Origin of the sequence: Colwellia sp. BRX9-1, assembly GCF_014077195.1 — a bacterium.
GTDB lineage: Bacteria > Pseudomonadota > Gammaproteobacteria > Enterobacterales > Alteromonadaceae > Colwellia_A.
In genome coordinates this window covers 1-57,671 of record NZ_JACGVM010000009.1, presented here as the reverse complement: position 1 = coordinate 57,671, position 57,671 = coordinate 1, and the positions used below count along the sequence as shown (strand labels likewise).

At 38.0% G+C, this 57,671-nt stretch carries 47 protein-coding genes and 3 tRNA genes (1 of these 50 running past the window's edge); 12 read left to right on the top strand and 38 right to left on the bottom strand.

All coding sequences use genetic code 11. The features are described 5' to 3' along the window. The 14 genes from H4J76_RS10315 to yceD all read right to left on the bottom strand — a co-directional run. Positions 1 to 870, bottom strand: the 5' portion of a protein-coding gene (locus H4J76_RS10315; RefSeq protein ID WP_182216861.1) for a nucleoside recognition domain-containing protein. It extends 360 nt beyond the left edge of the window; the window shows 870 of its 1,230 coding nt (coding positions 1-870); the start codon lies at positions 868 to 870; the stop codon falls past the left edge of the window. Between the two features lie 377 nt (positions 871 to 1,247). Continuing rightward, the gene (locus tag H4J76_RS10310; protein WP_070376507.1) at positions 1,248 to 2,018 is read right to left on the bottom strand and encodes a TatD family hydrolase; all 771 of its coding nucleotides are present in this window, start codon (positions 2,016 to 2,018) and stop codon (positions 1,248 to 1,250) included. 38 nt (positions 2,019 to 2,056) lie between these two features. Next, positions 2,057 to 2,383, bottom strand: a complete 327-nt coding sequence (locus tag H4J76_RS10305; protein WP_182216863.1) for a PilZ domain-containing protein — start codon at positions 2,381 to 2,383, stop codon at positions 2,057 to 2,059. A 137-nt stretch (positions 2,384 to 2,520) separates the two neighbouring features. Further along, positions 2,521 to 3,432 (bottom strand): DNA polymerase III subunit delta', encoded by a 912-nt coding sequence (locus H4J76_RS10300; RefSeq protein WP_182216865.1) that lies wholly within the window; start codon positions 3,430 to 3,432, stop codon positions 2,521 to 2,523. A 28-nt stretch (positions 3,433 to 3,460) separates the two neighbouring features. Then, the gene (tmk, locus tag H4J76_RS10295; RefSeq protein WP_070376504.1) at positions 3,461 to 4,090 is read right to left on the bottom strand and encodes a dTMP kinase; all 630 of its coding nucleotides are present in this window, start codon (positions 4,088 to 4,090) and stop codon (positions 3,461 to 3,463) included. Between the two features lie 21 nt (positions 4,091 to 4,111). Continuing rightward, complete coding sequence (mltG, locus tag H4J76_RS10290) at positions 4,112 to 5,110, bottom strand: endolytic transglycosylase MltG (protein ID WP_182216867.1); 999 nt, start codon at positions 5,108 to 5,110, stop codon at positions 4,112 to 4,114. 2 nt (positions 5,111 to 5,112) lie between these two features. Continuing rightward, positions 5,113 to 5,934, bottom strand: coding sequence for an aminodeoxychorismate lyase (pabC, locus tag H4J76_RS10285; protein WP_182216869.1), 822 nt, complete (start codon positions 5,932 to 5,934; stop codon positions 5,113 to 5,115). A gap of 93 nt (positions 5,935 to 6,027) precedes the next feature. Beyond that, positions 6,028 to 7,266, bottom strand: coding sequence for a beta-ketoacyl-ACP synthase II (gene fabF, locus H4J76_RS10280; protein WP_182216877.1), 1,239 nt, complete (start codon positions 7,264 to 7,266; stop codon positions 6,028 to 6,030). A gap of 460 nt (positions 7,267 to 7,726) precedes the next feature. Next, entirely contained in the window at positions 7,727 to 7,960 is a 234-nt protein-coding gene (gene acpP, locus H4J76_RS10275; protein ID WP_070376501.1) for an acyl carrier protein, read from the bottom strand. 160 nt (positions 7,961 to 8,120) lie between these two features. Then, positions 8,121 to 8,855: a 3-oxoacyl-ACP reductase FabG gene (gene fabG / locus H4J76_RS10270; protein ID WP_070376500.1), complete on the bottom strand. Its 735-nt coding sequence runs from the start codon at positions 8,853 to 8,855 to the stop codon at positions 8,121 to 8,123. Between the two features lie 8 nt (positions 8,856 to 8,863). Further along, on the bottom strand, positions 8,864 to 9,799 hold the full coding sequence (gene fabD / locus H4J76_RS10265; RefSeq protein ID WP_182216871.1) for an ACP S-malonyltransferase: 936 nt from the start codon (positions 9,797 to 9,799) through the stop codon (positions 8,864 to 8,866). Positions 9,800 to 9,920: 121 nt separating this feature from the next. Further along, complete coding sequence (gene plsX / locus H4J76_RS10260) at positions 9,921 to 10,922, bottom strand: phosphate acyltransferase PlsX (protein WP_070377233.1); 1,002 nt, start codon at positions 10,920 to 10,922, stop codon at positions 9,921 to 9,923. A gap of 40 nt (positions 10,923 to 10,962) precedes the next feature. Further along, complete coding sequence (gene rpmF / locus H4J76_RS10255) at positions 10,963 to 11,133, bottom strand: 50S ribosomal protein L32 (RefSeq protein ID WP_070376498.1); 171 nt, start codon at positions 11,131 to 11,133, stop codon at positions 10,963 to 10,965. A 47-nt stretch (positions 11,134 to 11,180) separates the two neighbouring features. After that, on the bottom strand, positions 11,181 to 11,693 hold the full coding sequence (gene yceD, locus H4J76_RS10250; RefSeq protein WP_070376497.1) for a 23S rRNA accumulation protein YceD: 513 nt from the start codon (positions 11,691 to 11,693) through the stop codon (positions 11,181 to 11,183). Positions 11,694 to 11,812: 119 nt separating this feature from the next. On the opposite strand from yceD, the gene H4J76_RS10245 reads away from it, so the two are divergent. Continuing rightward, the gene (locus H4J76_RS10245) at positions 11,813 to 12,412 is read left to right on the top strand and encodes a nucleoside triphosphate pyrophosphatase (protein ID WP_070376496.1); all 600 of its coding nucleotides are present in this window, start codon (positions 11,813 to 11,815) and stop codon (positions 12,410 to 12,412) included. 121 nt (positions 12,413 to 12,533) lie between these two features. Here the strand turns inward: H4J76_RS10245 and H4J76_RS10240 are convergent, their stop codons facing one another. Continuing rightward, positions 12,534 to 13,199, bottom strand: a complete 666-nt coding sequence (locus H4J76_RS10240; RefSeq protein ID WP_182216873.1) for an HAD-IA family hydrolase — start codon at positions 13,197 to 13,199, stop codon at positions 12,534 to 12,536. Positions 13,200 to 13,311: 112 nt separating this feature from the next. Further along, positions 13,312 to 14,259, bottom strand: coding sequence for a 23S rRNA pseudouridine(955/2504/2580) synthase RluC (gene rluC / locus H4J76_RS10235; RefSeq protein ID WP_070376494.1), 948 nt, complete (start codon positions 14,257 to 14,259; stop codon positions 13,312 to 13,314). Between the two features lie 614 nt (positions 14,260 to 14,873). Between rluC and rne the strand changes: the two genes are divergently transcribed. Beyond that, complete coding sequence (gene rne / locus H4J76_RS10230) at positions 14,874 to 17,849, top strand: ribonuclease E (protein WP_182230533.1); 2,976 nt, start codon at positions 14,874 to 14,876, stop codon at positions 17,847 to 17,849. Positions 17,850 to 18,490: 641 nt separating this feature from the next. Here rne and uvrB read toward each other — a convergent pair. Together uvrB and H4J76_RS10220 are read right to left on the bottom strand one after the other, a co-directional pair. Continuing rightward, entirely contained in the window at positions 18,491 to 20,488 is a 1,998-nt protein-coding gene (gene uvrB / locus H4J76_RS10225; protein WP_182175759.1) for an excinuclease ABC subunit UvrB, read from the bottom strand. Next, entirely contained in the window at positions 20,488 to 21,861 is a 1,374-nt protein-coding gene (locus tag H4J76_RS10220) for an MATE family efflux transporter (protein WP_182216278.1), read from the bottom strand. Before H4J76_RS10220 ends, uvrB begins: the two co-directional genes overlap by 1 nt. Positions 21,862 to 22,430: 569 nt before the next feature. Here H4J76_RS10220 and H4J76_RS10215 point away from each other — a divergent pair. The 3 genes from H4J76_RS10215 to H4J76_RS10205 all read left to right on the top strand — a co-directional run bounded on the left by H4J76_RS10215 (position 22,431) and on the right by H4J76_RS10205 (position 22,831). Further along, positions 22,431 to 22,506 (top strand) — tRNA-Asn (locus tag H4J76_RS10215). 50 nt (positions 22,507 to 22,556) lie between these two features. Further along, positions 22,557 to 22,632: transfer RNA gene (locus H4J76_RS10210), tRNA-Asn, on the top strand. A gap of 123 nt (positions 22,633 to 22,755) precedes the next feature. After that, positions 22,756 to 22,831: transfer RNA gene (locus H4J76_RS10205), tRNA-Asn, on the top strand. Between the two features lie 289 nt (positions 22,832 to 23,120). Here H4J76_RS10205 and H4J76_RS10200 read toward each other — a convergent pair. The 7 genes from H4J76_RS10200 to H4J76_RS10170 all read right to left on the bottom strand — a co-directional run bounded on the left by H4J76_RS10200 (position 23,121) and on the right by H4J76_RS10170 (position 31,755). Continuing rightward, complete coding sequence (locus H4J76_RS10200) at positions 23,121 to 23,987, bottom strand: NAD(P)-dependent oxidoreductase (RefSeq protein ID WP_182230532.1); 867 nt, start codon at positions 23,985 to 23,987, stop codon at positions 23,121 to 23,123. Positions 23,988 to 24,471: 484 nt separating this feature from the next. Then, a complete protein-coding gene (gene greA, locus H4J76_RS10195; RefSeq protein WP_070376488.1) occupies positions 24,472 to 24,948 on the bottom strand; it encodes a transcription elongation factor GreA in 477 nt (158 codons plus the stop codon). A gap of 118 nt (positions 24,949 to 25,066) precedes the next feature. Next, a complete protein-coding gene (gene carB / locus H4J76_RS10190; protein WP_070376487.1) occupies positions 25,067 to 28,285 on the bottom strand; it encodes a carbamoyl-phosphate synthase large subunit in 3,219 nt (1,072 codons plus the stop codon). Positions 28,286 to 28,316: 31 nt separating this feature from the next. Continuing rightward, the gene (gene carA / locus H4J76_RS10185) at positions 28,317 to 29,456 is read right to left on the bottom strand and encodes a glutamine-hydrolyzing carbamoyl-phosphate synthase small subunit (protein WP_070376486.1); all 1,140 of its coding nucleotides are present in this window, start codon (positions 29,454 to 29,456) and stop codon (positions 28,317 to 28,319) included. A gap of 267 nt (positions 29,457 to 29,723) precedes the next feature. Beyond that, positions 29,724 to 30,527, bottom strand: a complete 804-nt coding sequence (dapB, locus tag H4J76_RS10180) for a 4-hydroxy-tetrahydrodipicolinate reductase (RefSeq protein WP_182216282.1) — start codon at positions 30,525 to 30,527, stop codon at positions 29,724 to 29,726. A 38-nt stretch (positions 30,528 to 30,565) separates the two neighbouring features. After that, positions 30,566 to 30,988: a hypothetical protein gene (locus H4J76_RS10175; RefSeq protein ID WP_182216284.1), complete on the bottom strand. Its 423-nt coding sequence runs from the start codon at positions 30,986 to 30,988 to the stop codon at positions 30,566 to 30,568. Positions 30,989 to 31,131: 143 nt separating this feature from the next. Then, the gene (locus H4J76_RS10170; RefSeq protein ID WP_182216286.1) at positions 31,132 to 31,755 is read right to left on the bottom strand and encodes an FKBP-type peptidyl-prolyl cis-trans isomerase; all 624 of its coding nucleotides are present in this window, start codon (positions 31,753 to 31,755) and stop codon (positions 31,132 to 31,134) included. 220 nt (positions 31,756 to 31,975) lie between these two features. Between H4J76_RS10170 and H4J76_RS10165 the strand changes: the two genes are divergently transcribed. Together H4J76_RS10165 and H4J76_RS10160 are read left to right on the top strand one after the other, a co-directional pair. After that, complete coding sequence (locus H4J76_RS10165; protein WP_182216288.1) at positions 31,976 to 33,295, top strand: Na+/H+ antiporter NhaC family protein; 1,320 nt, start codon at positions 31,976 to 31,978, stop codon at positions 33,293 to 33,295. A 786-nt stretch (positions 33,296 to 34,081) separates the two neighbouring features. After that, entirely contained in the window at positions 34,082 to 35,092 is a 1,011-nt protein-coding gene (locus H4J76_RS10160) for a GGDEF domain-containing protein (RefSeq protein ID WP_182216290.1), read from the top strand. 221 nt (positions 35,093 to 35,313) lie between these two features. Here H4J76_RS10160 and H4J76_RS10155 read toward each other — a convergent pair whose 3' ends face one another. Next, positions 35,314 to 35,772 (bottom strand): Rap1a/Tai family immunity protein, encoded by a 459-nt coding sequence (locus tag H4J76_RS10155; protein WP_182216292.1) that lies wholly within the window; start codon positions 35,770 to 35,772, stop codon positions 35,314 to 35,316. Positions 35,773 to 36,033: 261 nt separating this feature from the next. Here H4J76_RS10155 and nhaR point away from each other — a divergent pair, with 261 nt between their 5' ends. Continuing rightward, positions 36,034 to 36,942, top strand: a complete 909-nt coding sequence (gene nhaR / locus H4J76_RS10150) for a transcriptional activator NhaR (RefSeq protein WP_182216294.1) — start codon at positions 36,034 to 36,036, stop codon at positions 36,940 to 36,942. A gap of 107 nt (positions 36,943 to 37,049) precedes the next feature. On the opposite strand, the gene H4J76_RS10145 is transcribed toward nhaR, so the two are convergent. The 6 genes from H4J76_RS10145 to H4J76_RS10120 form a co-directional block, all read right to left on the bottom strand. Then, on the bottom strand, positions 37,050 to 38,246 hold the full coding sequence (locus tag H4J76_RS10145; protein WP_182216296.1) for a GAF domain-containing sensor histidine kinase: 1,197 nt from the start codon (positions 38,244 to 38,246) through the stop codon (positions 37,050 to 37,052). Positions 38,247 to 38,500: 254 nt separating this feature from the next. Beyond that, the gene (locus H4J76_RS10140) at positions 38,501 to 39,307 is read right to left on the bottom strand and encodes a M48 family metallopeptidase (protein WP_310733548.1); all 807 of its coding nucleotides are present in this window, start codon (positions 39,305 to 39,307) and stop codon (positions 38,501 to 38,503) included. 87 nt (positions 39,308 to 39,394) lie between these two features. After that, positions 39,395 to 40,876 carry a HAMP domain-containing sensor histidine kinase gene (locus tag H4J76_RS10135; RefSeq protein ID WP_182230531.1) on the bottom strand — a complete coding sequence of 494 codons (1,482 nt, stop codon included), beginning with the start codon at positions 40,874 to 40,876 and terminating at the stop codon, positions 39,395 to 39,397. Continuing rightward, the gene (locus tag H4J76_RS10130) at positions 40,873 to 41,598 is read right to left on the bottom strand and encodes a response regulator transcription factor (protein ID WP_182216299.1); all 726 of its coding nucleotides are present in this window, start codon (positions 41,596 to 41,598) and stop codon (positions 40,873 to 40,875) included. The genes H4J76_RS10135 and H4J76_RS10130 overlap by 4 nt, the downstream gene beginning before the upstream one ends. Before the next feature lie 374 nt (positions 41,599 to 41,972). Beyond that, a complete protein-coding gene (locus tag H4J76_RS10125; protein ID WP_182216301.1) occupies positions 41,973 to 42,824 on the bottom strand; it encodes a spondin domain-containing protein in 852 nt (283 codons plus the stop codon). 17 nt (positions 42,825 to 42,841) lie between these two features. Then, positions 42,842 to 43,672, bottom strand: a complete 831-nt coding sequence (locus tag H4J76_RS10120) for a spondin domain-containing protein (protein ID WP_182216303.1) — start codon at positions 43,670 to 43,672, stop codon at positions 42,842 to 42,844. 221 nt (positions 43,673 to 43,893) lie between these two features. Here H4J76_RS10120 and H4J76_RS10115 point away from each other — a divergent pair, with 221 nt between their 5' ends. Then, a complete protein-coding gene (locus H4J76_RS10115) occupies positions 43,894 to 44,256 on the top strand; it encodes a hypothetical protein (protein WP_182175749.1) in 363 nt (120 codons plus the stop codon). A 60-nt stretch (positions 44,257 to 44,316) separates the two neighbouring features. On the opposite strand, the gene ligA is transcribed toward H4J76_RS10115, so the two are convergent. From ligA to smc, 3 genes are all read right to left on the bottom strand, one after another. Further along, positions 44,317 to 46,359: an NAD-dependent DNA ligase LigA gene (ligA, locus tag H4J76_RS10110; protein WP_182216305.1), complete on the bottom strand. Its 2,043-nt coding sequence runs from the start codon at positions 46,357 to 46,359 to the stop codon at positions 44,317 to 44,319. A gap of 74 nt (positions 46,360 to 46,433) precedes the next feature. Next, a complete protein-coding gene (gene zipA, locus H4J76_RS10105) occupies positions 46,434 to 47,498 on the bottom strand; it encodes a cell division protein ZipA (protein WP_182230530.1) in 1,065 nt (354 codons plus the stop codon). Positions 47,499 to 47,555: 57 nt separating this feature from the next. Next, positions 47,556 to 51,056, bottom strand: coding sequence for a chromosome segregation protein SMC (smc, locus tag H4J76_RS10100; protein WP_182216308.1), 3,501 nt, complete (start codon positions 51,054 to 51,056; stop codon positions 47,556 to 47,558). A 156-nt stretch (positions 51,057 to 51,212) separates the two neighbouring features. Between smc and cysZ the strand changes: the two genes are divergently transcribed. Then, on the top strand, positions 51,213 to 51,968 hold the full coding sequence (gene cysZ, locus H4J76_RS10095; protein ID WP_182230529.1) for a sulfate transporter CysZ: 756 nt from the start codon (positions 51,213 to 51,215) through the stop codon (positions 51,966 to 51,968). 213 nt (positions 51,969 to 52,181) lie between these two features. Beyond that, a complete protein-coding gene (locus H4J76_RS10090) occupies positions 52,182 to 52,568 on the top strand; it encodes a hypothetical protein (RefSeq protein ID WP_182230528.1) in 387 nt (128 codons plus the stop codon). Positions 52,569 to 52,653: 85 nt separating this feature from the next. On the opposite strand, the gene H4J76_RS10085 is transcribed toward H4J76_RS10090, so the two are convergent. Both H4J76_RS10085 and H4J76_RS10080 read right to left on the bottom strand, forming a co-directional pair. Beyond that, complete coding sequence (locus H4J76_RS10085; protein WP_182216313.1) at positions 52,654 to 54,504, bottom strand: M1 family metallopeptidase; 1,851 nt, start codon at positions 54,502 to 54,504, stop codon at positions 52,654 to 52,656. 101 nt (positions 54,505 to 54,605) lie between these two features. Then, positions 54,606 to 55,472, bottom strand: coding sequence for an OmpA family protein (locus tag H4J76_RS10080; RefSeq protein WP_182230527.1), 867 nt, complete (start codon positions 55,470 to 55,472; stop codon positions 54,606 to 54,608). Positions 55,473 to 55,655: 183 nt separating this feature from the next. On the opposite strand from H4J76_RS10080, the gene rnt reads away from it, so the two are divergent. After that, positions 55,656 to 56,369, top strand: coding sequence for a ribonuclease T (rnt, locus tag H4J76_RS10075; protein WP_182216316.1), 714 nt, complete (start codon positions 55,656 to 55,658; stop codon positions 56,367 to 56,369). Here rnt and H4J76_RS10070 read toward each other — a convergent pair. Further along, positions 56,366 to 56,740, bottom strand: coding sequence for a hypothetical protein (locus H4J76_RS10070; RefSeq protein WP_070376461.1), 375 nt, complete (start codon positions 56,738 to 56,740; stop codon positions 56,366 to 56,368). The genes rnt and H4J76_RS10070 overlap by 4 nt on opposite strands. Between the last annotated feature and the right edge of the window lie 931 nt (positions 56,741 to 57,671).

Below are 57,671 nucleotides of genomic sequence, written 5' to 3'. Positions count from 1 at the left end.
GCCAATAGCGACCAACATCGCCAGTAAATAAGGAATAAGTTTAATACTGGTGTCGAAACCTTCTTTAGCCCCTTCTATAAAGCTGTCGTATACATCGACCTTTTTTCTAACCGCTGCCAAAATAAAAATAATTAAGGTCGAAAAAATTAAAAAATTGCCTAAAAATGACGACTGTTCGGCAAGTGCTTGTGAGGTCAGCATCGAGAAATACACCACTAAACCTCCTACTAAAGCAATCGCTGCAGATAAATAGAGTAAAATAATGGAGTTATACAGCTTAATTTTTTGCACTGTGGCTACCGCTAATAAGCCAGCGAAAGTTGAAGCAAATGTTGCCAATATAATAGGGACAAAAACATCGGTAGGGCTAGCAGCTCCCTGCTGAGCACGATAAACAAACACAGCAACGGGAAAAAGTGTAACGCTTGAGGTATTTAAAACCAGGAATAATATTTGCGCATTGGTTGCGGTATCTTTTTGCGGATTTAATTGCTGAAGATCTTGCATGGCTTTTAAGCCAAGCGGCGTTGCTGCATTATCTAAACCTAAAAAGTTAGCCGATAAATTCATCGTCATGGAAGCAATAGCCGGATGACCTTTAGGGACACCTGGCATTAAACGGGTGAATAACGGCGAAATAGCGCGCGCAAGCTTATCCATTAAACCGGCGTTTTCAGCAATTTTCATCATGCCTAACCAAAAACTTAAAATACCAATTAAGCCAATCGCAATATCAACGGTCACTTTTGACATTGAAAAAAGCGCTTGCACGAGTTCTTCAAAGATTAAAAGATTATCAAGAAAAAACCATTGATAAAGCGCCGAGCCAAAAGCAATAAAAAAGAAACTGATCCACAAACGATTTAACACAAAGATAATCTTATTAGTCATAGATAATGAAATTATCATGACATATTAGCCGCAGTAATTACAGTCAAATACGCTTGTAGACAAGTGGAGAGAAATAACGGCACACTAGCGGTGTGGGTGTTAGCCGTAAAATACAAGATAACAAAACAAATACTATTTATCAGTAACTTATAATAAATAAAATTTAAATTAGCTTTTAAAAAAGTTTACACTACAATTAATCACACAGTGTAAATATTAATCAATTGCTCGCGATTTTTCATTTTTATTTTACTGATTTTTATCGATGTAAATAGTGTTTATTAGCGCACGGCTCATGCTTTACGAGCCATTCCCTTGGGCCCGAGCTAGCAATAGTTTCGGGCACTTTTTTGCCTTTATTTTAGCTTAAAAAGTCGTTTGAAATTTGCCGTTGAAAGCTCGGCTATCGTTTCAACTGACTGTCCACGAACGCTTGCTAAAAATTTAGCGACATCGACTACATAAGCGGGTTGATTTTGCTTTCCTCGATGAGGAACTGGCGCTAAGTAAGGTGCATCTGTTTCAATTAAAAATCGATCATCGGGGACAAGTTTAGCAACTTCACGTAATTCACTGGCATTTTTAAAGGTAACGATACCAGAAAATGAAATATAAAAACCAAGGTCAATCGCTTGCTCTGCCATATCCCAAGTTTCGGTAAAGCAATGTAAAATACCACCAACATTTGCGGCATTTTCTTCACGAAGAATATCTAAGGTATCTTGCTGAGCATCACGAGTATGAATAATTAGCGGTTTATTTAATTGATTCGCAACACGGACATGCTTGCGAAAAGAATCGAGTTGCACCGCTTTAGTTTCAGGGGCATAAAAATAGTCTAAGCCAGTTTCACCAATCGCAATCACTTTGTCGGTTTGTGATAAACGGGCAAGCTCTTCTTGGTCAATTAAATCATCTTGATTTAGTGGGTGAGCGCCACACGACAGCCAGACATTATCATATTTAGCCGTTTTTTCTACCATGCTAGGAAATTCCGCTAAGGTTACGCTAACACACAAAATCTCGTCTACTTGAGCGGCGGCGGCGGCTTTTAAAACATTGTCTAACTCGCCATCAAACTCGGTTAAATCCAGTCTATCTAAGTGGCAATGTGAATCTATAAACAAACAACTTTCTCCAATAATTTTTTAATTAAAACAAAACCCTACATTGATAATGTTGGCTCTGAAGAGCTCAGTAAGCGCCCTATCAACTTTTCAATTTGATTACGTACATTGTCATTATCTTCTTCAAAACTAACACCAATACCCGCTGGTGTACCATTTTGAGCACCTGTTGGCGTTAACCAGCATACTTTGCCTACAACACTTGATGGCTCTAGGGCGTCAGGCAAGGTGACTTCAAGTGTTACCTCATCGCCCAAATTAAATTGCTCTGTACTGCGAACAAATAGCCCACCATTTTTAACAAAGGGCATATAGTATTGATATAATTCTCTGTCAGATAAAAATTCTAAGCTAAATTGTTTCATCATTATTCCTCAAAATTTATCTTATGAGCTAGTTATTATAATCTTATTTTTCTTCGATAACTGCTGTTATGTCAACCAGTAGCTTTTCAAAGATGAATTGAGCTAATATTGCTTGCTATTCGCGCGTACTTATTTTTCTATTTTTCTTCTATAACTGCTGTTATGTCAACCAGTAGCTTTTCAAAGATGAATTGTTTGTTTGCTTGCATTAACAATTTAAGTTGTTTAATAGCAGACAAAACTAATTGATATATTGACCATATTACCTGCTCATTCAAGATAATGTCGCCTTTTAGCCAATTATATTGTTGGCGCATCAACTTAACCATGACTTTTTCTAACCAGCGAACGCTATTGGTGTTATCAACCAGTAAGCTTAATATTTCACTACGTTTAATGGTTTTATTTTGCAAAAAAGTAAAGAAACAGCTCTCAAAATGTTGGTATTGGTCATTAACAAAACTGTCAGAGAGTTCTTTTAAGTGACTCAAATTAACAAAAGGGTCGCTACCAGATTGCTTAAGCTCAGCTAATAATTTTTCACCAACCGGCGGCCGAATATCAATCACATAACAACGACTAATAATGGTCGGCAATAACGTTTCAACTTCAGAGGTTAATAAAACAATATAGTTATTAGCATTAGGTTCTTCGAGGGTTTTTAATAAGGCATTGGCCGCAGAGATAGTCATATGATGTGCTGCGGTTATTAATGTCGTTTTACAATGACCTATTTGCGCTGTTTTTTCGAAAAAACGACTCGCTTGTCTCACTTGATCAACACCAATACTTTTTCCGCCACTTTCAATAAGCAAATGGTCTGGGTAAGTATGACTTTTATGCAGTAAGCACGCCTTACAGACGTTACACGGTAAGATAATACCCTGCGAGTTTTGGGGTTTAGTACAAGACAAAGCATGAATAAGCCACAGCGAAAGATCACTTTTACCCGCGCCTTCGACACCATTGATCAAGATGGCATGCGGTAATTTTATTTGCGTTATTTGCTTTGATAACAAAAGTTGCTGTTGCTCTAACCAACTGTGCATTAGTGTTTCCTGCTAACGGTGATAGTCATTAATGACTTTTTAAAAATTCGTTTACCGCTAAGCGAATATTATTATGTACAACAGGCATAGGCGCACTGGCATCAATAATTTTAATCGTTTCATCGGCTAACGCAATTTCAAGATACTTATTACGGACACGATGAAAGAATTCTATTTTTTCTAATTCGATACGATCCAATGCCCCTCGAGCTTGCGCTCTTGCTAAACCTAGCTCAGGAGATATATCTAAATAGAGTGTTAACTGCGGCTTAAAGCCTTTTAAGGTCACTTGAGCAATCGTGTCCATAAGTTCATCGTTAAATTGTCTGCCACCCCCTTGATAAGCCCTTGAGCTTAAATCATGGCGGTCACCGATGACCCATTGACCTTTTTCTAATGCCGGAAGAATTCGATTCGCCATTAGCTGACTGCGGCTAGCGTACATCAATAATAATTCAGTTTCTTGTGTCAATATTTCTTGGTGATCGGCAGATTTCACGATATCGCGCAATGACTCCGCTAAAGGAGTGCCTCCCGGCTCTCGAGTATTAATAAAATCAATACCATGCTCGGTGAGTATTTTTTTAACCACTGAAATAGCTGAAGATTTTCCTGCCCCTTCAATACCTTCAATGACGATAAATTGACCTTTATTCATTTTTTACTTCTTATGCAATTTTTAGTTCAACTGATATTTTTTTACTGCCGCATTATGATCTTTTAAATTAGTTGAAAAGATATGCTGACCTTTGCCATTACTGACAAAATATAAATAATCTGTTGTTAATGGGTTTAACGCGGCATGTATGGCACTTTTACCAGGCATAGCGATAGGTGTAGGTGGCAAACCATTAATTCGGTAAGTATTATACGGTGTTTTCTCGCGCAAGTGACGATATTTGATGTCTCCTTGGTAACGTTCACCTAAACCGTAAATAACGGTTGGGTCAGTTTGCAGGCGCATCTTTTTGTTTAAACGGTTAAAAAATACCGATGAAATAATGCCATGCTCGGCATTTTTGCCACTTTCTTTCTCAATTATCGATGCCATGATCAACGCTTGATACTTATTTTTATAAGGTAAAGGTTCGGCGCGATTTTGCCACGCTAGATTTAATTCAACGGACATTTGTTGTTGAGCACGTTTTAACAATTCTATATCGGTAGTACCGGCAGTAAACGCGTAAGTTTCTGGGTAGAACAGCCCTTCGGGATTAACGTGTTCAATATTGAGTTTACTCGCGATATCAGCCACCGAAGTTTGCTGAAGCGTATGCACTAGGTTATCCGTTTCACTCAACTGCACTAACCATTCCTTAAAGGTTGTTCCTTCAATAAAAGTCACGGTAAATTGATGCTCTTTACCGGCAACTAATTGCGCCAACAAAACCTCGACAGAAACGTCTTTATTAATTTGATAAGTGCCCGCTTTTATATTCGCATACTCGGGCTTAAGTCGAACATAATTACGCATCCAAAAGCGCGTATTGAGCCAGCCATTTTTGATCAGTTGTTCTGAAAATCGACTAAACGAGGTACCGTCTTTAATGGTTAATAGTTGGGTGGATGAAATATTGAGCGGCTGTTTCATTTGATAAAAGGTATAGGCAACTAAAGAGGCGCTTAACATCACCACGGTGAAAAACGACACAGCAAATATTATCTTAATTTTTTTCATTTTTAGCAAATATCCTCAATAAACTTAGCCATATCACGACAAGGCATTAATGCTAATTTTTGATGTTGAAATTGTCTAACCGGCATAATACCCATAACACTGTTGCAAATAAACATCGCTTGGATATTAACAAGCGCAGCAAGTTTTACGTTAACGATCTCAATTTTACAATAATTACCCGTAGTCTGTAAGATATGATTACGCATTAACCCTTCGACACCTGACTCTTTTAGTTCTGGTGTGTACCAAACATTATTTTTCAGCCAAAAGACATTCGCCGCACTTGCTTCAACAATATTATCAAAATAATTTAGTACTAATAAATCATCTTCTGCTCGGTTATCGACTTCCTGGCGAACAAGCACCTGCTCAAGACGATTAAGGTGTTTTATCCCTGAGAGTAAAGAGCTAATACCTAACTTCAATGAAGATACGCCCAAATGAAGACCTTGTTGTTGCATGTTTGCATAATGTTCAGGAAAAGGGTGAAAAGTAATAATAACGTTACTTGTTTGGCAGCCTTGTCGAGAATATCCTCGCCCGCCATCACCTGCCGTTATAATCACTTTTGCTACAGACAAAGTATAACGCTCTGCTACAGCCATTAATTCAATAATGACTTTATTCATATCTGGCAAGGGAATATTGAGCGTTTTACAGCTCATGGTTAATCGTTCAATGTGAGCCGCTAATTGTTCAACTTTACCATCGAGCACTTTCGCAGTAGTAAAAACGCCGTCACCATAAGCTAAGCCGCGATTATTGATTGAAAGGTGTTGCTCTACTTGACCATTAACACTTTGATAATACATATTGGGTTTCATTAGAAATAGAAAAGCCTGAATACTGATGACTAGTATTCAGGCTTAAACAATTAACTGCAAGGTTTAGTTGATGATATTTCTCGGTTATTGCGCTTAAACTTTTTTAAAGATTAATGAACCGTTCGTACCACCAAAGCCAAAAGAATTACATAAAGCATATTCTAAATTGGCGTCACGTGCCGTATGAGCAATATAATCTAAATCACAACCTTCGCTGGGATTATCTAAATTTATTGTCGGTGGTACCACATTATTCATTAAGGCTTGCACAGTAAAAATAGTTTCAACTGCACCTGCTGCGCCCAACAAATGACCCGTCATTGACTTTGTAGAACCCATCATAAGTTTATAAGCATTGTCGCCAAATACCGACTTTACTGCGTTGGTTTCGGCAATATCACCTGCGGGTGTTGATGTACCATGAGCATTAATATAACCAATTTTACTTTGGTCAACTTTTGCATCATTAATTGCATTAATCATCGCGCGCGCGCCACCTTCGCCATTGGCAGGTGGCGAGGTCATATGGTAAGCATCTGCACTCATACCAAAGCCAACCAGCTCAGCATAAATTTTTGCACCACGCGCTTTTGCATGTTCAAATTCTTCAAGCACTAGAACACCTGCGCCATCGCCCAGTACAAAGCCGTCGCGGTCTTTGTCCCAAGGACGTGAAGCTTGCTCTGGTGCATCATTACGCGTTGATAACGCTCGTGCAGCACCAAAACCGCCAATACCCGTCCGTGTTGAAGCTTTCTCAGCTCCACCGGCTAACATAGCGTCAGCATCGCCATAAGATATCATACGAGCCGCATGACCAATATTATGCACACCACTTGTACAAGCAGTTGCAATAGAAATATTAGGGCCTCTTAAGCCGTGCATCATCGACAAGTGACCAGAAATCATATTTATAATGGTGGAAGGCACAAAAAATGGTGATAACTTGCGAGGACCTGCATTAAGCATTTTCTCAACGTTTTCTTCAATTAATCCTAGGCCGCCAATACCAGCACCAACAGCAACACCAACTCTGTGGGTGTTTACATCATCAATTTCAAGACCTGAGTCTTTAAAAGCCTGTATACCTGCGGCAACACCATATTGAATAAAAAGATCCATTTTCTTGGCTTCTTTTCGTGCAATATAATCTTCTGCATTAAAGTTTTTAATTAAACCTGCAAACTTAGTGGTGTATACAGAGGTATCAAAATGTTCAATATTACTAATGCCACTTTTACCCAGCAGTAAATTTTGCCAAGTAGATTCAGGACAGTTGCCCAAAGGGCTTAACATACCAAGACCGGTAACAACAACGCGTCTCATGACTATGTGCCTCCGCTAAGAGTTTATAAGGAAAAGAAATCGTTATATTCTCATGTTGAGAAAATAACAATATATACCCGATCCACTTCAAGATGCAGTTTCAGAATTAAGCTAGGAAGTCAGAAAAGGCGCGATACGAGGACAGTAGTTATTCCCTTACCAAGTATTGTAACGATGAGCTCGTTTTATAGCTTATCTGCAACGTTATTGATTTCAACAATAGAATAACTATTCTCTTCAATCAATGTTTTGGCCATACGGATATAAGTACTTAAGTTATGTGTGGAACGATAACCTGTGTCGCTTACTCTTTATCGACTGCTGAAACCTGCATCTTGAAGTGGTACGAGTATGAATCGTAGATAAAAAAACAGGCGGTAAAAACCGCCTGAATGTGTACTTTAAATTCTCATTTAAAAGCCTGGCTTGAAAACCAGTAACTAAAAACTAATAATTAACGTTGTAATTATTGGTTAGCAGTAACGTAATCAACAGCTGCTTGTACAGTTGTGATTTTTTCAGCTTCTTCATCTGGAATTTCAGTATCAAATTCTTCTTCTAACGCCATGACTAATTCAACAGTGTCTAAAGAGTCAGCACCTAGGTCGTCAACAAAAGAAGAGCTAATTTTAACTTCTTCTTCACTTACACCTAATTGTTCAACTGTAATTTTTCTTACGCGTTCTTCAATAGTACTCATTTTTTTTCCTTTCTAGAAAATATAATTTTTCGTAATTGTGTGTAGTTTATTCGTCAACAGCCTAGCTTGCAAGCTTCTAATTTTAATTTTCGTCTGGTCTAACCTGTTGACTGCTCTAAATTTGTTCAATTTGTTGGTTCAATAATATTAAGCCAACTAATTAAACCATATACATACCGCCGTTTACATGCAATGTTTCGCCAGTAATATATGCTGCACCATCGGAAGCTAGAAAAACAACTGCGTTAGCAATTTCTTCTGGCTTACCTAAGCGATTTGCCGGTACTTGAGAAAAAATACCTTCTTTTTGCTCATCTGTTAAGGTTTGTGTCATATCGGTATCGATAAATCCCGGCGACACAGTATTAACAGTTATGCCACGAGATGCAACCTCACGCGCTAATGATTTTGTAAAACCAATCAATCCAGCTTTTGCGGTTGCATAGTTTACTTGCCCAGCATTGCCCATAGTGCCAACTACTGAGCCAATATTAATAATGCGACCATTGCGTTTTTTCATCATAGCGCGAATAACCGCTTTACTGATTTTAAACACAGATGAAAGATTAGTATCAATAATATCTTGCCATTCATCATCTTTCATTCGCATAAATAAATTGTCACGCGTAATACCCGCATTATTGACTAAGATATCAATGCCACCATGATTCTCTTTGATCGCTACAAACATAGCGGCAATAGAATCATTGTCAGTAACGTTAAGCACTAAACCATGACCTTCGCCTAGATATTCACTAATGTTATCAGCGCCATGTGCAGATGTTGCCGTACCTAATACCGTTGCACCTAAAGCTTTAAATTGGCTTGCAATGGCTTTGCCGATACCGCGACTTGCGCCAGTAACTAAGACGACTTTTCCTTCAAAAGAAAACATAATTTACCCTATTTAATTGTTTCTAATGCTTTAGTTAATGATACTTGATCATTAACTGAAACACTGGTGATTGTTTTGTCGATGCGTTTAATTAACCCTAGTAACACTTTACCTGGACCAGCTTCTACGACGAGTGAAACACCGCTTTTTGCGAGTAGCTCTATCGTTTCTGTCCAACGTACTGGACTGTACAATTGCTTTATCAAGGCTAATTTTATTGCTTCAACATCTGTTTCTGCAACAACATCAACATTATTTACTACGGGAATTTCTGGTGTATTAAAAGTGATATTATTAAATGCTTCAGCGAGCTTGTCTGCGGCATCTTTCATCAATGCGCAATGCGATGGCACGCTTACCGGTAAAGGTAGCACGCGTTTTGCGCCCGCTTCTTTACATAAGACACCGGCACGTTCTACCGCAGCTTTATGACCGGCAATAACGACTTGTCCTGGCGAGTTAAAATTAACAGCCGCAACTACTTCGTTATCTTGTGCTTTTTCACAGGCATCAATAATCGCTTGGTCATCAAGACCAATAATAGCAGCCATAGCGCCGACGCCCTCAGGTACAGAGGCTTGCATAAATTCGCCACGTTTCTCTACTAACTTAACACCTTCTGTTAAAGAGATTACACCCGCACAAACTAATGCTGAATATTCCCCTAAACTGTGACCCGCTAACATTGCCGGTTTACAATCAGACTGTGATGACCATAAACGCCATAATGCAACACTGGCCGTTAATAGTGCCGGTTGAGTAAAGTTTGTTTGATTGAGCTTTTCAACAGGACCCTGCGCAACTAATTGCCAAAGGTTATAACCTAAAGCAGCAGACGCTTCTGAAAAAGTATTTTGTACGACTTCATTGTCAGCAAAATCAGCTAACATACCAACAGTTTGTGAACCTTGGCCGGGAAAAACAAACGCTAAATTATTTTGCATTTTATTACCTAATGTTTATTTGTGTTTTAATTAAAGGTGTATTGATGATACTTAATGGATTATTTTCTTGATAAAAAGATAATGCTTTAAATACGCTTTACGTTAACTCAATACTAATAATTTATTTGCGACCACAAGCAAAACCATTTTCAAGTTTGTCTTTTATTTTTTCTGGCACTTGACGTTCAATTTCTTTTATCGCCTCTAATATCGCCATATAAAAAGCTTTTGAACTGGCATCACCGTGACTCTTGACCACAATACCGCGTAATCCTATCAGACTTGCGCCGTTATACTGGTCGGGGTTCAGGGGTTTAAAGAGTTTTTTTAACGTTGAGGACAATAAACGTCCAACAATTCGGGTAAAAAGGTTGCGAGACAGCACAGTATTCATTTTTTGGTAGACTAAACGAGCAACACCTTCACAGGTTTTCAGTGCAACATTACCGACAAAGCCATCACAAACAATCACATCTGCTTTGTTGGTGAAAATATCATTACCTTCGACAAAGCCGATATAATTAATGTCACTGTTTTGCGCTAATTTTGCTGCGGTTTGTTTTATATGGTCACTGCCCTTCATTTCTTCTTCACCCATATTCAACAAAGCTATACGTGGCGATTTAATGCCATCGACCTGCTCAGCCATAACAGAGCCCATAACAGCAAACTGATACAAAACATTAGAGTCACAAAAAACATTTGCACCTAAATCGAGCATAAAAACATGTTTGTTTTCATCATGAGTAGGAAGAGAAGAAATTAATGCTGGACGTTCAACACCAACAAGTGTTTTCAAAACGAAATGGGCCATTGAAAAAAGTGCACCGGTATTGCCAGCACTTACACAGGCTTGTGCTTTGTTTTCATGAACAAGGTCAAGTGACTTTCGCATTGAAGAATTTTTTTTGTTACGCAAGGCAACAATAGGTTTATCGTCCATAGCCACTATTTGAGTGGTTGGAAAGATGGTTAGTTGGGGGTGGTTAGCACACTGACGTTTGGATAATTCAGCGTTAATAATATCGACATCACCGCAAAGAATGAGATGAAGTTCTGGAATGTTTTTCACTGCTAAGATGGCAGCAGGAATTGTTATAAGGGGGCCTTTATCGCCCCCCATAACATCTAACGCTATGGTTAGACTTTTCAAAGCAATCAGCTTACTTGTTGATTACTTGAACACCTTTGTAAAAGCCATCAGCTGTTACATGATGACGACGGTGTGTTTCACCAGATACTGGATCTACTGATAAGTTTTCTGTTGTTACTGCGTCATGTGAACGGCGCATGCCACGTCTTGAACGAGACTTTTTGCTCTTTTGAACTGCCATTAGCTACTCCTAAAAATCGGTTAATCGTTATTAATTAAATAAGTTGTTTATTTAAATTTCTGTAATATATCAAATGGGTTTGGTTTTTCAAGCTCTTCAGGCAATTCGCCCCATACACTGTCAACTGATGCCTGACATTGACTGGGCTCATGCATTGCAATTAACGGAATTGCGAGTAATAACTCTTCTTCCACTAATTCTAGCAGGTTAACTTCACCATTTTCATCTAATTCTATTGCGTCATAATATGACGGCAATGCTTCAGCGGCTTCATCATCTTTAGCAGGACTTAGAGTAAACTCTACATCCAAATCTATTATCAATGGTTCAGTACAACGCTGACAAGTTAATGCTACTGATACGGATCCTGTTCCTGATATGACATTCAAGCCGAGATCGTCCACATCAAAATTAACATTAACCTGCATCTGCTCATTGCATGGAGTACACACTTCAAGCAATCTATTCATCCCCGACACTTCAAAGAAGCCGTCACACACCAACCTGCGTTGGGCGCTCTTTCGGGGGTTTATCATTATCGGGAGTTTAAGATTTTGCATAAGGCGCGCATATTAATGTGCTTGCCCCCTGCTGTCAAAAGAAAAATAACAATTTTTGTTTAAAAATTAAAGAAAGCCCACATATTATTGTATAACTGTTTATATTTTGAGTAATTCCTGTGAAAACTTTAGTTTTAGCTTCTACATCGCCTTTTCGAAAAATTATTTTAGAAAAGTTAAATTTAGCTTTTGATTGTGCAAAACCTAATGTCGATGAAACACCATTAATTAACGAAACAGCCATTGAACTTGTCGAACGTTTAGCCGTAGAAAAAGCAAAGGCTGTTGCCAGTCAATTTCCGAATGCGCTGATTATTGGTTCAGATCAAGTGGCTTTGTCTGCAGGAAAGATATTAGGTAAACCGCATAATTTTGAAAATGGCTTTAAACAACTGAGCAGCTTTAGCGGCAAAGCGGTAGAGTTTCATACGGGTTTATGTGTGTTCGACAGTTCAACAGGAAAAAGTCTCTCGTTGGTTGATTTATTCACCGTACACTTTAAAGAACTTTCTGCACAAGAAATTACTGCCTATTTGCATGCCGAAGAGCCTTATAACTGCGCAGGGAGTTTTAAAAGTGAAGGACTAGGTATTTGCTTATTTGAAAAGCTTGAGGGGGATGATCCTAATACCCTAATAGGTTTACCGTTAATTAGACTGATTAGTTTACTTAAAGCGCAGGGGTTAGATGTGTTACAAGAGCAACGAAAACAGCAATAGTACCCGTCGTTTAATCGGTGTGTATAATAGCCGAGTTAACTGAGCTTAGTTGCTGGCAGCAACGTTTGCTATTTGACTAAGCAATCAAATAGTAAACAGTTAATGACAATAGCGACAGGTGTTACCCCTTAACCGCCCTATTTAACAATAATTGATGTAGTTCAGCCAATGAGCCAACAATCGCTTTTGGTTGATACTTTGACAGCACGTCTTCATCGTGGACACCATAAGTTACCCCAATACTATCAACCCCTGCTCTTTGCGCCATTTCAAGGTCAAAAGAAGTATCACCTATCATCACCGCTTGATGCTTTTCAATCTTTAATTCTTTTAACAAACTATTGATCATATCTGGATCAGGTTTAGAAATACTTTCATCGGCACATCGAGAGGCATGGAAAAAGTGTTCGGTATCACTCGTTAACCAAACACGTTGTAAACCTGCTCGCGCTTTTCCTGTCGCAACCGCTAAAAACTTATCTTCATTTTTTAAATTAACTAATAATTCAAGCGCATGATCAAATAATGGGGTTGGCGTAGTATTTACTTCAACATATTGGTGCTTATATTGTGCCGTTAATAATTGTACCTGCTCTTCATTAGCCTGAGGAAATAACGTTGCAATTGCTTTAGGTAGACTTAAGCCGATAATTTGTTTCGCTTGATGATAACCCGGTGGTGCAAGTGATAATGCAACAGCTGTGGCTTGCATTGAGAAAACAATACGATCGACAGAGTCCATTAATGTGCCGTCCCAGTCAAAAATCACTAATTTATAGTTGTGCATATTTTCTCTTTTAGTCATTTAATAATTAAGGTCTATTTGCTAAGAAGTGTTTAGGTTTATAAGGAAGATAATGGCGTGAAGCTAAATTTACTTTAGTATCACGCCAGAGGAATTACTTTAGTTTTGTTAGTAAATTTTGTAAGGAATGCTCTAACGGTGCTTCTATTTTAATTCTTTCATCGGTACTTGGATGAGTAAATTCGATACTAGCCGCATGTAAAAATAAGCGCTTAAGTCCTAGTTTTCTCATGTCTTCGTCAAAGTTTTCATAGCCATATTTTGAATCACAAGCGATAGGGTGACCTTTAATTTGACAATGCACACGAATTTGATGAGTACGACCCGTAACCGGAAAGGCGCGAATGAGTGTGGCATTTTCAAAGTTTTTTAACACTTTAAAACGCGTTTCTGATTCTTTACCATTAATGTTATCGACAACAACGACACGTTCACCCGATTTTAAATCATTCTTTTTCAAGCCTTCCGTTACACGGGTTAATTTAGTCGACCATTGTCCCTTAACTAAGGCATGATAAAATTTCTGCACCGTTTTATTACGCAACTGTTCATGTAAGTGACGTAAAGCTGAACGTTTTTTAGCAATAACTAAACAGCCTGAAGTATCTCTATCGAGTCGATGAACAAGTTCAAGCATTCTTGCGTCGGGGCGTAAAGCTCGCATGGCTTCAATTAAACCAAAACTTAAACCACTACCACCATGAACTGCCATGCCGGAAGGTTTGTTAATAACAATTAAACGGTCATCTTCGAACAATATTTGTTTTTCTAAATTAGCGACAATATTTAACTTAGTAGACACTTCATTAGTATTTTCAGAAATACGAATGGGCGCAACACGAATCAGATCCTCATCTTGTATTTTGTATTCTGGTTTAGTCCGTTTTTTATTAGCCCTTATCTCGCCTTTTCTTAATAGGCGATAAATCATGCTTTTCGGCACACCTTTTAAGGTTTTTAATAAAAAGTTATCTATTCTTTGACCAGCGTCTTCGCTATCGATTGTATAAAATCGAACTTGGGGTTTTGTATTTTCATTCATAAAAGCGAGTTTAACATATATATTTTCATTTTAGCGTAATTAACTCAGCGATTTAATTGCCTTTTGCCTCAATTAAGTGGGATAATCTTGGCGTTATTGTTTATTTAAGACAATAAGGTAAAAAATAGAAGCTTTTAGCGAAACGTAAGAGGCAAAATGCGGCCACATTAATGTGCGTTATCACGATAAATTATTATCGACGACACATTAACCGAACGGCCTATTGCAAGAATTGACCTGAATAACAAGTCAAAAAACGGCATAAACATTTTAGTCCCGCGCAACGAAAGCTATTTTGTAATGATATAAACCAAATTAGATAAATTTCCATCGAGCAACAAACCGAATAGTAAGCCAAAACGCCGAATTTCAAACTGCTCAACAAATATCAATTTGATAATATCGAGCACAGCACAATTTGCTGCGCGCATGAAGAAACAATTTTTCTTGGGTGAATATCACCTGAGAGTACAATCAGATTAAATAACAGCTTACAGCGCACTATGGCGCTGTAATATGACACCCGAGAGGCTGACAAATTGCTGTTACCATAGCGATAAATTGCTTTGTGTTCGAAGCTTATAGTGTTGTGACTAAAATGAGTCACTAAAACTATGAAACGTATGTTAATTAACGCTACACAATCGGAAGAGTTACGTGTAGCACTTGTCGATGGTCAACAACTTTATGATTTAGATATCGAAAGTCCTGGTCATCAACAAAAGAAATCAAATATTTATAAAGCAAAAATCACGCGTATAGAGCCGTCTCTAGAAGCTGCATTTGTTGACTATGGCGCCGAACGTCATGGTTTCCTACCGATGAAAGAAATCGCACGCGAATATTTCCCTAAAGGTTATACCTTTCAGGGTCGTCCAAATATCAAAGAAGTCTTGCGCGAAGGCCAAGAAGTTATAGTTCAAATTGATAAAGAAGAACGCGGCCAGAAAGGCGCAGCGTTAACGACTTTCATCAGTTTAGCCGGTAGTTACTTGGTATTAATGCCAAATAATCCTCGTGCTGGTGGTATTTCTCGTCGCATTGAAGGCGATGAACGCACAGATTTAAAAACCTCTTTAAACAAATTAGAATTACCTAAAGGCATGGGCTTAATTGTTCGCACTGCTGGTGTTGGTAAAGACTATGAAGAATTAGACTGGGATTTAAACGTTCTTTTACACCATTGGAAAGCCATTTCAGAAGCGGCAGAAACTAAACCTGCTCCCTTCCTAATTCACCAAGAAACTAACGTTATCCTTCGTGCTATTCGTGACTATTTACGCCGCGATATCGGTGAAGTATTAATTGATCGCCCGAAAACATTCGAAAGTGTTAAAAAACATATAGAAGTGGTTCGTCCTGATTTCTTAAGTAAAATAAAACTCTACACGAACGATGTTCCCCTATTTACCCATTACCAAATTGAAACACAAATCGAATCTGCGTTTCAGCGTGAAGTAAGACTTCCTTCTGGTGGCTCAATTGTTATTGACCCAACTGAAGCAATGACATCAATCGATGTTAACTCTGCCCGCGCAACTAAAGGTAGTGATATAGAAGAGACCGCATTTAACACTAACTTAGAAGCTGCTGAAGAAGTTGCTCGTCAATTACGTTTACGTGATTTGGGTGGTTTAGTGGTTATTGATTTTATTGACATGACACCTGTGCGTCATCAACGTGAAGTTGAAAATCGCATGCGTGATGCTGTAAAACAAGATAGAGCTCGTATTCAATTAGGTCGAATTTCTCGTTTTGGTTTATTAGAAATGTCGCGTCAACGTTTACGCCCTTCTATCGGTGAAACTAGCCAAGGCGTTTGTCCTCGTTGTAATGGTACTGGACACGTACGTAGTGTTGAATCATTAGCCTTGTCTATTTTGCGTTTAATGGAAGAAGAAGCCATTAAAGAAAATACGCAACATGTACAAGCTCAAGTACCTGTACCTGTAGCGACTTATCTTTTGAATGAAAAGCGTCGTTCAGTATTTCATATCGAAAAACATCACGGCGTTAATATTCTTATTATTCCTAATCCTCATATGGACACACCACAATATGAAGTCATTAGAGTAAGAACCGACGAGAGTGTTGAAGAAGCAAGCTACGAAAGAACCATTACTGAAGCTTCAGTTGAAGAAGCTGTAATGCCTAAATTCGATAAGCAAGCCGCTAAACGTGACGAGCCAGCCTTGCAAGGCATGTCTTCACCTAAGCAATCAGCACCGTTAACCGCCGTAAAACCTGTAGCGCCTGTAGCTCCAGTAAAAGCATCTGCGGGCTTATTTGATGGTTTAATTAAGTGGGGTAAATCACTCTTCGCTGCTGAAGAGGAAGTTGCACCTAAAGTTGTTGAACCTGCAAAGAAACCTGAAAGCAACAACAGTGAACGTCGTCCGCAACGTGGTCGTCAAGGTCAACGTCGTAACAATAATAATCGTAACGAAAACCGCAACGATAACAGAAATGTTAATCGTAACGACAAACGTAATGATACTCAAAATGAAGATCGTGCTGATATCAAGCCAGTCATTAATGACAATAAAGACAACATTAATGAAAATAAAGATAACAAGCCGAATAAACAGCCTCGTAAAGCGCCAGTAGAGCGTAATACTAAGCCTAAAGAAGAAAAAACTACAGTACGTCGTCAACGTCGTAACAACAGTAAAAAAGTACGTATTGTTGATGAAAACTCAACGGTTGTTAATAACGCTGCGTTAAGCAAAATAGCCGCAGAAGAAAAGGCTCAAGTAGTCGCGACTATCGACGAAGCGGTAACCGTTGAAACAGTAACTACACAAGCCGATGCTACCCAGCCAGAGCTTAGTGAGACTAAAACTAGTGATGAACAGCGTCCTAGAAACCGTCGTTCACCTAGGCACTTACGCTCTAATGGACAACGTCGTCGTCAACCTGCTGAAAATCAGGCAGTTGATGTTAACGCAGCATTAGTAACAACTGAAGTTAGTGAAGACCCTGTTGAAGCAAGATATCCTGAAACACCTGTAGTTGAAACGCCAGTTGTTGAAGCACCAGTTGTTGAAACACCTGTAGTTGAAACGCCTGTTGTTGAAACACCTGTTGTTGAAGCACCTGTTGTTGAAACCACGGTTGTTACCACACCGTTAGTTGAAACAACGATCGTTGAAACGACCACGGTTGATACACCGGTAGCTGAAAAGCCAGCAGTTGAAACAACTGTTGTAGCAACAACGACGGTTGAGACAACAGTGGTTGAAACGACGACTGTTGAAACAAGCAAAGCAGAAGTTCAACAAGATTTACCTTTTGATGAACCTCAAGTTGCAGAGCAAGAAGTTGAAACTGCGGTTGAAAAGCCAAAGCGCGTTATTTCAAGAAAACCAAGCCCTAAAGTGAGCTCAAAAGCCGGGAAAGTTTCTAGTAAAGGTAGTAAGCCAGGTAAATCATCTGCGCCAATGACTAAAACAGAATCAATTACCACCATGAATGAAGTTCCTACGGACTTCATTGCTAGTGAAGATCGTGTCAAGCATGCTTCATCGGGTAAAATGGCAAGAGTATCTAACGCAGTAAGTCGTAGTGGTGCAGGTCCAACTAAACCATAGGCCTATATAGCGTATATATTTACCACTAGGTAAAATTAAAAAAACCAGTCACTAGACTGGTTTTTTATTGTCTACGATAGAGTAAAACACCCTTTACAAAGCGGTAAAGGGTCGTTTATTGAGATAAAAACGCCTAAGGGAAATTTAAATTGACCTTAATAGAGATGTCTACAGCGATCATAAAATTTTAAATATCATCAAACATCACATAGTTAGCACTAAAGTACCTCTTACTTATAAAACAAGGTTGCAAACAAAGGGTTTTAATTCCTAAAACATATAACCCTTCCGCTGAGATACTCTAAACTTAAACTGAGCTTAATGGGGTAAGATCATCGTCTCATACCATTAATCACCGTTAGATTGGCTTATGAATAAAGGAGCATAAAGTTATTTAAGTTTCAGAGGTAATGTATATGAGTGTTATTTGGAAGAATCATGCAAGTCGACTGGTGGACTTCGTTAATAATAATAACGAAGTTCAAGCACATCTTTATCTTGAACAGCTAATGCTGTTTCCTTTAGATATTCAAGATAAAATAATCAATGACATTAGCCACTTGCCATATTGCAATTGTGAGTCCGTCTCAAACATCATCAGCCAATATATGATGTTTGAGCTTAAGTGATGACAAATCTATTTAACGAGATAGCTGCTGTTCTCTTAATTTTGCCACTTCATCACGTAAATTAGCAGCTTGTTCAAACTCTAGATTTTGAGCATGGTTAAGCATTTCACTTTCAAGCTGCTTAATTTTTTTATCAATATCTTTAATTGATAATATTTTATAATCTGAAGCTTGCTCAGCTACATTTAATAAGGTGTTACTTGAAGATACCGTACCATTATGAAGTGCATCACTAATTTTGCTAATGACTCCCCGAGGCGTAATGTTATTATCAAGGTTGTATTGATGTTGCATCTCACGTCTTCGTTCAGTTTCATCAATCGCTTTTTTCATAGAGCCAGTGATCTTCGCCGCATATAAAATAGCTCGACCATTAATATTACGGGCAGCACGTCCAATCGTTTGAATAAGTGAACGCTCTGAGCGTAAAAATCCCTCTTTATCTGCATCTAAAATCGCCACTAAGGAGACTTCTGGCATATCTAAACCTTCACGTAACAAGTTAATACCAACGAGCACATCAAACTTACCTAAACGAAAGTCACGAATAATTTCAACACGCTCTACGGTATCAATGTCAGAATGTAAATAACGGGCTTTTACATTATGTTCATCTAAGTAATCAGTAAGGTCTTCTGCCATTCGCTTGGTTAGCGTGGTCGCTAAAACACGCTCTTGTATCACGACACGTTTTCGAATTTCTGATAATAAGTCATCTACTTGTGTTTCGACTGGACGAACTTCGATGATAGGATCAAGTAAGCCTGTTGGACGAACTAATTGCTGAGCAATTTCATTACCTGACTTTTCAATCTCGTAATTACTTGGTGTCGCTGAAACATAAATAGTTTGTGGCGCTAACGCTTCAAACTCATCAAACTTCATCGGACGGTTATCCAATGCAGATGGCAAACGAAAGCCATAGTTCACTAGGTTTTCTTTACGAGAACGATCGCCTTTATACATAGCACCTATTTGCGGCACGGTTACATGCGATTCATCAATAATTAATAAACCATCGTCAGGTAAATAATCAAATAAAGTCGGTGGTGCTTCCCCTTCCCCACGCCCTGATAAGTAACGAGAATAATTTTCAATACCCGAGCAATAACCCAGCTCTGTCATCATTTCAATATCGAATTGAGTACGTTGCACGATGCGTTGCTCTTCAATTAAGCGGTTATTATCCTTTAAAAAAGTTGCTCGCTCTTTTAACTCGATTTTAATTTTATCTATTGCTGATAAAATTTTATCTCTTGGGGTCGCGTAATGTGTTTTAGGGTATACGGTTACTCGATCTAGCGTGCGGTCAACTTGTCCAGTCAGCGGATCGAACATCGACAAACGTTCTATTTCTTCGTCGAACAATTCAACACGTAACGCCAAACGATCTGATTCAGCAGGAAATATGTCAATAACATCACCGCGCACCCGATAAGTTGCTCGTTGAAAAGCTACATCGTTACGCTTGTACTGTAATTCAGCTAAGCGTCGTAAAATATCGCGCTGGTTGATAATATCGCCAACACTAATGTGTAGCATCATCTTTAAATACGAGTCGGGGTCACCCAAACCATAAATAGCAGACACTGAAGCGATAATGATAACATCTCTACGCTCTAGCAAGGCCTTAGTAGCCGACAAGCGCATTTGTTCGATATGTTCGTTTACAGAGGCGTCCTTCTCTATAAAAGTATCTGTTGTTGGCACGTAAGCTTCTGGTTGATAATAATCATAATAAGAAACAAAGTATTCAACCGCATTATTTGGAAAGAACTCTTTCATCTCACTATAAAGTTGTGCAGCAAGGGTTTTATTGGGGGCAATCATCATTGTTGGACGATTTAAGGTTGCAACAACATTGGCAATAGTAAAGGTTTTTCCTGAGCCAGTAACACCTAATAGCGTTTGATGCGCTAAGCCATCTCCAATACCATCAACTAACTGTTTAATCGCTGCTGGTTGGTCACCATTAGGGGTGTAATCTGACTTTAAATCCATTGATTTCATTAAGAAACATCCTTTGCTTGGGTAAGTTCATGCGGAAATTGTTTATCAAATAAACGGTATGAAATTATCGCCATAATAAAATTGCCAAAGACTCCACCAATGAAAAATCCTTCAAGACCATAATAAACACTGCCTAAATAGGCTAAAGGCACATAACAAACAAAAAGTCGGATAGCGCTAAGCACTAATGCGACTAACGGCTTATGAAGTGCATTAAAAGAAGAATTAGTTAAAATAATGACGCCTTGAAAACCATAACCTAAGGGAAGTATCCAAATAAAAAGTACAATAATATCTGCTACCGCTTGTTCTTTAGAGAAAACATCGGCGATAAATGGCGCAATTAACACCAGTAGAAAATAAATAAGTAATTGTAATACCATGATAAACTTTGTTGATGCTTTATAGCTTGTCTCAACCCTATGCATATTACCAGCACCAAAATTTTGGCTAATAAAAGGAGGTAAAGTCATCGACATAGCCAGCACAACTAAACAAGCTATAGATTCAATACGAGAGCCAACACCAAAGGCTGCAACAGCCGACTCACCATAATTTGCTACAATAGCGGTTAAAATAGCAGCGGCTATTGGCGTAAGCATATTAGCCCCCGCTGCTGGTAAACCGATATGTAAAATACCTCGACTCGACGCAATAAATGTTTTCAAAGGTAACAGCGTAGTGTGAATTAATTGTCGCTTTATACCAACAATATATAAAACCAATAAGAGTCCAAAAACCCAAGAGATTAGCGTCGCAATAGCCGCACCTTGTATTCCCATGGCCGGTATAGGACCTAATCCAAAAATAAAAATAGGATCTAATATCGCATTAATTAAACCGGCACTGCCCATAATTATGCTTGGCGTTTTGGTATCACCGGATGCTCTTAAAATAGCGTTACCTATCATAGGTCCAATTAAACAAATACTGCCAATAAACCAGATATCCATGTATTGATGAATAAGCGGTAATAAACTTTCACTCGCTCCCAGTAATAAAAAGGTTTCATCAATAAAATAATAACCAACACAAGATATAATACCGACAATTATTGCCGCTAAATATATCGCTGCTGTGCCTGAGTTTTTTGCAGAATCATCATTACCTTTACCTAAGGCTTTGGCAATAACAGCTGATGTGCCAATACCCAAACCTATGGTTAAACTGATCACGGTAAAGGTAATAGGAAAGGTAAAGCTGATTGCTGCGAGAGGTTGTGTACCGAGTAAACCAACGAAAAAAGTATCAACCAAGTTAAAAGTCATTAACAAAACCATACCGTATATCATAGGTATAGTCATACGTTTAATGGTTTCTGCAACAGGGTCTTCGAGTAAATTGATTTTTTTCTTTTTATTTATTTCGGTCATTTAAAGGTAGCTTTTGCTTGTCTTTGCAGGAGAATAGCAAAGTATTGTAAAAGATAGTGATAAGACTCGCTATGTATATATTTTATTTCAACTTCATTTTAATTTTTTATATAAATTTAATGTTAAAAAGAAATAAATAATAACGTTGAAATATCTTTACTTTTGTATAACTCACTGCAAATGGGTATAAAAACTGACGTTGAACAAAAATCACACTAAGATAGTAAAGTAGACAACAAAACTAGCTAAGTCACTGTTATAAATATAAAAAGATAAATCATCTTTATATAGCCATTTAGCTGTAACGTGCATTCTTCACCCAAGTTACGCTTTTTTACACTTTAACTCACAAAGTTATCCACAGATTCAGTGGATAACTTTGTGTAATAGTAACTTATATAGCCCAAGTGTAAAAAAAGCACTGAACTTGAAGATAAAGCAGACTGAGTGTCGACAAAATAAGCAAACAAACAAAATAATGATTTATTTCTACATTTTGTGTTGACAGTTCCGCCACGGACATTTAATATCTCGCCCCGTTAGCCAAGACCCTTGGCAAACAAAACAATTCCTCAATAGCTCAGTTGGTAGAGCAACGGACTGTTAATCCGTTTGTCCCTGGTTCAAGTCCAGGTTGAGGAGCCAAATTAAGATAAGTGGCTTTGAATTTTAAAGCGGCTTTAGAAAAGAACAATTCCTCAATAGCTCAGTTGGTAGAGCAACGGACTGTTAATCCGTTTGTCCCTGGTTCAAGTCCAGGTTGAGGAGCCACATAAGATAAGCCTGCAATTATTTGCAGGCTTTTTTTTATTTGAATGACTACTTCAATTAATTGATAGTAGTGAATAAAAATAGTCGCTTTTCATTATTAAAGGCAACTACATAAAGAACAATTCCTCAATAGCTCAGTTGGTAGAGCAACGGACTGTTAATCCGTTTGTCCCTGGTTCAAGTCCAGGTTGAGGAGCCACATAAGATAAGCCTGCAAATATTTGCAGGCTTTTTTTTACACTAAATTTAATAATCTGAGAAAGCTCAATAGCTCAGTTGGTAGAGCAACGGACTGTGCTTATATATAGTCAGCGTTTGTCCCTGGTTCAAGTCCACAGCTAAAGAAAGAGTCAAAGAAAGAGTTAAGGAGCCACATAAGATAAGCCTGCAGTTATATGCAGGCTTTTTTTACGCTAAATTTAAGACGTTAAATATACTAATACATTTTTTGGCTATCTTAATTGTCAGACGGCTAGCAAGTTAATTTGTTAATCATCTAGACGAGCGATTAAGCTAGATGTATCCCAACGGCTGCCGCCTTTTTTCTGTACCTCTTCATAATAACTGTCTAATTGTTTAGTAATGGTTAAGTCAGCGCCGATCTTTTCTGCTTCACTGAACGCCATAGCTAAATCTTTTCTCACCCAATCGACGGCAAAGCCAAAATCAAATTCTCTAGCACACATCGTTTTACCACGATTATCCATTTGCCATGAACCTGCTGCACCTTTAGAAATAGTCTCTATTAGCTTATCAGTATCAAGACCTGCCTTCTGGGCAAAGTTAAGGCCCTCTGCTAAGCCTTGTACGGTGTTTACAAAACATATTTGATTAACCATCTTAGCTAACTGCCCCGAGCCTACCTGCCCCATTAATTGACTAAAGCGGGCATAAGCATCCATGACCGGTTTTACCTGTTCAAAAATAGTCAAGTCACCACCGGCCATAACCGTTAATACACCATTCTCTGCGCCTGCTTGGCCACCGGATACGGGTGCATCAATAAAGTGTTTTTTTTGCAATTTTGCTAGTGCATCAAGATCTCTTGCCAGCTCTGCTGAAGCGGTTGTGTGATCGACCAAAATAGCGCCAACAGCTAAACCAGCGAATATACCGTCATCCCCCAAAACAACTTGCCTAACATCATTGTCATTACCAACACAGGAAAAGACGATCTCGCGACCTTGGGCGGCTTCTCTTGGACTTTGAGCTAAACAGCCACCAAACTCTTGCACCCATTGTTCTGCCTTCGCAGTCGTACGGTTATAAACGCAAACATCAAAGCCTGCCTTTTGTAAATGTCCGGCCATTGGATAGCCCATAACGCCTAAACCAACAAATGCTACTTTTTTCATATTATCTCCACGATAAATCAGCTCATAAAACCTATATTCTCATTCATTAAATACTACGAAAAGTTGATAACAATTAATAGTAATCGTTTTATAAACATCATCTTTCTTTGTTATTGACACGATTGGAATTATTCATGCTTTGTTGTAGATAACAAAAATTCCGTCACCCTGAACTGGTTTCAGGATCTAGTCACTTAGATACTGAAATAAATTCAGTATGACGACATTAAGATCTCGTTACTTAGATACTGACATAAATATTATTCTAAACCTGAACTCGTTTCAGGATCTGGTCACTTAGATACTGAAATAAATTCAGCATGACGATCTTAGGATCTCGTTACTTAGATACTGAAATAAATTCAGTATGACAACCTTAAGATCTCGTGATTTAAGTACTAAAATAACAGGGCTTAACATAAAAAAGCCCATTATTTTCATAATGGGCTTGGTCTCTTGTAACTGGGTTTACTCTAGCTGTATATTAAATATATTCGACTGAAACAATCTCATATTCAACAACGCCACCAGGTATGGTGATTTCAACTTCAGAATCAACTTCTTTACCAATTAAACCACGGGCAATCGGTGAGTTTAATGAAATACGACCGGTTTTAAAGTCTGCTTCATCATCGCCAACAATTTTATAAGTGACTTCAACTTCGGTTTCAATGTTTAATAAGGTAACTGTTGTACCAAAAAGCACTTTGCCATGATTGGGTATCTTAGTGATATCGATAACTTGAGCATTACACAGTCGACCTTCAATATCTTGAATTCGGCCTTCACAAAAGCCCTGCTCTTCTTTAGCCGCATGATATTCTGCATTTTCTTTTAAATCACCATGTTCACGGGCAACAGCGATATCTTTAACAATACGTGGGCGTTTTTCTGTTTTTAAAACTCTAAGCTCTTCTTTCAGCTGTTCAGCACCAAGAAGTGTCATTGGATATTTTGTCATTTCTCTCTTCTTTTTAAATGATAAAGGTGGCTTACTTAAAAAGTATAACCACCCTTATATAACAATTTTTTATAAAGCATTTATCTCATAATAAATAAATGCCTTACATACTTCAATATTAATTACATTGCTTATGCAATTCTTGTATTGATGTTACCGTATTTCTATCATCAGCTGCATGAGATTGGCATGTTGCAAATGCTGCGTTCAAAGTAGTCGTGTATGCCACTTTATAGCGCAATGCTCCTCCACGCAAGACTTTAGAATCTTCAATCGCTTTACGACCTTCTGTGGTGTTAATAATATAGCTATATTCACCATTTTTGATTCTATCAAGAATATGCGGACGACCTTCTTGTACCTTATTAACTAAGCGACATGGAATATTAGCTTCACCTAGGATAATCGCTGTGCCATGAGTAGCATCGACGTCATAACCTAAAGCGACCAACTGTTTCGCTAAATCAACCACACGTACTTTATCACTGTTACGAACAGAGATTAACGCACGACCTGATTTAGGCACAGATACACCGGCACCTAAACAAGCTTTTGCGTATGCTTCTTCAAATGTCTTGCCAACGCCCATCACTTCACCCGTAGAGCGCATTTCAGGACCAACCAAAGGATCACTACCATGAAACTTGTTAAACGGAATAACCACTTCTTTCACTGAAAAGTATGGAGGAATAATTTCTTTCGTTATCCCTTGTTCTCTTAGTGACTTGCCAGCCATGACACGTGCGCCAATTTTAGCTAGTGGCACAGATGTCGCTTTAGAAACAAACGGTATGGTACGTGCAGCACGAGGGTTTACTTCAATAATGTAAACTTCGTTATCTTTAACCGCCATTTGTGTGTTCATTAAGCCAATAACGCCTAACTCAAATGCTAAGTCGGTAACCTGCTTGCGCATAACATCTTGGACTTCTTGGCTTAAGCTATAAGCTGGCAATGAACATGCTGAGTCACCTGAGTGAACACCCGCTTGTTCAATGTGTTGCATAATACCGCCAACAACAACGTCAGTACCATCACAAACAACGTCGATATCGACTTCAATCGCATCATCAAGAAAATGGTCAAGCAAGACTGGTGAATCATTTGAAACACTAACAGCTTCTGTCATGTATCGACGTAAATCATCTAGGTCATAAACAATTTCCATCGCACGACCACCTAAAACATAAGATGGACGAACAACTAACGGAAAGCCAATACCTTCAGCTTTAGCCATTGCTTCTTCTAATGAAGTCACCGTCGCATTTTCTGGTTGTAATAAACCTAAGCGTTCAACGGCTTGTTGAAAACGTTCTCTATCTTCTGCTCTATCGATTGCATCAGGAGAGGTACCAATAATAGGCACTCCGGCTGCTTCTAAAGCACGCGCTAATTTAAGCGGTGTTTGACCACCGTATTGCACAATAACGCCTTTAGGTTTTTCGATACGAACAATTTCAAGAACATCTTCAAAAGTGATAGATTCAAAATATAAACGGTCTGATGTGTCGTAATCGGTTGAAACAGTTTCAGGGTTACAATTGACCATGATAGTTTCATAACCGTCTTCGCGTAATGCTAATGCCGCATGTACACAACAGTAATCAAATTCAATACCTTGACCGATACGGTTTGGGCCGCCACCTAAGATCATAATTGATTCTTTATCGGTTGGGTTTGCTTCACACTCTTCATCGTAGGTTGAATACATGTAAGCTGTATCTGAACTAAATTCAGCCGCACAGGTATCAACACGTTTGTATACCGGGAAAATATTAGCTTTATGACGTTTTTTACGCACTTCAGCTTCGGCTATACCAATTAAATCGGCAAGGCGAGAATCAGCAAAACCTTTACGTTTAAGTTTACGTAAATAGTCGGCGGTTAATATTTTTAAACCGCCGGCAGCAACTTTAGCTTCTTCTAAAACGATATCTTCGATTTGAATAAGGAACCAACGGTCGACCATAGTTAAGCGATAAATATCATCAACTGATAAACCTAAGCGAAACGCATCAGCGATATACCAAATACGGTCAGCGCCAGCTTCTTGAAGTTCGTGCATAATTTTAGTTTTAGCGCCCGGCTGAGTAACATCAACCATAGAGTCAAAACCATTTACGCCAACTTCTAAGCCACGTAACGCTTTTTGTAATGATTCTTGTTGGTTACGGCCAATGGCCATTACTTCGCCAACAGATTTCATTTGCGTGGTTAGACGGTCTTCACAGCCAGCAAATTTTTCAAAATTAAAACGTGGAATCTTAGTAACAACATAATCAATAGTCGGTTCAAATGACGCTGGAGTTGCGCCGCCGGTAATATCGTTAGTTAATTCGTCAAGCGTATAACCGACCGCTAATTTTGCAGCAATCTTAGCTATTGGGAAACCTGTTGCTTTTGAAGCAAGTGCTGATGAACGTGAAACACGTGGGTTCATCTCGATAATAACCATGCGGCCAGTGTTAGGACAAATACCAAACTGTACGTTAGATCCGCCTGTTTCTACGCCAATTTCACGTAAAACCGCAATCGATGCATTACGCATGATTTGGTATTCTTTATCAGTTAACGTCTGTGCTGGAGCAACCGTAATAGAATCACCGGTATGAATACCCATAGGGTCAAAGTTTTCAATCGAACAAATAATAATACAGTTATCATTTTTGTCGCGAACCACTTCCATCTCATACTCTTTCCAACCAATTAATGATTCATCAATCAATAATTCAGAGGTTGGCGAGAGATCTAATCCACGAGTACAAATTTCATGGAACTCTTCGCGGTTATAAGCGATACCACCACCGGTCCCCCCCATAGTAAATGAAGGTCGAATGATACAAGGAAAGCCTAAGATTTTACTAGCGGCGTGCGCTTCTTCAATCGTATGAACAATTTCAGCATTTGGCGTATCTAAGCCGATTGCTTTCATAGCTTTATCGAAACGAGAACGATCTTCAGCTTTATCAATCGCATCAGCTGTTGCGCCGATCATTTCAACATTAAATTCTTTTAATACGCCTTTTGCTTCAAGTTCTAAAGCACAGTTTAAAGCGGTTTGCCCACCCATAGTCGGTAAAACCGCACAAGGACGTTCTTTTTCAATGATCTTGCGCACAACTTCCCAGTGAATAGGCTCAATGTAAGTTGCATCGGCCATTTCAGGGTCTGTCATGATAGTTGCAGGGTTTGAGTTAACTAAAATAACTCGGTAGCCTTCTTCACGAAGTGCTTTACAGGCTTGTGCGCCTGAATAATCGAATTCACATGCTTGACCAATAACAATTGGGCCAGCGCCTAAGATCAAGATACTTTTTAAATCGGTACGTTTTGGCATTTTTCAGTTCTCTCTATATCTTGTTTAAGGGCTAAGCTTTGGCTTCGTTCATTAAATCGATAAAATGATCAAATAATGGTGCCGCATCTGCAGGACCAGGACTTGCTTCAGGATGACCTTGAAAACTAAATGCAGGCTTATCGGTGCGATGTACACCTTGAATTGATTGGTCAAATAATGACACATGCGTTACTTTCAAATTCGCGGGCATTTTATTTTCATCAATCGCAAAACCATGGTTCTGCGCAGTTATCATCACGACATTACGTTCAAAGTCTTTCACGGGGTGATTGCCACCGTGATGACCAAATTTCATTTTAATGGTACCCGCTCCACTGGCTAAGCCAAGAAGTTGATGACCTAAACAAATACCAAAGATTGGCGTTTGTGTTTCTAAAAATGATTGAATAGCAGAAATCGCATAATCACAAGGCTCTGGATCGCCTGGGCCATTTGATAAGAATATGCCATCTGGATTCATTGCTAAAACATCAGCGGCTGGTGTTTGTGCTGGCACTACTGTTACCTTACAACCACGGTCGACTAACATGCGCAAAATATTGCGTTTGGCACCAAAATCGTAAGCAACTACATGAAACTTCGAGTTTTCAGGGGTAATGTGACCTTTTCCTAATTCCCAGCTACCTTCTGTCCATTGATATTGTTCTTTGGTTGAAACAACTTTGGCTAAATCCATGCCTTTAAGACCTGGAAATGCTTTTGCTTGAGCTAAAGCGTCTGTTTCTGCAGCCTCAGACATTGTGTCTAGGGTCATGATACAACCGTTTTGAGCACCTTTCTCCCGAAGAATACGTGTTAGTTTACGCGTATCAATATCAGCAATACCTAAAACATTACGTGCCTTTAGGTAGTCGCTTAAATTCTGTTCATTTCGAAAATTACTCGCTAATAGCGGTAAGTCACGAATAACTAAACCTTTTGCCCAAATAGTGTTTGATTCTTCATCTTCACTGTTGGTACCTGTATTACCAATATGCGGGTAAGTTAGGGTAATAATTTGCTCTGCATATGATGGGTCGGTAAGAATTTCTTGGTAACCGGTCATTGAAGTATTGAATACTACTTCACCAACAGCCGCTCCGTCTGCACCAATAGCGGTGCCTTTAAATACAGTGCCGTCTTCAAGCACTAAAATGGCAGATTTAGTCAATTTAACCTCCGTAAAGAAGAAAGAAGCTTAACGATGCAACTAAAAAACATCATTAAGTACAAATTACGTGTCGGCTGTTTCCTAATGAAACACCCATAAAAAATGCCAAAAATTTCGTTATTACTAACAGAACCACTAAATTTTTGACAAAATCCACTTATTTTACGCTTGTATCACATGTTCGTCTAGCGATAATTGTAAAAACTAAGCGTTTAATTGAATATTCAGTTAAAACAGCCAAAAGTAACTGTTTTCTCTAAAAATAAATTACTTCAAGCCTAAAACATCTTGCATATCATAAAAGCCATTATCTGCTTCACTTAACCAGAATGCGGCTCTCATAGCACCTAATGCGAAAGTCATTCTTGAACTTGCGCGATGGGTGATTTCTAACCGTTCACCAATATCAGCAAAAAAAGCGGTGTGCTCTCCAACGATATCTCCAGCTCTTACTGTCGCAAAACCTATGGTTTCTTTATCACGTTCTCCTGTGATACCTTCGCGACCATAAACAGCCACTTTATTTAAGTCTCTACCTAAAGTGTCTGCTATAACTTGCCCCATTTTTACTGCTGTACCTGATGGAGCATCTTTCTTAAATCTATGGTGTGCTTCAAATATTTCTATATCAGTATAGTCACCAATTGCTTTTGCGGTAACTTCTAGTAGTTTAAACATTAAATTAACACCGACACTAGTATTTGGCGCTAAAATCACCGGCATAAGTTCGCCTGCTTTTTCAATAATACTCACTTGCTCGTCACTGAAGCCCGTGGTACCAATAACGAGAGCTTTATGATGTTGTTGACACCATTTTAGGTTGTCTAAAGTGGTTTGAATAGCCGTAAAGTCAATAAAAACATCAGCATCGAGTAAGTCGTTTAAGTTAGTTGCTGTTTTTTGGCCAATAGCACCAATACCGGCGAGTTCGCCTAAGTCAAAATTAACAAACGATGAAGACGCTCGAACCGTACCACCAACAAGTTCAATAGACTTATGCTCTACGGCTGCTTGAATTAAGTTACGGCCCATACGGCCGCTGCATCCTAAAATGGCTACTTTTACTTTCATTTTAATCTCTATAAAATTATTTTATCTACTAGATTACTTTAGCGTACTAACGCTAATGGCAATGCTAATTCAATACTATTGGATAAGTCGTGTGAAACCACACTCATTATTTTAAACTGCTCATCTATCTTAACTACATGGAAAAATGCGGAAAAATCAGCAAAAACTTGATCTTTGTCATCAAAGAAAGCCCAATCAACACATATATCGATAGACGAATTATCTGCATAATTATAACTTGCTGTAATTGGTATTATCTTTCGGGTTTTTGCATGCGTTAAAACAGTAAAGATATCTTTAAACTCTTGATTGAAACTTTCACTATTCACTAAATAAGCAATTTTATCTGGGGTATGTAATGTACAAGGTAAATGATAACAAGCGCGGGCTGCCTCTAAATCACAATGTTCAAAGGCAGTAATATAATCTTTAAATAATTTGATCAATGCTTGCTCTAACATACATCCCTACTTGATTGCTTTGTTATGGTTAATCACTATGGGTTTATATTTTATTATTTTAGCGTATTCGTCGTTCTTTGCCATCTATGGCATCACGACATACAGGCATAAAAAAGCCCTCAACGGAGGGCTTTAAAAACTAATTAGCTAACAATTGCTAATAATTCAACGTCAAATACTAACGTTGAATAAGGTGGTATAGCACCTTGTGAGCCTTGCTCACCGTATGCCAAATGGTAAGGAACGTATAAACGCCACTTAGAACCTTCGGTCATTAACTGTAATGCTTCAGTCCAACCTGGGATAACACCACCAATTGGGAATTCAGCAGGTTGACCGCGATCTACAGAACTATCAAAAATGTCGCCATTGATGAAAGTACCATGATAATGAGTACGAACTGTGCTTGCTGCTGTTGGCTTCTCGCCATCGCCTGTTGCTAAAACTTCATATTGAAGGCCAGATTCAGTAACAGTTACTTCATCACGCTTAGCATTTTCAGCTAAGAATTTTTCGCCTTCAGCTGACATTTCTTTAGCTGCGGCTTGCTCTAACTCTTGCATTTTTTTAGAAACAACAGAAAACGCGGCATTTAAATCTTCGTCTGATACTTGGCTTGCTGAATTAGCAATAGCATCGGCCAAACCTGCTTGTACAGCAGATACGTCAAACTCTTTAAAAGGGTTATTACGTAATTGATCACCTAATTGACGACCTACGCCGTAACTTACACGTTGCTCAATTGTTTCAAATGTATTCTCTGACATGATATTCCTTATGTTTTCGCCGACACAGTTATTGTGTAAAAATGGCAATTAGATAAAAATTCGCGATAGGATAACATAAACAGCTACTGGTCTGTAGCTTGAACTTAAGACATTTGGTTATTTTATATAATTTCCGGTTATGGCTATGCTTTCGTTATTATTTTGCTATCGATTTAGTTTACGATAGACTAGCGTTAACTTAATGTTAAAGATAAATTTTATGAATAAAGATATCGTTATTTCTTCTCCAGAGAAGCGTTTACTTAGCCTGTTACCTTTTGGGGTTTTTCTTGGTTTATTTCTGGGCACCGGTATTGTCCTTACCCTACAAGGCGTTGAGTTTGCTTTTTATCAACTCCCCGCCAGCATCGCTATTATTCCAGCCATCTTAGTGGCTATATATTTAGGTAAAGACAGTATTAATGATCAAGTAAGCCAATTTATTTCTGGAGCTGGCCATGCAAACATTATTACTATGTGTGTTATTTATCTACTCGCCGGTGCTTTTGCAACAGTTGCCAAAACAACCGGGAGTGTTGATGCGAGCGTTCAGCTAGGTTTATCTTTTTTCCCTGATTACTTATTACTGCCAGGCTTATTTTTAGTTGCGGCTTTTATTGCTACCGCCATGGGTACTTCAATGGGCACCATCGCTGCGATTGCGCCGGTGGCATTAGGCTTTATAGAGTCTGCCGATTTAGACGCTTCAATTGTTGCTGGCTGTATTATTTCAGGCGCTATTTTTGGCGATAATTTATCAATAATATCTGACACCACCATAGCATCGACGCGCAGTCAGGGTGCGCACATGAAAGATAAATTTAAAGTCAATTTTAAATTTGCCGTACCTGCGGCAATTTTATGTATCATTATTTATGCTTCAATGGGAATTAGTATTCCGCATGAACAAACCCAAGATATTAACGTACTTGGCTTATTACCCTATTTGGTCATACTAACGTTAGCGTTAATGGGTCTTAATGTGTTTGTCGTATTAATTGTTGGTATTATCCTCGCGGCTGCAATAGGCATGTACGACAATGGCTATCAATTATCGGCATGGGTCAGTGATATCAATGCTGGCTTTGCTAGTATGCAAGACATTTTCATTCTTTCGCTGTTTATTGGTGGTTTAAGCGAACTGATCAAACGCCAAGGAGGCTTAGCCGCGCTAACCCATGCAATTGAGCACTTTGCGCGAAAGCTCAACCCCAACAATAAAAAACGTGCCGCCGGTTTAGGTATCGCTTCGTTAGCATTTACTTGTAACTTTTTTACCGCAAATAATACCGTATCAATTATTGTTACTGGTGAAACAGCGAAAGAGTTAGCAGAAGATGGACAAGTCAGCCCAGCACACTCGGCAAGCTTATTAGATATTTACGCTTGTATTAACCAAGGTTTACTGCCTTATGGTGCGCAAGCTTTACTGCTAGGAGCAACCTTGAAAATATCACCTATTGAAGTGGTATCAAGTGCTTTTTATCCGATGATCTTGCTAGTTGTCGCCAGCATAGCTTTTTGGCGCATCACTAAGTAGCTTACCAATATTAGGCTTTCGTTACTCTATTCTAGATTCTTGCGTGATTGACTCGTTTAGGCTATAAATTTAAACGAGTACGAAGTTAATCGTAAAAATAAAATATAATCAGATAAGAAGATAAATTGAATGAAAGGGTCAAACGTTAATTATCAGTGAAGATGCGTTAAACAAATTAGGTTACAGCTTTGCACGCAATGCTCAATTAAATAATGCCATCGCTATTATGAAGCTAAATACCGAACTTTACGCTAACTCTGCTAATACTTATGACAGTTATGCTGAGTTACTGGTGCAGACTAAACAATACAAATAAGCGCTACCGGTTATTCAGCCAGAGCTTAAGTTAGCTAAGATGGATAAAAACACCGAGTTAACTAAACTACTCTTGGATCATTTAACCCCGTAAATGATGACCTATAACAGGGTTTTTTATAGCTGGCTATAAAAGATAAGGTTGGTTTCCCCTCTTCAACCTAGTCGTCATTAACTGGCAAAACATACCATTATTTTTAACTAAGAGGAGTTAAGACTTGTTAAGCTATTTGAAGCATAATAGGTGCAAAAGCCGTAAAAAATTAGCTGCTGAGAGACCTTAATTAAACAATTAGCAGAATAAGTTATGCTCAGGTACAGTCATATACCAAATTAAAAGGACAGTGAGTTTTGTCACCATAACCACGGATAAAGTTAAGCCGGCTACAAAATATTAATATTGTGTACTAAGATTAAGCTATTATTTTTAAGTCCCTAGGTCTACATTTGCACTTTCATTTAAGAACTGGCTTGTCTAAACGTATAATAGTACTTCTGCATTGTGCCGCACTCTTTATTATATTAGTTTATGGTCTTTATCATGTTATAAATGAAATAGAACTACTCGGCTATCTACTTTTAACCTCCTCTTGCTTACTGTCAATTTCTCTTTATTGCGTCTATAAAAATAATTTCTCTACGTTGCTGTTAAAAACATTAACTTTAATGACCACCTTAGTTATTGTTGTTACTTGTTATTTTTTAGGTATGCGCGGCATAATATTTGTCTTTCCTTTGGTAACCGCTTTTTTTTATAGCTTCCCATATAAAGTTGCTGTTATTACAGCCATCATTGTATCAGCCTGCTCACTACTAGCTTCGTTAAATACTGTCGAAATTCAGACGGTGCTGAGGCTGTCAATCGCGTTAGCCATTAATATACTTTTTATTACTTGTATTGCTCATTTAGTTTATAAACAACAAATGGGCTTGGTAAAAGAGGCCCGAGAAGACCAATTAACCGGTATTGCTAATAGAAGATATTTTAATGAGTTATTATCGCTAGCTCTAACAGAGGCTAAAATATCAGATACCCTTGTTGTCTTACTGTACTTAGATTTAGATGACTTTAAAGCGGTCAATGATACTTACGGTCATTGTATTGGCGATGGTGTTTTAAAAGAAGCCAGTACTAGGTTGCAATCTTGTATTCGAGAAGCAGATGCCGTATGTCAGCTTGATCATTTAGAAACTAAAGAGCACGTTGCACGTTTAGGGGGTGATGAATTTGCCATTATATTAAAAGACGTTGTTTGTATTAGTGAAATTAATGAGGTAACCGAGCGTATTTTAGCTAAAATGAACGAACCCTATATTATTGATAAGTTATCTTTATATTGCCACGCAAGTGTTGGAATGGCATGGAATAAAGATAAAACTAGCTCACCGGAATTACTGATGCAACAAGCTGATTCGGCTATGTACCAAGCGAAGGAAAAAGGTAAGCAGAGTTGTCATACTTTTAATTACACAACTCACTAAATATTAGCTAACTGCTAATATAACAGCCCTTTAAGCATTACGGGTTATTGAGCAATAATTCAAGTTTGTTGGCAACAATAAAAATGCCAAGTTAACGACATAGCTCTATCGGCACTAAACAACAGTAAATAAGACGTTATAACGTGATTATCGATAAGTGAAACACTAAAGTAGCGAAGTGCTCTACATGCCGCTAGACAGCGATTTATCTGCCTTGATGATCAACATGGAAATTCTGAAACTAACGCTTCAAATAATACCTCTTTCAAAGATTTCGTCTGTAAGTCATCTATTTTCATCGACTTGGCTACTTTAGAGACCACTTTCCTTCGGTCTTCTTCAAGAGGAATGCAAAACTCATGTTCACCGCCTTTCTCTGTCAATGATGACCTCGCTGTAACACGAGTATTGTAGGCTCTTTTGACAAAATCACTGACTGGCGCTCGAGGATTATCAATTAACGCCTCTGGTTTTACTACCGCACTTTCTGAAAGCAAAGATGAATCGATAAACCCATCGATATAAAGTTTGCATGGATTAATTTCACTACGGTCTATACCCTGTTGGTATGCTTTACACGATTTAATAATATCAGACTTAAAGTCGGCAAATACTGAGCCACTTGCTAATAAAAAACCAACGAAAATAAATTTAGCTATAAAATTTTTAGTGAACTTCATTGTTAAAATCCCTTAATTCAATTAATTTTCCAGATAACCACTCGTATTAATATTCTGCAAGTAATGGCAAAAACTACAATAATAGCCAACTTTAGTGCTTAACCATCCTAACCTAAGCAGTTTTATCTTTCTAGATATTTTACAACCCGAAAGTAAAACAATAAAAGCTGTTTGTTGTTACTTCTTTATTAGAAAAAAGTTGACAAAAAATCTAAGGATTATTATTTTTAATAGCTATAGGTAAATCATTAAGAGAACATTATGGCCAAACTAAACTATCACCACCTACAGTATTTTAATGCGATAGTAAAACATGGCAGTATTGCCCAAGCATCAAAAATTATTCATATAACTCCGCAAACGTTGAGTGCCCAACTCAGTACTTTTGAAGATCAATTAGGCTACCTGTTATTTGAACGAAAAGGGAAACGTTTAGTGCTGAACGAAATGGGACGCTTGACATATAGTTATAGCGAAGAAATCTTTAGTTTAGGAGACGAATTACTTTATTCACTTAAAAATCACTCAGCAGATTTTGCTTCCCGCTTTTCAATAGGTGTTACAGATGTGATAGCAAAAGTATTTTCTTTTCATTTCCTAAAGCAAATTTATACCATGGATAGTTCGATAAAATTAATCTGTAAGGAAACGAGTTTAGAGGTATTACTTGGAGAGTTGGCGATAAATAAATTAGACGCGATATTAACTGATACTCCCCTGCCTACGACTTCCCCGTTAAAGGCATATAGCCATGCTATCGGAAAAAGTGGTTTTAGCTTTTTTGCTCACCATAATTTGGCTGATAAATTACAGGCTAACTTTCCTTACTCACTCGATGGACAATCATTTTTCATTGCTGGTGAAGGTACAAATCAACGTTTAAGTGTACTTTCTTGGTTTAATCAATTGAGTATCTCGCCATTAATTATTGGAGAGTTTGATGATTCGATATTAACTAAGTATTTTGGTCAGGCGGGTTATGGTGTTTTTTGTGCCCCAACAATTATTGAAGATCACGTTATGGAACAGTTTAACGTGAGCATTATCGGAAAAACCAATGATATAACCGAACATTACTACTTGATCTCACCCGAACGTAAAGTCAAACATCCAGCGGTTCAACATTTATTAACCGAAGGCAAAAAACTATTTAAACAACCAATGGCTTAAACTTATTAAATAGTTAGCAAAATAAAGCCCCTAGATGGGGCCTTAGTAAACGTCTTTATTTTTCAATATTTATACGATTCTAAAGCCGTCATTCATTTAGTTAATTATTATTCAGCAGTTTTTGGAAAATTAAGGGTTAATTTAGCACCACCAGTATAGGTTTTATCTAGAGAGAGATAACCTTGCTGCTTGCGGGCAAAATCACCACATAAACTTAATCCTAAGCCATGACCTGATTCACCTTGAGTACCGCACTGACTAGCAACACAATCACTAAATAGTTGGTCTTGTATATTTTGAGGAACACCTTCACCAGTATCTGTTATAACCAGTTTAACCTGGCCATCACTAGATTTAGCTTCAATGTCGATACTGCCATGCTCTGGCGTATATTTAATGGCGTTTGCTAATAAATTACGAATAATAGTTTTTGTTAAATTAACGTCCGCCATCACAGTAGTATTTTCATTGATGTTGTGTTTAATACTGATTTTTTTTAAATTGAAACTTTCTGTCATCAAGTCGAGCGTTTCTATTAACAGTGGCTTTAACGCTATCGTTTTTAATTCCGCATGAACGGCGCCTAATTGATTACGCGACCATTGCAAGATTTCGTCTAGTAGCTGATAAAAAGTCAGTGACGACTCTAAAATCCCATCGGCCATTTCAGCAATAAGCTCAGGCTCAAGAGTGTCTGCATTTTCATGCAAAACTTTTGATAATCCTAAAATACCATTAAAAGGAGAGCGTAAATCATGAGACAAAATGGCAAATATTTTTTCTTGATCTGCTTGCATACGCTCTAACTGACGGTTACGTAGTCTTAGTTCTAATTGGCTAACCACTTGTTTTGCTAAAGTGTTTAATGCTAGCTGTTGTTTTTCATCCAGTTTATGGGGAACTGTATCAATAACACATAAGGTGCCGATAGGCATGCCGTTTGTACTGACCAGTGGTGCTCCCGCATAAAAACGAATATCTGGAGCACCTGTTACCAAAGGATTATCGACAAAACGTTCATCCGTTAAGGTATCAGATACTTCAAAGATGTCATCTTGTAAAATAGCATGTGAACAAAAAGCGATATTCCTTGGCGTTTCCTGAGCATTAAGTCCTACTCGAGATTTAAACCACTGGCGGTCTTTGTCGACAAGAGAGATGAGAGAAATAGAAGTACCACAAATGGCGCTAGCCAACTGAGTAAGTTCATCGAGCACCTTTTCATCTTCAGTGTCTAATACTTCATATCTGAGTAATTCATCAATACGTTGTAATTCTTCGGGGTGCAGCTCAGCACTTATCATAATACGCAAATCCTTAGGGTGCATTAACTACGTTTATAGCAAAAAAAGAAGATTAAATTAAACTATATTCCAATGATTATAGCGTATTTTACAATGTTAAGTTCTGATATGTAACAGTTTAAACAAAAATCAATCACATTTGTAGCTGTGTTACTAAAACCAGCCATCAATATAATTAAAATAACGTCTCTACAATTAGGGAGCAGAAGAATCAATTACTGCTGTATTTGAGCCTAAAGACTCTATACAAGTCTTTAAATATTCTGTGGTTTTTTACAACGGGGTGCGTTACTGGCCCTATAATAAGCTTGGGACTTCGGCAAATGTTCTGTTAACTGATTAATACGGGTTTCATTTGATGGATGTGTTGACATAAATTCTGGTGGTGAACCATTTGAAAGTTTAGCCATGTTCTGCCACAAACTAATAGCTGCCGATGGTTCAAATCCTGATTTTGCCATTAAGTCTTGCCCAACTATATCAGCTTCACTTTCATGGGTGCGTCCGTAGGGCATTAATATACCGTATTGTAACCCTAAGCCTAAACCAGACATCCACAAGTTGCGGTTTTCAACATTTCCAACTGATAGGGCCGTATCGACAACAGCCATACCTGTTTGAGAAATTTTACTAGATGACATCCTCTCATTAGAGTGACTTTCAATAACATGCCCTACTTCGTGACCAATAATTGCCCCAAGTTGATTTTGATTTTCGGCAACTTTTAAAATACCCGTATAAACGCCAATTTTCCCGCCGGGTAAAGCGAATGCATTGACTTGTTCGGAGTCAAAAACAACAACTTCCCACTCTCCTTTATGAGCAGATTTAGGCACGTTTTTAGTGATGGCTTTCGCGACACATTGTACGTAATTATTTACTGCAATATCGGTACTGATTTTTTCTTTTTCTTTCATTTGTTCAAACGAACTGGCACCCATTTTATTGAGATCTGAACTTGAGAAAAGCGTTATTTGATTACGTCCAGTCGAAGATTTTGCACAGCTTGCTAAAACGATAAGCGCAGCAAGTGTTAATAAGAGGGTAGCTTTGTTATTCACGATATTTCCTTAGGTGAAATTTTTAAATGAAATCCTACTAGGTATTCTAAGGAATGTTGCCAAACAATTCGACTGTTAAAATTCAATTTATAACGAAACTTTACTTAAATTAATAGAAAATGTTGTCCCTTCGCCTAACGTACTCGTTACCTTTATATCAGATTTTAATAATTCCAATAGTTTTTTAGTGATAGCAAGCCCAAGTCCAGTATGCTTCTGCTTGTCTTGCAATGCATTACTTGCGCGATAACGCGTATCAAAAATATAGGGGAGCTCATCTTCTTTAATACCGGTGCCCGTATCCGTAATATTTAATTGACAGTGGTTTTTATCCACCTCAGAAATAGATAAGGTAATTTTTCCTAACTCAGCAGTATGACGAATAGCATTTTCTAGTAAATTACTTAATACCCGCTCTAATTTTCCAATATCACTATGAACTTGGGTGTAAGAACACTCAGGTACGATATTAATTTCTATATGCTTTGCTGAGGTTTGCAAACTAAATTTAGCAACAACATCATATAAAAGTTCAGCTAAATTAAACGCTTCAAGATTCAAAGAAACTTGACCACTTTCAAGATGGGCTAACTCAAATATTTGATCAATAAGCCCTTTCAATTGTTGAGCGTTTTTCAATGCTATTTCGATATATTTTTGTCGTTGTTCTTTAGTGACCTGATCATTTTTTAATTCAAGGGTTTCAATATAACCTTGCAGAGACGACAGTGGTGTTCGTAAATCATGAGATATATCAGCCAACAGCTCTCGTCGATGCTCATCATTTTTTTGTAACATGCCAAACTGTTGATTAATTTGTTTAACCATTTGCTCAAACGCTTCGCCCAGTTGGTGTACTTCATTACGACTGTTAGGCATCCATTTAGCGAGATTCACTTTACTTTTGTCAAAACCAACAGCTCTTAGTGCTTTAATATCTCTACTCAAGCGTCTTAATGGGCGAGTAAAATAAGCAAATATTCCTAACATTACTACAAAAAAGAATAGCATAGCACCAAACATTGCCAGAATAGAAAGTTCGGCTTGCCTGCTTGGCTGCAATCGCTTAAAAGCAGATTCATAACGTTCTCCTGTAACAATGACATATAAGTAACCTTGCAAACTACTGCCATTAAAAACAGGCGCGGCAGAAAATATTTTTTTACGAGAAATGTGTTGCGGATCATCGCCATAAATAGGTAACGCAGCTTGATTTTGTGTTAGTTGAATAAGTGGGAGTAAATCAATTTTTGTACGTTTAATTAATGTTGGAGTAATCGAATGGGTTATAATTTTACCTGCGGGGTCAACAAAATAAAATTCAAAGGCGGGGCCTAAAACCATTAAGGTATGAAATAAATTTTTCAACGCTTGGTGATCATAAACACCTTGTTGTAATAATGGGTTGTCTCTGGCTAGATTAGCAGCTAAAGATAAGTGTAAATTTTGCTCTGATTCATATCTTGTTTTTTGCTCAAGCTGTTGCGCCCAAATATAAAAAACACTAATAATTGCAATAAATACCACCAATAAAGAAAGAGACAAACGGTGATATAAAGACAGTTTCATGCGGCAACACCTTTTTTATTAAATTTATAACCCACCCCCCAAACTGTTTGCACAATTTCAGGTTTAGTGGCATTTCTTTCAACTTTGTTACGTAAGCGATTGATATGAGAATTTACAGTATGCTCATAACCGCTATGGTGGTATCCCCAGACATTACTAAGTAGCTGTTCTCGAGAAAACACTTGCTCAGGATGAGAAGCCAAAAATAAGAGTAAGTCAAATTCAGTGGAGGTTAGCTCTAGTTCTTTTCCAGCCAATAGCGTTCGATGAGTGGTATTATTAATTTGCAATTCACCTATTGTTAAATGCTGTTCTGGTTGCTGTTGTTGTGAGTGTTGTTGCTCTCTCTGAGCCGCTAAGTGTAAACGTCGCAGCTGACTTCTTACCCTAGCTTGTAATTCACGCACACTAAAAGGCTTACTCATATAATCGTCTGCGCCCAATTCAAGCCCTAATACACGATCAATTTCACTATCACGAGAGGTTATCATTAAGATCACTTGTTCTGGTTTTTGTTCGCGTAGTTGTCGGCAAACATCTAAACCTGAAATTCCTGGTAGCATCACATCCAGTAAAACGAGAGCATAGTTATTATCAACAAGTTTCTGCAACGCTAGCTCTCCGGTTAAGCAGTGTTCAACCGTTAATGACAGTTCTTGTAAATTTAAAATCATTAAATCTGCAATATCTTGATCATCTTCAACCACTAAAATAGTGTCCATGCTTTGCTCCGTTTTATTCTATTTATTATTAAGAATTACAGCACAAAGAAAAAAAGTTCATCAACTATTGATTGAATATACTTTATGGGACAATTTTAATGCTCATCAATATTATTAGGTAGCCAAGCAGGAGTTATAAAGCTCATCGATTCAAGTTAAGCTATTATTAAGCTAACTCTCCATCGATACACCTAAGCCAATACCAACAACATCAATATGTTCTGCATTATTTTTCTTTATGCCTGAGCATAAGAACTTGCTCGGGCATAAATACTTTCGAAACATTTATTATTTTATTTTTTATCAACTCTTTGACTTTATTATCTATCACTAGCAATGTAGAAATAGCGACGCCTGTAAGGACGCCAGCCAATTTATCGAGTTCGAGTTACTATGATACGTGACGTTGGATTATCCCAGCGATCCGCTTCTGTTAATACCGACGTGCTTAAACCTTCCTTACTCTCATCATTAGCATTGGCATTAGTGACAACACCGCGATGGAAATGAACTAAGTCAAAAAGATCATCACGTGCTGCATCAAAACCAGCACTTGCTCCACCGCCACCTGCAGCACCTGCTGCTGGACCAGGCATAGTCGTTGCCGTTTCAGTATTAGCTTCAGTGCCAGAGTCCCATGTAGGAGCCATAAAGCTCATTGATTGTCCGACGGTCATATTACTTATGTCTGCCGCATTAAGACCGGTAAACGCATCATTAGTGTCAACTAACATTGTTGTGAAACTAAGTCTTAAATTATCTACGTCAAGTAATGGAACAACGAGTGTCGACATTGTACCAACAGAGCGAGGTCCCGTTGCACCATCTGTAGTGGTAGCATCTAAATACTGCGTTGCAGCTAAAGCTTCAGCAAGAAGTTCAGTAGGGTCACCACCTTCAGCGAGCTGCTCTAAACCAAGGCTGGCGGCTTCACCATCGATAAAGGCATGGTAGCCAGGTTCATGTAGAATAATCGCCGCAGGTGAAAATGGCTGACTGTAGGTTAAATTAGTTAACTGAACAGTGAAAACAGCTAGATTACCATTAGTACCATTAGTACCATCAGCACCGTTAGTACCATCAGTTCCATCAACACCCGCAGTACCGGCAGTACCGGCAGCACCGGCTTGACCAGCTGTACCATTACTTCCATCATCACCGCCACAACCCGTTGCTAATACAGCAATAAGAGGCAATAACACTAAACTTATTTTATTAATATTCATGTTCTATTCTCCCTAAATTAAGATGCTGGGATAGTAATGGTTACTCGGGCAACAGGGTTCAACCAACGATGCTCTGTCGATTGCAAATCACTTGCTCCATCGGTAAGACTTGTATCGCCTAGAATATTTCTATGAATATGTACGGGACCATCGGTACCATCAACAACTTCATTAGCACCAATTGCACTACCATCTTCAGCAAAACCAACTTTTACTGCAACACCTGTTCCGCCAACACCTAATGGCACTGGAGAAGCACCTGCACCTGCAACACCTGGAACACCGTAACCACCAAGTGCAGCACCACCTTGTTCAACAATATCAGTACGCATACTGTTTAATTCATCATTTAATTCTGTACCTGCATCATATGCGTGCAACATATAAGTATAAGTACCTGGCGTAGTTGGAATTTTAATACTGTCTAAGCCAACAAATGCATCATTCGTTGGGATCAACATAGATAAAATTGAAAGATAAGGCTTATCCATCGTATCAAAGGCATAACTTAAAGACGTTGATGGCGCGACTAAACCACCAAAACGGTGCCATGTATTCGTTGTATTATCGGTATCTGTAGGGCCTAAAAGTGCTTCAAAGTTTTGACCTGCTGATGCAGCATTTTGCGCATCATCAATGACACCCGCTTCTGCAAGCCATGCTAATGCTGATGTAGCTTCAACACCGGGTTCAAAAGCATCAACAGAATTATCATGGGCTATAACTAAGCGTGGCGTAAAATGTTGTGCATGGGTGAGGTTAGTAATTTGAATATCAATGGTTTGTGCCATTAATGCTGAACTTGAACAAGCTAATGCGATAGCTGATGCGACTTTAAAAAATTTCATAACTTTCCTTTGATGACTAAATGATTTCACATTCAGTATGCGCAGCAAATATTACGAAGGTTTCACGAAGTTATCACGAATTCATCACAAGAGTTAATTATAAAAGTAATGAAATTTATTTAGAGAAAGAGGTTCTATGTATTGATAATATTTATTAAATCTTGCAAGTCCCGCAGCAAGCGTGACAAAATTATTAATCATTATCATTTTTTAGAATTTATATGAAATATCGGTTAACACCAGCACTATTCAATAATATCGCCATTACTTGTTCTTCATATCGCTGGAAACTATTAGCGTGGAGCGGTTTCTCGTTTGCACTATTTTTTATGTTAAGTAAGCAAATTGAACAAAGCACCCCTATTGTCTTGGTGTGGTTCGCTATATTTATTTTATTTGCGGCTTTACAGACCTTAGTGGTAGCAAGTTTTATTTTCTTCTTTGTGACTTTACAATCAAATAAACAAGAAAATAAACCGTGGCGAAAGTTTTATTCAACAATCGAATGGTGTGAGGCCATTATTTTTACCGTTATATTACCTTTACCTATGCTTTTGTTTGTTTACGCACTGATCGTTATTTAACCGGTTGTTTATTGTTTAACCGGCTATTTATTATTTAACACCTAGGGATCAGTAATAACCTTATTTATGTTTTGCAAGTAAGGTTACCAGCTCATCTTCGGTCAATATATCTACCCCTAGGTCTTGCGCTTTTGTTAGCTTTGACCCAGCCTTTTCACCAGCGACCAAAAAGTCAGTTTTTACTGAGATACTGCCTGAGACTTTAGCGCCCAGTGCTTGTAATTCTGCTTTAGCTTCGTTGCGCCCCATTTGTGTCAAAGTGCCTGTTAAGACAAATATTTTATCTTTTAAGGGCTGTTGTTCTGCAGATTTCACTTCAATATCTGACCACGACATTATGCTTTCAAGCTCACTGACCACTTCAATGTTATGGTCTTGCTGAAAAAATTGTATAATATTTTTAGCAACAACCGCCCCAACATCAGGCACTTTTTGCAAAGTCTCTTCATTCGCTACTTTGATTGCAGGGAAGTTAAGAAAATAATTGGCTAAATTGGTTGCCGTGGTTTCACCTACTTCGCGAATACCGAGTGCATAAATAAATTTAGGCAATGTAGTAGTTCTTGCTTTTACTAGACCTGAAATTAAATTATCTGCCGATTTTTTACCCATACGAGCCATGGTACTCACGTCTAGTTCTGTTAACTTAAATAAGTCAGCAGGGGTTTTAATCAAGTTTTCGTCGACTAATTGCTCAACTAATTTATCGCCTAAACCATCTATATCGAGGGCTTTTCGTGACGAAAAATGTTTAATCGCTTCTTTACGTTGTGCGCCACAATATAAGCCCCCCGTACAACGTAGCACGGCTTCGCCTTCAGCCTTAACCACAGCAGAATCACATACTGGACAAGTTGTAGGAAAAACGATGTCACGAGAATTTTCAGGACGCTTTTGCAATTGAACACTGACAATTTGTGGAATGACATCACCCGCTCTTCTTATCGTAACAAAATCATTAATTTTGATACCTAAACGCTCAATCTCATCCTGATTATGTAAGGTCGCATTGCTGACGGTTACACCACCAACAAAAATAGGATTTAAACGCGCAACCGGAGTAATAGCCCCTGTTCGGCCAACTTGAAAATCAACATCAAGTAATTGTGTTGTCTCTTCCTGTGCCGGAAATTTATAAGCGGTTGCCCAGCGCGGCGCTCGAGCAACAAAGCCTAATTTTTTTTGCAGGGCTATATCATCAACTTTAAAAACCGTGCCATCTATTTCATAGCTTAAATTGTCACGTTCTTGCATGATATATTGATAAAAACTGGCGACTTCTGACGAATCACTCAGCAACTTAACTTCTGGGCACATAGGTAAACCCAATGTTTTTAACTGACAAAGACGTTGATAGTGTGAATTTTCTAACCACTGTTCGCCTAATGTTTGACTTGATGCTTGTTCAACATAACCAATACCATAGACATAAAAAGCTAAGTTGCGTTTAGCGGCTATTTTTGAGTCTAATTGGCGTAAACTACCTGCAGCTGCATTTCTTGGGTTTGCGAAAATCTTTTCACCTTTTTTTAGCGCACTAGCATTTAACGCATTAAAGCTGGCTTTGGGCATAAAAACTTCGCCGCGAACCTCTAATATGTCAGGGTAATTATCACCGGTTAATTTTAAAGGTATCGATTTGATCGTGCGAACATTTACCGTGATATTTTCACCAACAGCGCCATCCCCGCGCGTAGCTGCTTGCACTAAAACACCATTTTCGTAGCGTAAACTCACCGCTAAACCATCAAGTTTTGGCTCAGCACAGTATTTAATAGTTTCTTTAGAAAGCAAACGGTCTTTTACACGCTTAGCAAAAGCTTGCCATTCATCGCCAGAAAACACGTTATCAAGCGATAACATCGGTACTTGGTGTGTCACTTGACTGAAAGATTTTAACGCTTGCCCACCGACTTTTTGACTCGGTGAATCAAGTAATTTTAATTCTGGCTCTGCTGTTTCAATTGAAATAAGTTCTCGCATTAAGCGATCATATTCTGCATCAGGAACACTGGGTTCATCTAGGTCGTAATATTGATGATTTAATTGATTGATAAGTTGATGAAGCTCTTGTACTCGAGTCGCATTAGCAGGTGATGACATAAGAATGAATTACTTTTGAAAGAGTTTAAATTACAGGTTAATCAATAAATTAACCTGTCAGAGTTTGCTTAGTTTTAAGATGAGGCGATTAAATTTCTTCGCGTAAATTCGCGAATTTTACCCACATAATGTTGTTCTGTTTGTTTGGTCATAACATTACGTTTGTCATCTAATAATTGACCATTAAATTCTAAAGCGAGTTGCTTTGCTGCGTTGAGCATTTGCTCAAAGACAACGGAAGCATCACCCGCATTAGGTAACATCATAAAAAGGCTAATACCTTGTGTAGTAAAGCTTTCCATATTGTCGAGGTCAAATGTTCCTGGTTTCATGATGTTTGCTAAACTAAAAGTAACTTTACCATTTCCAGCATTATCTTGATGGCGATGAAAGATGTTCATCTCTCCGTATTTCATACCCAAGGTTAATAATGTCGGTAAAAGTGCGGCACCTGACATTTGCTGTTTTTCAGGCATAACCACTGAAATAACAAGTACTTCAGGTTCAACTTCCACTTTTTTATGCTGAGGGATTATCGATTCTTTTTTGGCTGCGCTTTTACTTTCATTGCTTTCGCTGCCAAAATTTATCTCTATTTGGTCTCGCTTAACAGGCGCTTTTTCAGTAAAACGCGCCGACGTTTTCAATGGTTGTTTAGCTGATGTTATCGGTGTTTGATAGACAGGTGTTTCAATTCTCTCAATAACAGCCGCTTCTTTGGCGGTAACCGAGCCAAATAATGATGCATCATGATCACGTAAATCAGCACTGTTATTATCTTTTTTAGCAGAAGTTTCATCAAAAGAAGACATGTCCCCCAAACTTGGTTCATCATCTTCGGCACTAAATTCGCGATATGATGTAGCTTGTTCTTCATATTCAGCTGTCGATGGCATAGGCATCTCTTCATCATATGATTGAGCACCAAGTGAGTTTTCAACAACTCTTGGTTTACTAACACCATCTTGATCAAAGCCTGAGCCATCAAAACCTCGGTTATTAGGCTCAACTTTTTCAGCTTTTGCTTTAAGCTTATAAGGGTTTTTATTTTTTCTTATGGTCCAAAAACCATGAACAAATATTGCCGTGATAACCACAGCACTGATAACAATCAATGCAGTTCTGAAATTATATTCCATCGGATAGCCTTTTATTATTCTATTTTCAGCTTTGTTTAGCTTTACTTAATTTTGTACTTATTCTAATTCAGCCATAGCGATTGCTTCATCAATATCTACAGCTACCATTTTTGATACGCCCGGTTCAAACATAGTAACACCGGTTAACTGACTCGCCATTTCCATCGCTATTTTATTATGGCTGATATAAATAAACTGTACAGTTTGCGACATCTCTCGCACCAAGTTACAAAAACGACTAACGTTAGCATCATCAAGAGGCGCATCGACTTCATCAAGCATACAAAATGGTGCAGGATTTAACCTAAAAATTGCGAACACTAATGATAATGCGGTCAGCGCTTTTTCGCCACCAGATAATAAGTGAATAGTGCTATTTTTTTTACCTGGCGGTCTAGCCATAATAGTAACACCCGTTTCAAGCATATCATCATCTGTTAAGGCTAAATAGGCACTACCACCACCAAACACCTTAGGAAATAATGCTTTAAGATCACTATTAATTTTTTCAAAGGTATTTTTAAATTTGTGACGGCTTTCTTTATCTATCTTAGCAATGGCTAATTCTAACGTATTAATCGCTTGGGTTAAATCTTCATCTTGTTGATCAAGATAGGTCTTTCGCTCAAATTGTATTTGATATTCATTAATAGCTGCAAGATTTATTGCCCCTAAACGATTAATATCTTTACCTAAGTTAACAATATGAGCCTGCCATAAAGGCTCTTTTGCCTGATCTGGCATAGCGGTTTGCACCGCCAATAAATTCTGTTGCATTTCATTAAGTTGCTCGAGTGCCGCATCAGCACGTAAACGATAACTTTCTGCGGTTAAATGAACAGCATTAATTTGCTCTTTCTTACTATTAATATTTCTAGTTAGTTGCTGAACTTTTGATTCTGCATCACTAATCAGTGTTTTAGAGTCTGTTGTATCATGCTGTATCTTTGCTATTTTTCCATCAAGTTCCGCAACGTCTATTAACCATGCTTGTAACTTTTGTTCATCAACTTGCAACGGCGATGCGCACTCTTCAACGATTTCTTGATGCATGCGTTGTTGTTTGGTGAGTTGTTGAATACTTTCTTGCGCACGAACTAATGATAATTGGCCTTGAGTTTGCTCATGATTCAATTTTTCAATCATTAACGCTTGCTGATGTTTTTGTTGATGGAACCTTTGGCTACTTTCTTGACTGTCTTGAATTTTTCTTTGTAAACTCTCTTGTGCACTGCTGATATGCATAAGCTGTTCGGCATCATGCTTTGGTAATTTTGTAAGCGCATCTTCTTGTACTGATAATAATTTTTTGTTTTGGCTCAGTAAACTTTCTAGCGTTGTTAGCTCTTGTTGATAAAGGGTACTTTGTTTATCGCGTTGCTCTGCCGCTTGTTTAGCCAAAGCAATTTTTTGCTGTAAAGCCTGAACTTGATAAGTAGATTGTTCGATTGCCGTTTTAAGTGCCTTAGCGTCACTCACAAATTGTTCTTTGCTTTTTATCAGCTGACTTTCTTTATCTTGGCATTCTTGAATACTGAGTGTTAATCCAGTCACTTTTTCTGAGGTCTGGCTGATATTATCCGTTAACTGTAGCAAGGCATCAAAATTTTCAGCGCTTCCTTTTCGCAGAAAATACCGACTTAACCAAGTACCATCTTTACAAATAACTGACTGATGATCAGCAAGCGTTAACATTATCTGTTGCGCTTGTTGGTAATCTCGGGCAATAAAAATATTATTTAGCAAGGCCGTTATTGCCGGTAAGCCTTTAACTTGTTCGGCCAATGTGCCGCTTGTTACTTTCACTGAACGAGTCGCGCTAGTCTTGTTTATTTGTTGATCAAGTACTAAAAATAGTGGTTCAATGGTGACTTCTGTGGGGAAATATTCAACCAACTCGCCTTGTAACCAATGATGTAATACTAATTCGACACTTGCCTGCCAGGCTGTTTCTACGGTTAATAATTGAAAAACAGCGCCAAGAACTTTTTGCCCGCGCACACTTAACCATTCTTTTTGCTTAATGCGCCAACCTGCTTGTTGATTTTGTTGTGTCAGTAACTGCTGTAAATAAAGCTTTAATGCTGCTATTTCACCACTGTACTGTGCTTGCTGCTTCGAGGCTAGGCTGATTTGGGTAACGAGTACGAGTTGGTTTGATTCATTATCTTTATATTGTTTTAGTAAAGATTGCTGGTGTTTTTCTTGCTTAAGTAGCTTATTTCCAAGCTCAGCAGTACTCTCGACATTTTCGCTGAAGCTCTCTTTGGTTAAATTCGCCAATAAATGTGTTAATGATTGTTGGCGCTGCTGCTGCTGACTTATCTGCTCGCTTAACTGAGAGATTCGCTGATTAACACTCAGCTGTTGATCATTTGTATCTTGATGTTGGCGTTGTAAAGCTTGCCATTGCTGATGCTCATTTCGCTGCTGTTCAATATAGCCTTCTAACTGAATTTGACTCTCAAGCAGTTGCTGCTCTATGAGTTCAAGTTCAGGTACGTGTTCGGTAATTTTTAAAGTGCTTTTTTGGAGCTGTTCTTGCTCGGCTAGCACCAATTGTTGCGCATTAATCAGCTGTTGCTGGGTAACACTGTTATCGTGTTGGGCTTTCTGTTTTTGTTGCTTTAAATGTTTGATGTTTTGTTCTGCACGAGCAATATCATTACTTAATAGTAATTTTTGTTGATGTAGCTCACCGCTAGACTCTCCGCCTATGGTCACTTTTTGTTTAGCATCAAACAACTGGATATCGATTTTTTTCTGTTCAACAATCAAAGCTTCTATTTCTGTTTGATATTGACTTACTTGTTGTTTTTGCTCGTTAGCTTGTTGATCAAATTTTTGCCATTTTAAAACAGTCAACTCAGCTCTATATTTACGCTCTCTAGTTTTTAACGTTTTAAAACGCTTAGCGGCTTCTGCCTGTTGATGCAGTTTGTCGATTTGTAAACCAAGCTCTACACGTATATCGTTTAAACGTTCAAGGTTTTCTCGCGTATGTCTGATTCTATTTTCAGTGTCTCTGCGGCGTTCTTTATATTTAGAAATACCCGCGGCTTCTTCAATAAAAACACGTAACTCTTGCGGCTTAGATTCAATAAGTTTTGAGATAGTACCTTGCTCAATAATCGCATAACTGCGAGGACCAAGACCGGTACCCAGGAAAATATCGGTGATATCTCGACGGCGGCATTTACTACCGTTTAAATAATATGTATTTTGACTATCTCGATTTATAACGCGTCGAATAGAAACTTGATTACGATCGGCCATATTGCCTTGTATGCGACCATCAATATTATCGAATAACAATTCAACAGATGCTTGTCCGACCGGCTTGCGTGTTGCTGCGCCATTAAAAATCACATCGGTCATGGCATCACCACGCAAATTTTTCGCTGAACTTTCACCAAGTACCCAACGAACAGCGTCAATGATATTCGATTTTCCACAACCGTTTGGCCCAACAATAGCTGTCATTCTTTGTTCAAATGGCACTTTAGTCGGGTCAACAAATGATTTAAAACCAGCAAGTTTTATATGCTTTAAACGCATAAAACACAGAAACCTTTTATTGTTATACTTTGATAATACTCAGCAATAAAATTTTACCAGAGTTATCTATATTTTGTAACATGAAACATCTGTTCAATTTATCAATTTATTTTATAATCACAGTTAAAGAAAGCATGTAAGGATAAAAATCAGCCAATGAATACAATTATTAATCAACCGTTAGCTAACAGTGGTGCCGGATATTTTATTAAGGGCTTTGAATTAATCAGAGAAAAAGGTATTCGCCGTTTTGTGTTTATACCTCTACTGGTTAATTTAGTATTATTTAGTGTCGCCTTTTATGGTCTATTTTTAGAACTTGATACCTATATGACTATGCTCGATAACTGGCTTCCTGATTGGCTGTCTTGGTTAAGTGCTTTCTTATGGCCAGTCGCTTTATTATTTTTGTTAGTGATGTTTTCTTTTATATTTAGCTCAGTCGCCAACTGGATTGCCGCACCTTTTAATGGTTTGCTATCAGAAAAGATGGAATTATTGCTCTGTGGTAAAACAATACCACCCGCTTCGACCCTCGATGTTATAAAAGATGTACCACGAACGTTATCAAGAGAATGGTGTAAATTACGTTACTATTTACCGCGCGCTATTGGTTTTTTTATTCTTTATTGGATACTGCCGGTTATAGGGCAAATATTTTGGTTTTTATTTTTAGCTTGGATGATGGCCGTTCAATATAAAGACTATCCTTTTGATAATCATAAAATTGACTTTAATGAAATGCGTTACGCACTCAAACAAAAGCAAGGATTAAGTTATAGCTTTGGTATCACAACGGCAGTATTTTCAATGATCCCTATTATTAATCTAGTGGTCATGCCTGTCGCTATATGTGGTGCAACCGCGCTATGGGTTGATCATTACAGAAATGACTTTGTTGATACCGAATGAACTTTCGAGATGATTTTGTTGACCGTTCATGTTAATTAATTATTAATCAGTTAGTTAGCGTTATTTATACGATTAGGTACTTATTACCGCTATTATTATTTGTTATTTAAACAATGCCTTATATAGCGGTAATGATTAGATTATTAACAATATTCTTGATAATTACCTAGCAACACACTAGATTTAGCTAAGCCCGTTAAAGGATCAAATATTATGTTTAACCTAAGTACCGTAAATTTATCAAGTCGATTAGCTTGTTCCTTGAAAACACTATTAGTCGCTTTTATGTTGATAAACGTCAACCTTGCTATCGCAGAAGAAACAGCAATGGTGACCATACCGGCCATGAGTGATGCGCGAGTTTTTGCTGAATTTACCGATGAGACACCTGCGGTTATAAACTATTTTACAAAAAGTACCGAAGAGGAAGTTATCCAGTTTTATCAAAAAGAATATGGGCAAGCGTTAAACCAAGAAAGGAAACGTGGCCGTTTAACGCTAAACTTTAACCAAAAACAACATAGCATCCGAGTTGTTATTTCACAGCAAAACAAGCTACGACAAGTTGATGTGATCGTTGAAAAAAACAGCAATAAATAATATATACATCACAAAATCACATAAAAAAAACGCCACGTTAATAAATGTTAACGTGGCGTTTTTATTTTATCATTTTAGTTGAATGTTATTTAGCTTTTAAGACACCGTCAATAGTGCCTTGCGCTAAACCATGATAACCAGGGCGTGCTTTTTCATAGACATTAAGTGCCCAAGCTTTACCTGCGGGTGTCTCAGCTAACGCTTTATAAAGCGGTACAATTAACTTACGACGACCGATAGCAATTAGATATTTTGACATCGCAGGGTAAACAGTATCGTAACCTGTTCTTAATGCTAATAAGTACCAAGCATGTGCAATTTCAGCATTAGTACTGGCGGTAAGGTTAAACGCTTTATCGAGTGCGCTCATCCGCTCAGTCGGTAATGTGACCGGCAAGTTATTAATAAAATGCAGCCATTCATGCAAGGTCCATGCTTTAGTTGGTAATTGCGCTAACGTTATTTTATCACTTAACAGACTATTAATTTGACCGTCGATAGTGGTAAATGCACTTGATGTAGGCTGCGGCGCATAACTAGGTAGTCCTTGTTCATAAATCCATTCATTAACTTCTTTATCGCTGACAATATTTGGATATTTATCAGTAAGATTTTTTTTCAAATAAATAACAAAATTTGCAGTACCTAAGCTTTCAAAGGCATGGCTGTTGAAGTAATCTAAAATAAAAGTATCAAATTTATCTCGACCAAATTTAGCCTCTAAAAACATTAAAAACAACTGACCTTTCACATACGGAACACCTGAGAATGCGTCATCAGGATCACGTCCTTTAAGGTCGATATAAAGTTGAGTATCACCCGGCGCTAATTCAGCAATTTCATAATTTAAACTTTGTGCACCAAGCGCTTGTTCCATAACAGCTCGGTCTTCACCAAATACCGCTTCCATAATACGATTTTCAACATAACTGGTAAAACCTTCGTTTAACCATAAGTCACGCCAACTTTCATTAGTCACTAAGTTACCCGACCAAGAATGAGCGAGTTCATGAGCAATTAAATTGACTAAGCTTTTATCACCAGCAATAACTGTTGGGGTAATAAAAGACAAACGTGGGTTTTCCATACCACCAAAAGGAAAGCTAGGCGGTAATATCAGTAAGTCATAACGTCCCCAACGATAAGGACCAAAGATTTTTTCTGACTCATCAATCATCGCTTGTGTATCGTCAAACTCACTAACCGCTGCATCTAAAATGCTGGCTTCAGCATAAATACCCGTTTGCTTGCTCATCGCTTTAAATTCTAAATCGCCGACACTAATTGCAATTAAATATGGAGGGATTGCTTGCGGCATACTAAAAAAGTAATCGCCGTCACGAGCGGTATTCGGTTCGTTATTTGCACTCATTACCGCTAATAAATTATCAGGCGTAGTAATACGAGCGGTATAAGTTACGCGAACACTCGGTGTGTCTTGCACAGGTATCCATGAACGTGCGTGAATCGCTTGATTTTGACTAAATAGGAAAGGATACTTTTTCCCTGCCGTTTGTTCAGCTGACAACCATTGCAAACCTGATGCTTTTTCAGTTGATTGGTAATAAACACGAATTTTTTGTGCTTTAAAAGTATTGTTTATGGTGAGTTTTGAACCTAACACGTTATCACGATTAGCCAGTGTGAAACTTACCCCACGCCATTGTCCTGCTTCAGTTTGAGCCATTACACGGTCAATGATTAAATCTCGGGTATCGAGAATAATCGGCTGCGAAGTTTTACTTAACCACTCTAACGATAATTCTGCAAAACCAGCGAGTGATTTTTCATCAAAATTAACCGCTAGATCTAAATAGATGTGGGTTGTTTTTACTTGGTCGTAATTAGCATAGGTGTATGCGTCATTGGTTTTTGCCAAACTTGTAAAGCTCGATAAAACCAATAGTGCAAATAAAGACTTAAACAATGGTCGCATTATGGAAGATCCAATAAAAAAATAGGCTGATAGATTAAGATAACCTACCAGCCTATTCAACTGATTCTTTATAAAATAATTTTTTTGCAGTACATTCGTCTTTACGGTTGTTCCATTCTAATAACAACACGTCTGTTTTGTGCACGACCAATAACGGTATTGTTAGCAGCAATGTGACGCTTTTCGCCATAACCTTTTGCTTCAATTCGACTAGGGTCAATACCACTCTTAACAAAATGCTCTCGAATCGTGTTTGCTCGGCGGTTTGATATTTTCAAGTTATCGTTTCTACCACCATAACTGTCAGTATAACCGTCAATAAGCACCAACTCTAAGTTTTGATCTAAAGAAAGGTACTCTGCGATCATCGTTAAACGCTTTTTAGATGATTTAGTTAAGCTGTCACCACCAAATTGATAATTTAATACTGTGTAAGAAATATCATCAAAATTGTAATTAAGTAAGTTACTGACACAACCAATAAATTCTTGATAGGCACGATTAAACTTAGCCGTTGATATACCAACAGATATAAGGTCGTTGTCGCTATACCAATCGTTATAGTAAAACGTTGGGTTCATGCCCTGCTCTAATTCATTAAGCATATTCCAAGCAACCTTTTTAGGTAGGCTTGGCGCAAACTGCTTATGAAGTTTCATATTGGCAATAGTTCGACCATTTTTTCCAGGGCGCCAATTAGGCGCAACAGAACGAACTTCTGCTAATGAATAAGTATCGGGTAAACGCATCATATCGAGTTCAAATTCCATATTCATTTTACGGCTTGCCGTACTGTAGAATTTTGCTTCACCATAATTAGGTATTTGGTGTGATAAGGTGCACTCTAACCTAGAGTTATTAGTTAACTGCCAATTAGCATGTTCTAAGTCAGCACCATACTGACGAATACCAGCATTAGCTTGGCTAACAAATACGCATAATAATAATGTAATGATAGTTTTTTTCATAAAATATTTATCTTTTATCCTGCCACGTATCTGTTATCGACCCAATATTCTATAACTTTAGCAGTTATCAGCAATATTTTCATAACTTTAAAGCTTCATCATAGCGTTCGCATAGAGTTTACATTTTTTTTCTGCGATAATTTACTCCTTGAAATTGAATGCTAACTTAAAAAAGATGTAAACATGAGTATAAATCCTGATACTAAAAATAAGAGTTCTGCTGATAAAAATATTAAAAGTGCTTTTGCACAGCGCTTTAGAGGTTATTTCCCAGTAGTCATCGATGTTGAAACAGCAGGTTTCAATTCACAAACTGATGCTTTACTGGAAATAGCAGCGACAACTTTATCGCTAGATGAAAGTACAGGTCAATTCTCTCTTGATGAAACAATTCACTTTAACGTAGAACCTTTTGAAGGCGCCAATTTAGAGCAAGCAGCATTAGAGTTCACCGGCATAGACCCAACAAACCCATTACGTGGTGCTGTTGATGAACACAAAGCGTTAACAGAGATTTTTAAGTTAATTAGAAAAAAGATGAAAATTGCCGGCTGCCAGCGTGCCGTTATGGTTGCTCATAATTCCGCTTTTGATTTGGGATTTGTCAATGCAGCCGTAGAACGTTGTTTGATAAAGCGATCACCCTTTCATCCTTTTGTTAGCTTTGATACCACAACATTATCTGGTTTGGCGCTTGGACAAACTGTTCTTGCAAAAGCGTGTTTAGCGGCAGGGTTAGACTTCAATAATAGTGAAGCTCATTCGGCATTATACGATACCGAAAAAACCGCTGAACTTTTTTGTTTTATCGTTAATAAATGGCAAAAAATGGGTGGTTGGCCCCTAGCAATAGTCGATGAAGAACAACAAGAGAGTGATACACCGGCAAGCGATTAAAATAATTTAGCTGAGCTACTGCGGTTATTATGTCGGCACAATAGATTTCTAACCGCTAAAACTATCAAAGTGAATGCAAAAAATTGAAAGAGTGAATTTTTGGTGACCATCAGGGTAAATACCCCAATAGCGTTGTAAATATAGGGTAAATATTCATAGAAGAGTTCAGGTATTTTATTTTTTATACCGAGTTTTTTTTGTTTATCGAGTCTTCGACAAGCCGAACGAGTAACTAATGTAACACAAGCAGCACTATAAAATAGCGCCGCAGAAATAAGCATAGGCCATGTCATATTAAAGGTAAGTAAATAACCACTTACAATAAAATACGCGAACGGTAAGTTCTCATAAAGCGTCTTAGGTACAAACAAAACGATTCCAGAAATCAATAAGGTGATAAATTAAGTGTAGGTTGATTTTCAACTTTTGATTGGCTTAATTTTAAACACTGTCACTTTCTATTATTTACCCTCTCAATGAAGCCACCGTCATACTGATATTAAAATACAACGAGGAAAGACAACGTCATCCTGAACTTGTTTCAGGAGCTAGTGCTTAGATACTGAAATAAATTCAGCATGACGATCTCAAGAGCCAGTTCTTAAATACGTAAATACAACCCACAAAGACACCGTCATCCTGAACTTGTTTCAGGATCTAGTGCTTTAGATACTGAAATAAATTCAGCATGACGATCTCAAGGGCCAGTACTTATATACTTAAGTACTGAAATACTACTCACAAAGACAACGTCATCCTGATATTGAAATACAACTAGCAAAGACACCGTCATCCTGAATTTATTTCAGGATCTAGTGCTTTAGATACTGAAATAAATTCAGCATGACGATCTCAAGGGCCAGTACTTATATACTTAAGTACTGAAATACTACTCACAAAGACAACGTCATCCTGAACTTGTTTCAGGATCTAGTACTTTAGATACTGAAATAAATTCAGCATGACGATCTCAAGGGCCTGTATTTATATACTGAAATACAACTAACAAAGACACCGTCATACTGATATTGAAATACAACGAGGAAAGACACCGTCATCCTGAACTTGTTTCAGGATCTAGTACTTTAGATACTGAAATAAATTCAGTATGACGATCTCAAGAGCCTGTATTTATATACTGAAATACAACTAACAAAGACACCGTCATCCTGAACTTGTTTCCAATGCTGATCGTTTTAGATGAAATATAGTACTTGAACGATCTTTTGAGTGTGTCATATTTATTTCTTTTTACAGGAAATAAAGCATGTTAAGTGATGAGTTAGCGTATTTTTTTGACGA

What these genes read in the sequence shown, in the direction of transcription:
- plsX (WP_070377233.1), bottom strand. Translation starts at nt 10,922, where the DNA reads ATGGGGGGCGATAAAGGCCCCCTTATAACAATTCCTGCTGCCATCTTA.
- zipA (WP_182230530.1), bottom strand. Translation starts at nt 47,498, where the DNA reads ATGGAATATAATTTCAGAACTGCATTGATTGTTATCAGTGCTGTGGTT.
- dapB (WP_182216282.1), bottom strand. Translation starts at nt 30,527, where the DNA reads ATGAAAGTAAAAGTAGCCATTTTAGGATGCAGCGGCCGTATGGGCCGT.
- H4J76_RS10170 (WP_182216286.1), bottom strand. Translation starts at nt 31,755, where the DNA reads ATGTCAGAGAATACATTTGAAACAATTGAGCAACGTGTAAGTTACGGC.
- H4J76_RS10120 (WP_182216303.1), bottom strand. Translation starts at nt 43,672, where the DNA reads ATGAAATTTTTTAAAGTCGCATCAGCTATCGCATTAGCTTGTTCAAGT.
- mltG (WP_182216867.1), bottom strand. Translation starts at nt 5,110, where the DNA reads ATGAAAAAAATTAAGATAATATTTGCTGTGTCGTTTTTCACCGTGGTG.
- pabC (WP_182216869.1), bottom strand. Translation starts at nt 5,934, where the DNA reads ATGAAACCCAATATGTATTATCAAAGTGTTAATGGTCAAGTAGAGCAA.
- H4J76_RS10090 (WP_182230528.1), top strand. Translation starts at nt 52,182, where the DNA reads ATGTTTAACCTAAGTACCGTAAATTTATCAAGTCGATTAGCTTGTTCC.
- H4J76_RS10125 (WP_182216301.1), bottom strand. Translation starts at nt 42,824, where the DNA reads ATGAATATTAATAAAATAAGTTTAGTGTTATTGCCTCTTATTGCTGTA.
- H4J76_RS10240 (WP_182216873.1), bottom strand. Translation starts at nt 13,199, where the DNA reads ATGCACAACTATAAATTAGTGATTTTTGACTGGGACGGCACATTAATG.
- cysZ (WP_182230529.1), top strand. Translation starts at nt 51,213, where the DNA reads ATGAATACAATTATTAATCAACCGTTAGCTAACAGTGGTGCCGGATAT.
- H4J76_RS10130 (WP_182216299.1), bottom strand. Translation starts at nt 41,598, where the DNA reads ATGGACACTATTTTAGTGGTTGAAGATGATCAAGATATTGCAGATTTA.
- H4J76_RS10085 (WP_182216313.1), bottom strand. Translation starts at nt 54,504, where the DNA reads ATGCGACCATTGTTTAAGTCTTTATTTGCACTATTGGTTTTATCGAGC.
- nhaR (WP_182216294.1), top strand. Translation starts at nt 36,034, where the DNA reads ATGGCCAAACTAAACTATCACCACCTACAGTATTTTAATGCGATAGTA.
- H4J76_RS10135 (WP_182230531.1), bottom strand. Translation starts at nt 40,876, where the DNA reads ATGAAACTGTCTTTATATCACCGTTTGTCTCTTTCTTTATTGGTGGTA.
- greA (WP_070376488.1), bottom strand. Translation starts at nt 24,948, where the DNA reads ATGACAAAATATCCAATGACACTTCTTGGTGCTGAACAGCTGAAAGAA.
- H4J76_RS10200 (WP_182230532.1), bottom strand. Translation starts at nt 23,987, where the DNA reads ATGAAAAAAGTAGCATTTGTTGGTTTAGGCGTTATGGGCTATCCAATG.
- carB (WP_070376487.1), bottom strand. Translation starts at nt 28,285, where the DNA reads ATGCCAAAACGTACCGATTTAAAAAGTATCTTGATCTTAGGCGCTGGC.
- rnt (WP_182216316.1), top strand. Translation starts at nt 55,656, where the DNA reads ATGAGTATAAATCCTGATACTAAAAATAAGAGTTCTGCTGATAAAAAT.
- uvrB (WP_182175759.1), bottom strand. Translation starts at nt 20,488, where the DNA reads ATGAAATCAATGGATTTAAAGTCAGATTACACCCCTAATGGTGACCAA.
- H4J76_RS10165 (WP_182216288.1), top strand. Translation starts at nt 31,976, where the DNA reads ATGAATAAAGATATCGTTATTTCTTCTCCAGAGAAGCGTTTACTTAGC.
- H4J76_RS10305 (WP_182216863.1), bottom strand. Translation starts at nt 2,383, where the DNA reads ATGAAACAATTTAGCTTAGAATTTTTATCTGACAGAGAATTATATCAA.
- rpmF (WP_070376498.1), bottom strand. Translation starts at nt 11,133, where the DNA reads ATGGCAGTTCAAAAGAGCAAAAAGTCTCGTTCAAGACGTGGCATGCGC.
- fabD (WP_182216871.1), bottom strand. Translation starts at nt 9,799, where the DNA reads ATGCAAAATAATTTAGCGTTTGTTTTTCCCGGCCAAGGTTCACAAACT.
- H4J76_RS10300 (WP_182216865.1), bottom strand. Translation starts at nt 3,432, where the DNA reads ATGCACAGTTGGTTAGAGCAACAGCAACTTTTGTTATCAAAGCAAATA.
- rne (WP_182230533.1), top strand. Translation starts at nt 14,874, where the DNA reads ATGAAACGTATGTTAATTAACGCTACACAATCGGAAGAGTTACGTGTA.
- yceD (WP_070376497.1), bottom strand. Translation starts at nt 11,693, where the DNA reads ATGCAAAATCTTAAACTCCCGATAATGATAAACCCCCGAAAGAGCGCC.
- fabG (WP_070376500.1), bottom strand. Translation starts at nt 8,855, where the DNA reads ATGTTTTCTTTTGAAGGAAAAGTCGTCTTAGTTACTGGCGCAAGTCGC.
- acpP (WP_070376501.1), bottom strand. Translation starts at nt 7,960, where the DNA reads ATGAGTACTATTGAAGAACGCGTAAGAAAAATTACAGTTGAACAATTA.
- rluC (WP_070376494.1), bottom strand. Translation starts at nt 14,259, where the DNA reads ATGAATGAAAATACAAAACCCCAAGTTCGATTTTATACAATCGATAGC.
- H4J76_RS10155 (WP_182216292.1), bottom strand. Translation starts at nt 35,772, where the DNA reads ATGAAGTTCACTAAAAATTTTATAGCTAAATTTATTTTCGTTGGTTTT.
- H4J76_RS10115 (WP_182175749.1), top strand. Translation starts at nt 43,894, where the DNA reads ATGAAATATCGGTTAACACCAGCACTATTCAATAATATCGCCATTACT.
- smc (WP_182216308.1), bottom strand. Translation starts at nt 51,056, where the DNA reads ATGCGTTTAAAGCATATAAAACTTGCTGGTTTTAAATCATTTGTTGAC.
- H4J76_RS10080 (WP_182230527.1), bottom strand. Translation starts at nt 55,472, where the DNA reads ATGAAAAAAACTATCATTACATTATTATTATGCGTATTTGTTAGCCAA.
- H4J76_RS10175 (WP_182216284.1), bottom strand. Translation starts at nt 30,988, where the DNA reads ATGTTAGAGCAAGCATTGATCAAATTATTTAAAGATTATATTACTGCC.
- tmk (WP_070376504.1), bottom strand. Translation starts at nt 4,090, where the DNA reads ATGAATAAAGGTCAATTTATCGTCATTGAAGGTATTGAAGGGGCAGGA.
- H4J76_RS10220 (WP_182216278.1), bottom strand. Translation starts at nt 21,861, where the DNA reads ATGACCGAAATAAATAAAAAGAAAAAAATCAATTTACTCGAAGACCCT.
- ligA (WP_182216305.1), bottom strand. Translation starts at nt 46,359, where the DNA reads ATGTCATCACCTGCTAATGCGACTCGAGTACAAGAGCTTCATCAACTT.
- H4J76_RS10145 (WP_182216296.1), bottom strand. Translation starts at nt 38,246, where the DNA reads ATGATAAGTGCTGAGCTGCACCCCGAAGAATTACAACGTATTGATGAA.